The sequence below is a fragment of the Polynucleobacter paneuropaeus genome (assembly GCF_003261235.1).
Lineage (GTDB): Bacteria > Pseudomonadota > Gammaproteobacteria > Burkholderiales > Burkholderiaceae > Polynucleobacter > Polynucleobacter paneuropaeus.
Genome location: NZ_CP030085.1, coordinates 1 through 57,671, shown reverse-complemented (window position 1 = coordinate 57,671; position 57,671 = coordinate 1). Strand labels below are relative to the sequence as shown.

Annotated in this window: 50 protein-coding genes, 7 tRNA genes, 3 rRNA genes and 1 pseudogene (1 of these 61 running past the window's edge); 6 read left to right on the top strand and 55 right to left on the bottom strand. The window is 46.7% G+C overall.

All coding sequences use genetic code 11. From position 1 onward, the window contains the following. The 25 genes and pseudogenes from rplD to Pas1_RS00185 form a co-directional block, all read right to left on the bottom strand. Window positions 1–48 carry the 5' end (the start) of a 50S ribosomal protein L4 gene (rplD, locus tag Pas1_RS00305; RefSeq protein ID WP_112202592.1) on the bottom strand. Its footprint begins 573 nt before the window's first position, so the window shows 48 of its 621 coding nt (coding positions 1–48); the start codon lies at window positions 46–48; its stop codon lies beyond the left edge, outside the window. An 11-nt stretch (window positions 49–59) separates the two neighbouring features. Next, window positions 60–716, bottom strand: coding sequence for a 50S ribosomal protein L3 (gene rplC, locus Pas1_RS00300; RefSeq protein ID WP_071465078.1), 657 nt, complete (start codon window positions 714–716; stop codon window positions 60–62). Between the two features lie 196 nt (window positions 717–912). Further along, a complete protein-coding gene (rpsJ, locus tag Pas1_RS00295) occupies window positions 913–1,224 on the bottom strand; it encodes a 30S ribosomal protein S10 (protein WP_011901899.1) in 312 nt (103 codons plus the stop codon). 116 nt (window positions 1,225–1,340) lie between these two features. After that, a complete protein-coding gene (tuf, locus tag Pas1_RS00290; RefSeq protein ID WP_112202573.1) occupies window positions 1,341–2,531 on the bottom strand; it encodes an elongation factor Tu in 1,191 nt (396 codons plus the stop codon). 50 nt (window positions 2,532–2,581) lie between these two features. Continuing rightward, window positions 2,582–4,684, bottom strand: coding sequence for an elongation factor G (gene fusA, locus Pas1_RS00285; RefSeq protein WP_112202590.1), 2,103 nt, complete (start codon window positions 4,682–4,684; stop codon window positions 2,582–2,584). A 27-nt stretch (window positions 4,685–4,711) separates the two neighbouring features. Then, complete coding sequence (gene rpsG, locus Pas1_RS00280) at window positions 4,712–5,182, bottom strand: 30S ribosomal protein S7 (RefSeq protein WP_011901897.1); 471 nt, start codon at window positions 5,180–5,182, stop codon at window positions 4,712–4,714. Between the two features lie 161 nt (window positions 5,183–5,343). After that, on the bottom strand, window positions 5,344–5,724 hold the full coding sequence (gene rpsL / locus Pas1_RS00275) for a 30S ribosomal protein S12 (protein WP_068947691.1): 381 nt from the start codon (window positions 5,722–5,724) through the stop codon (window positions 5,344–5,346). Between the two features lie 177 nt (window positions 5,725–5,901). Next, complete coding sequence (gene rpoC / locus Pas1_RS00270; RefSeq protein WP_112202588.1) at window positions 5,902–10,164, bottom strand: DNA-directed RNA polymerase subunit beta'; 4,263 nt, start codon at window positions 10,162–10,164, stop codon at window positions 5,902–5,904. A 1-nt stretch (window position 10,165) separates the two neighbouring features. After that, window positions 10,166–14,266 carry a DNA-directed RNA polymerase subunit beta gene (gene rpoB, locus Pas1_RS00265; protein ID WP_112202586.1) on the bottom strand — a complete coding sequence of 1,367 codons (4,101 nt, stop codon included), beginning with the start codon at window positions 14,264–14,266 and terminating at the stop codon, window positions 10,166–10,168. Window positions 14,267–14,492: 226 nt separating this feature from the next. After that, complete coding sequence (gene rplL / locus Pas1_RS00260; RefSeq protein ID WP_112202584.1) at window positions 14,493–14,870, bottom strand: 50S ribosomal protein L7/L12; 378 nt, start codon at window positions 14,868–14,870, stop codon at window positions 14,493–14,495. 159 nt (window positions 14,871–15,029) lie between these two features. After that, window positions 15,030–15,548 (bottom strand): annotated as a pseudogene (gene rplJ / locus Pas1_RS00255) (50S ribosomal protein L10); the annotation flags it as partial. Window positions 15,549–15,774: 226 nt separating this feature from the next. Then, window positions 15,775–16,476 carry a 50S ribosomal protein L1 gene (gene rplA / locus Pas1_RS00250; RefSeq protein WP_112202581.1) on the bottom strand — a complete coding sequence of 234 codons (702 nt, stop codon included), beginning with the start codon at window positions 16,474–16,476 and terminating at the stop codon, window positions 15,775–15,777. A 2-nt stretch (window positions 16,477–16,478) separates the two neighbouring features. Continuing rightward, complete coding sequence (gene rplK / locus Pas1_RS00245; protein WP_112202579.1) at window positions 16,479–16,910, bottom strand: 50S ribosomal protein L11; 432 nt, start codon at window positions 16,908–16,910, stop codon at window positions 16,479–16,481. A gap of 160 nt (window positions 16,911–17,070) precedes the next feature. Further along, window positions 17,071–17,643, bottom strand: a complete 573-nt coding sequence (nusG, locus tag Pas1_RS00240; RefSeq protein ID WP_112202577.1) for a transcription termination/antitermination protein NusG — start codon at window positions 17,641–17,643, stop codon at window positions 17,071–17,073. Between the two features lie 9 nt (window positions 17,644–17,652). After that, window positions 17,653–18,030, bottom strand: a complete 378-nt coding sequence (gene secE, locus Pas1_RS00235; RefSeq protein WP_112294167.1) for a preprotein translocase subunit SecE — start codon at window positions 18,028–18,030, stop codon at window positions 17,653–17,655. A 20-nt stretch (window positions 18,031–18,050) separates the two neighbouring features. Then, a tRNA-Trp gene (locus Pas1_RS00230) sits at window positions 18,051–18,126 on the bottom strand. A gap of 16 nt (window positions 18,127–18,142) precedes the next feature. Then, the gene (tuf, locus tag Pas1_RS00225; protein WP_112202573.1) at window positions 18,143–19,333 is read right to left on the bottom strand and encodes an elongation factor Tu; all 1,191 of its coding nucleotides are present in this window, start codon (window positions 19,331–19,333) and stop codon (window positions 18,143–18,145) included. 61 nt (window positions 19,334–19,394) lie between these two features. Further along, a tRNA-Thr gene (locus Pas1_RS00220) sits at window positions 19,395–19,469 on the bottom strand. 21 nt (window positions 19,470–19,490) lie between these two features. Continuing rightward, window positions 19,491–19,564 (bottom strand) — tRNA-Gly (locus tag Pas1_RS00215). A 6-nt stretch (window positions 19,565–19,570) separates the two neighbouring features. Next, window positions 19,571–19,655, bottom strand: a tRNA-Tyr gene (locus Pas1_RS00210). Window positions 19,656–19,759: 104 nt separating this feature from the next. Then, a 5S ribosomal RNA gene (rrf, locus tag Pas1_RS00205) occupies window positions 19,760–19,873 on the bottom strand. 105 nt (window positions 19,874–19,978) lie between these two features. Further along, window positions 19,979–22,853 (bottom strand): 23S ribosomal RNA (locus tag Pas1_RS00200). A 268-nt stretch (window positions 22,854–23,121) separates the two neighbouring features. After that, window positions 23,122–23,197 (bottom strand) — tRNA-Ala (locus tag Pas1_RS00195). 33 nt (window positions 23,198–23,230) lie between these two features. Next, window positions 23,231–23,307, bottom strand: a tRNA-Ile gene (locus Pas1_RS00190). A 58-nt stretch (window positions 23,308–23,365) separates the two neighbouring features. Further along, a 16S ribosomal RNA gene (locus tag Pas1_RS00185) occupies window positions 23,366–24,898 on the bottom strand. Together the 16S, 23S and 5S rRNA genes with 5 tRNA genes alongside form the textbook arrangement of a ribosomal RNA operon. Before the next feature lie 499 nt (window positions 24,899–25,397). On the opposite strand from Pas1_RS00185, the gene Pas1_RS00180 reads away from it, so the two are divergent. Continuing rightward, window positions 25,398–26,048, top strand: a complete 651-nt coding sequence (locus tag Pas1_RS00180; RefSeq protein ID WP_112202571.1) for a GNAT family N-acetyltransferase — start codon at window positions 25,398–25,400, stop codon at window positions 26,046–26,048. Between the two features lies 1 nt (window position 26,049). Here the strand turns inward: Pas1_RS00180 and Pas1_RS00175 are convergent, their stop codons facing one another. From Pas1_RS00175 to Pas1_RS00165, 3 genes are read right to left on the bottom strand one after another with little or no spacing between them, the layout of a single operon-like run. Continuing rightward, window positions 26,050–26,406 (bottom strand): c-type cytochrome, encoded by a 357-nt coding sequence (locus tag Pas1_RS00175; RefSeq protein ID WP_225971622.1) that lies wholly within the window; start codon window positions 26,404–26,406, stop codon window positions 26,050–26,052. 16 nt (window positions 26,407–26,422) lie between these two features. Beyond that, window positions 26,423–27,073 carry a BON domain-containing protein gene (locus tag Pas1_RS00170; RefSeq protein WP_112294166.1) on the bottom strand — a complete coding sequence of 217 codons (651 nt, stop codon included), beginning with the start codon at window positions 27,071–27,073 and terminating at the stop codon, window positions 26,423–26,425. Between the two features lie 22 nt (window positions 27,074–27,095). Next, window positions 27,096–27,698, bottom strand: coding sequence for a phosphoheptose isomerase (locus Pas1_RS00165; protein WP_112202567.1), 603 nt, complete (start codon window positions 27,696–27,698; stop codon window positions 27,096–27,098). Between the two features lie 103 nt (window positions 27,699–27,801). Here Pas1_RS00165 and rsmI point away from each other — a divergent pair, with 103 nt between their 5' ends. Continuing rightward, complete coding sequence (gene rsmI / locus Pas1_RS00160; RefSeq protein ID WP_112295131.1) at window positions 27,802–28,704, top strand: 16S rRNA (cytidine(1402)-2'-O)-methyltransferase; 903 nt, start codon at window positions 27,802–27,804, stop codon at window positions 28,702–28,704. Between the two features lie 56 nt (window positions 28,705–28,760). Here rsmI and Pas1_RS00155 read toward each other — a convergent pair whose 3' ends face one another. Further along, window positions 28,761–28,985 (bottom strand): hypothetical protein, encoded by a 225-nt coding sequence (locus Pas1_RS00155; RefSeq protein ID WP_225971621.1) that lies wholly within the window; start codon window positions 28,983–28,985, stop codon window positions 28,761–28,763. Window positions 28,986–29,096: 111 nt separating this feature from the next. On the opposite strand from Pas1_RS00155, the gene Pas1_RS00150 reads away from it, so the two are divergent. The 3 genes from Pas1_RS00150 to Pas1_RS00140 all read left to right on the top strand — a co-directional run bounded on the left by Pas1_RS00150 (window position 29,097) and on the right by Pas1_RS00140 (window position 30,629). Further along, window positions 29,097–29,172 (top strand) — tRNA-Arg (locus Pas1_RS00150). A gap of 130 nt (window positions 29,173–29,302) precedes the next feature. After that, complete coding sequence (locus tag Pas1_RS00145) at window positions 29,303–30,403, top strand: fatty acid desaturase (protein WP_112236961.1); 1,101 nt, start codon at window positions 29,303–29,305, stop codon at window positions 30,401–30,403. 40 nt (window positions 30,404–30,443) lie between these two features. After that, the gene (locus Pas1_RS00140) at window positions 30,444–30,629 is read left to right on the top strand and encodes a hypothetical protein (protein ID WP_112202563.1); all 186 of its coding nucleotides are present in this window, start codon (window positions 30,444–30,446) and stop codon (window positions 30,627–30,629) included. A 9-nt stretch (window positions 30,630–30,638) separates the two neighbouring features. Here Pas1_RS00140 and Pas1_RS00135 read toward each other — a convergent pair whose 3' ends face one another. Beyond that, on the bottom strand, window positions 30,639–31,277 hold the full coding sequence (locus Pas1_RS00135; RefSeq protein WP_112205760.1) for an MBL fold metallo-hydrolase: 639 nt from the start codon (window positions 31,275–31,277) through the stop codon (window positions 30,639–30,641). An 85-nt stretch (window positions 31,278–31,362) separates the two neighbouring features. On the opposite strand from Pas1_RS00135, the gene gcvH reads away from it, so the two are divergent. Further along, a complete protein-coding gene (gcvH, locus tag Pas1_RS00130) occupies window positions 31,363–31,755 on the top strand; it encodes a glycine cleavage system protein GcvH (protein ID WP_112202562.1) in 393 nt (130 codons plus the stop codon). On the opposite strand, the gene priA is transcribed toward gcvH, so the two are convergent. The 25 genes from priA to dnaA all read right to left on the bottom strand — a co-directional run bounded on the left by priA (window position 31,752) and on the right by dnaA (window position 57,584). Further along, the gene (gene priA, locus Pas1_RS00125; protein ID WP_112294165.1) at window positions 31,752–33,860 is read right to left on the bottom strand and encodes a replication restart helicase PriA; all 2,109 of its coding nucleotides are present in this window, start codon (window positions 33,858–33,860) and stop codon (window positions 31,752–31,754) included. The genes gcvH and priA overlap by 4 nt on opposite strands. A gap of 254 nt (window positions 33,861–34,114) precedes the next feature. Then, entirely contained in the window at window positions 34,115–35,227 is a 1,113-nt protein-coding gene (hemE, locus tag Pas1_RS00120; RefSeq protein WP_112294164.1) for a uroporphyrinogen decarboxylase, read from the bottom strand. A gap of 15 nt (window positions 35,228–35,242) precedes the next feature. Continuing rightward, window positions 35,243–35,659 (bottom strand): F0F1 ATP synthase subunit epsilon, encoded by a 417-nt coding sequence (locus tag Pas1_RS00115; protein ID WP_112202557.1) that lies wholly within the window; start codon window positions 35,657–35,659, stop codon window positions 35,243–35,245. Window positions 35,660–35,680: 21 nt separating this feature from the next. Continuing rightward, window positions 35,681–37,081, bottom strand: coding sequence for a F0F1 ATP synthase subunit beta (gene atpD, locus Pas1_RS00110; protein ID WP_112202554.1), 1,401 nt, complete (start codon window positions 37,079–37,081; stop codon window positions 35,681–35,683). 55 nt (window positions 37,082–37,136) lie between these two features. Continuing rightward, window positions 37,137–38,006, bottom strand: a complete 870-nt coding sequence (gene atpG / locus Pas1_RS00105; RefSeq protein ID WP_112202552.1) for a F0F1 ATP synthase subunit gamma — start codon at window positions 38,004–38,006, stop codon at window positions 37,137–37,139. A gap of 15 nt (window positions 38,007–38,021) precedes the next feature. After that, window positions 38,022–39,563 carry a F0F1 ATP synthase subunit alpha gene (gene atpA, locus Pas1_RS00100; RefSeq protein ID WP_112202550.1) on the bottom strand — a complete coding sequence of 514 codons (1,542 nt, stop codon included), beginning with the start codon at window positions 39,561–39,563 and terminating at the stop codon, window positions 38,022–38,024. 45 nt (window positions 39,564–39,608) lie between these two features. Beyond that, on the bottom strand, window positions 39,609–40,145 hold the full coding sequence (locus tag Pas1_RS00095; RefSeq protein WP_112294163.1) for a F0F1 ATP synthase subunit delta: 537 nt from the start codon (window positions 40,143–40,145) through the stop codon (window positions 39,609–39,611). Window position 40,146: 1 nt separating this feature from the next. Continuing rightward, entirely contained in the window at window positions 40,147–40,617 is a 471-nt protein-coding gene (locus Pas1_RS00090) for a F0F1 ATP synthase subunit B (RefSeq protein WP_112202546.1), read from the bottom strand. 63 nt (window positions 40,618–40,680) lie between these two features. Further along, window positions 40,681–40,947, bottom strand: coding sequence for a F0F1 ATP synthase subunit C (atpE, locus tag Pas1_RS00085; RefSeq protein ID WP_028818346.1), 267 nt, complete (start codon window positions 40,945–40,947; stop codon window positions 40,681–40,683). Between the two features lie 42 nt (window positions 40,948–40,989). Then, the gene (atpB, locus tag Pas1_RS00080; RefSeq protein WP_112202544.1) at window positions 40,990–41,880 is read right to left on the bottom strand and encodes a F0F1 ATP synthase subunit A; all 891 of its coding nucleotides are present in this window, start codon (window positions 41,878–41,880) and stop codon (window positions 40,990–40,992) included. A gap of 29 nt (window positions 41,881–41,909) precedes the next feature. Then, a complete protein-coding gene (locus Pas1_RS00075) occupies window positions 41,910–42,404 on the bottom strand; it encodes an ATP synthase subunit I (protein ID WP_112294162.1) in 495 nt (164 codons plus the stop codon). Beyond that, a complete protein-coding gene (locus tag Pas1_RS00070) occupies window positions 42,405–43,301 on the bottom strand; it encodes a ParB/RepB/Spo0J family partition protein (RefSeq protein WP_112294161.1) in 897 nt (298 codons plus the stop codon). Window positions 43,302–43,324: 23 nt separating this feature from the next. Further along, the gene (locus Pas1_RS00065; RefSeq protein ID WP_112202538.1) at window positions 43,325–44,095 is read right to left on the bottom strand and encodes a ParA family protein; all 771 of its coding nucleotides are present in this window, start codon (window positions 44,093–44,095) and stop codon (window positions 43,325–43,327) included. A gap of 18 nt (window positions 44,096–44,113) precedes the next feature. Continuing rightward, on the bottom strand, window positions 44,114–44,776 hold the full coding sequence (gene rsmG / locus Pas1_RS00060; RefSeq protein WP_112294160.1) for a 16S rRNA (guanine(527)-N(7))-methyltransferase RsmG: 663 nt from the start codon (window positions 44,774–44,776) through the stop codon (window positions 44,114–44,116). Continuing rightward, on the bottom strand, window positions 44,773–46,692 hold the full coding sequence (mnmG, locus tag Pas1_RS00055; protein ID WP_112294159.1) for a tRNA uridine-5-carboxymethylaminomethyl(34) synthesis enzyme MnmG: 1,920 nt from the start codon (window positions 46,690–46,692) through the stop codon (window positions 44,773–44,775). Before mnmG ends, rsmG begins: the two co-directional genes overlap by 4 nt. A gap of 166 nt (window positions 46,693–46,858) precedes the next feature. Next, window positions 46,859–47,788 (bottom strand): branched-chain amino acid ABC transporter permease, encoded by a 930-nt coding sequence (locus Pas1_RS00050; protein ID WP_112294158.1) that lies wholly within the window; start codon window positions 47,786–47,788, stop codon window positions 46,859–46,861. Window positions 47,789–47,801: 13 nt separating this feature from the next. Further along, the gene (locus tag Pas1_RS00045) at window positions 47,802–48,722 is read right to left on the bottom strand and encodes a branched-chain amino acid ABC transporter permease (protein WP_112294157.1); all 921 of its coding nucleotides are present in this window, start codon (window positions 48,720–48,722) and stop codon (window positions 47,802–47,804) included. Between the two features lie 8 nt (window positions 48,723–48,730). Then, window positions 48,731–49,954: an ABC transporter substrate-binding protein gene (locus tag Pas1_RS00040; protein WP_112236945.1), complete on the bottom strand. Its 1,224-nt coding sequence runs from the start codon at window positions 49,952–49,954 to the stop codon at window positions 48,731–48,733. A gap of 21 nt (window positions 49,955–49,975) precedes the next feature. Next, window positions 49,976–50,680, bottom strand: a complete 705-nt coding sequence (locus Pas1_RS00035) for an ABC transporter ATP-binding protein (RefSeq protein ID WP_112294156.1) — start codon at window positions 50,678–50,680, stop codon at window positions 49,976–49,978. Continuing rightward, the gene (locus tag Pas1_RS00030; RefSeq protein ID WP_112294155.1) at window positions 50,677–51,438 is read right to left on the bottom strand and encodes an ABC transporter ATP-binding protein; all 762 of its coding nucleotides are present in this window, start codon (window positions 51,436–51,438) and stop codon (window positions 50,677–50,679) included. Before Pas1_RS00030 ends, Pas1_RS00035 begins: the two co-directional genes overlap by 4 nt. A gap of 95 nt (window positions 51,439–51,533) precedes the next feature. Continuing rightward, window positions 51,534–51,758, bottom strand: a complete 225-nt coding sequence (locus Pas1_RS00025) for a DUF3717 domain-containing protein (protein WP_112202517.1) — start codon at window positions 51,756–51,758, stop codon at window positions 51,534–51,536. Between the two features lie 12 nt (window positions 51,759–51,770). Next, the gene (locus Pas1_RS00020) at window positions 51,771–52,265 is read right to left on the bottom strand and encodes an SET domain-containing protein (protein ID WP_112208680.1); all 495 of its coding nucleotides are present in this window, start codon (window positions 52,263–52,265) and stop codon (window positions 51,771–51,773) included. Between the two features lies 1 nt (window position 52,266). Then, a complete protein-coding gene (gene gyrB, locus Pas1_RS00015) occupies window positions 52,267–54,765 on the bottom strand; it encodes a DNA topoisomerase (ATP-hydrolyzing) subunit B (protein ID WP_112202512.1) in 2,499 nt (832 codons plus the stop codon). Between the two features lie 11 nt (window positions 54,766–54,776). Next, window positions 54,777–55,892, bottom strand: a complete 1,116-nt coding sequence (dnaN, locus tag Pas1_RS00010) for a DNA polymerase III subunit beta (RefSeq protein WP_112202510.1) — start codon at window positions 55,890–55,892, stop codon at window positions 54,777–54,779. 267 nt (window positions 55,893–56,159) lie between these two features. Beyond that, window positions 56,160–57,584, bottom strand: a complete 1,425-nt coding sequence (gene dnaA / locus Pas1_RS00005) for a chromosomal replication initiator protein DnaA (protein WP_112294154.1) — start codon at window positions 57,582–57,584, stop codon at window positions 56,160–56,162. Between the last annotated feature and the right edge of the window lie 87 nt (window positions 57,585–57,671).

Sequence of the window (57,671 nt, the reverse complement as noted above, 5' to 3'; positions counted from 1 at the left end):
AACGCCAGCACCTAAAGTTCCGTTATCTTGGAGAAGCTTGAGTTCCATATTCGCTCTCCTTATTTCTTCTTCAACGGTGTTTTCACCGCTGGAGTAACAATCACTTTACCGCCTGGGGCACCTGGAATAGCGCCTTTAACCATGATGAGATTACGTTCTGCATCAATGCGTGCGATAACTAAATTTTGTACGGTACGGGTAACGTCGCCAAGGTGGCCAGTCATGCGCTTACCTGGGAATACGCGACCTGGATCTTGTGCCATACCAATAGAACCTGGTACGTTGTGTGAACGTGAGTTTCCGTGTGAGGCGCGTCCAGAAGCAAAGTGATAACGCTTAATGGTGCCTGCGTAACCTTTACCGATCGATACGCCTTGAACGTCAACTTTTTGACCGGCAGTGAAAGCAGCTTCCGCAGGAATTACTTGTCCTGGGGTCATTTCTGCAATTTTTGCTGCGTCTAATTGGAATTCGTTTAGCCCGTTACCAGCCATGACACCTGCTTTTGCAAAATGTCCTGCCATTGCTTTGGTAACGCGAGTAGCTCTACGTGTGCCATGAGCCAACTGGATAGCATCATAGCCATCAGTTGCCTGGGTCTTGATTTGAGCGATTCTGTTGTCGCTCACGTCAATTACGGTTACAGGGATTGAATCCCCTTCATCCGTAAATAGACGGGTCATGCCGACCTTGCGGCCGATTAAGCCTAAGCTCATATTCATGCTCCACGCCGACTTCGATTGGTCGGCAAAATTTAATTTAGGTGATTTACAAGTAAAAATACTTCTAAATCAATAACTTACAACAATTTTAATGCAGATAAAACTAATAAAATCGCCTAATATTTAAGCGAAGCCTTTGATTCTATCCCGAAAAGCTGACCTTGACAAGCTACAAGGCCAAAAATAGATCTTATTGCAGCTTAATTTCGACATCCACACCAGCTGGAAGGTCTAATTTCATCAAAGCATCCACAGTTTTCTCGGTTGGATCAACAATATCCATTAAACGCAAATGGGTACGGATCTCCAACTGATCACGTGAAGTCTTGTTCACGTGTGGGGAACGCAAGATGTCAAAACGCTCAATACGGGTTGGTAACGGTACTGGACCCTTAACAACCGCACCAGTACGCTTAGCTGTATCAACGATTTCAGCTGCAGACTGATCGATCAAACGATAGTCAAATGCTTTGAGACGAATACGAATTTTTTGGTTTTGCATATTAATTCCAAAGAACAGTGCGGTGCTGCCGCGTTATCAATCTAAAGAGCGGGTGACATCTGCAGCACAGATGTCACCGGTTAGCAAAACGCTAAACCAAATTTAAAACCGACTACTTAAGCCAAAATCTTCGCAACCACTCCGGCGCCAACAGTACGGCCACCTTCACGGATTGCAAAACGTAAACCTTCTTCCATCGCAATTGGCGCGATGAGTTTGACGGTAATGGTGACGTTATCGCCAGGCATGACCATCTCTTTGTCTTTTGGCAACTCGATTGAACCCGTTACGTCCGTAGTACGGAAGTAAAACTGGGGACGATAGTTGTTAAAGAACGGAGTATGACGACCACCTTCATCTTTACCCAAGATATAAACCTCGGCTGTAAAGTGGGTATGTGGGGTGATTGAACCTGGCTTGGCCAAGACTTGGCCACGCTCAACTTCTTCACGCTTAGTACCACGTAACAAAATACCGACGTTATCGCCTGCTTGACCTTGATCGAGCAGTTTGCGGAACATCTCTACACCAGTACAAGTGGTTTTGAGAGTGGGCTTAATACCAATGATTTCAATCTCTTCACCTACCTTAACAATACCGCGCTCAATACGACCAGTCACAACAGTGCCGCGACCAGAGATCGAGAACACATCTTCTACTGGCATCAAGAACGCACCATCAATCGCGCGCTCTGGAGTAGGAATATAAGTATCTAAAGCTTCGGCCAATTTCATGATCGCGCCTTTACCCAATTCGCCTTCGTCACCTTCTAGGGCTAACTTAGCAGAACCGTGGATGATTGGAGTGTCATCACCAGGGAAGTTGTACTTAGATAAAAGCTCACGTACTTCCATCTCAACGAGCTCTAACAACTCAGCATCATCGACCATGTCGCACTTGTTTAAAAACACGACGATGTAAGGAACACCGACTTGGCGTGCCAAGAGGATGTGCTCACGGGTTTGTGGCATTGGGCCGTCAGCTGCAGAGCAAACCAAAATTGCGCCGTCCATTTGGGCAGCGCCAGTAATCATGTTCTTAACGTAGTCAGCATGTCCTGGGCAATCGACGTGAGCATAGTGACGATTAGCAGTCTCATACTCAACGTGCGCAGTATTAATCGTAATACCACGGGCCTTTTCTTCAGGAGCAGCATCGATCTGATCGTATGCTTTTGCTTCGCCACCGAATTGCTTAGAAAGCACGGTTGCGATTGCTGCTGTCAAAGTGGTTTTACCGTGGTCAACGTGACCAATGGTGCCTACGTTTACGTGCGGTTTTGTCCGCTCAAACTTTTCTTTTGCCATTTTTGTCTGCCTTCTTAGCTAGTCAATATTCAAAAATTAATGTGGATAAATTACTTCGCTTTAGCAGCCATAACTGCTTCAGCAACGTTCTTGGGTGCTTCGGAATAGTGCTTAAATTCCATGGTGTAGGTAGCACGACCTTGGGTCAACGAGCGCAAGCCAGTTGAGTAACCAAACATCTCAGCCAATGGCACTTCAGCGCGTACGATCTTGCCGCCGCCTGGAATGTCATCCATACCTTGCAAAATACCGCGACGTGATGAGAGGTCACCCATTACGTTACCCATGAAATCTTCTGGTGTTTCTACTTCTACAGCCATCATTGGCTCGAGCAAGACTGGAGATGCTTTACGCATACCATCTTTGAATGCCATTGAGCCCGCCATCTTAAATGCGTTTTCATTAGAGTCAACATCATGGTATGAACCAAAGAACAAGGTTGCTTTGATATCGACAACTGGATAGCCAGCCAAGATACCGGAGTTCAATGTCTCAATGATGCCTTTTTCTACTGCAGGAATGTATTCACGCGGAACCACACCGCCCTTGATAGCGTCAACGAATTCAAAACCTTTGCCTGGTGCTTGTGGCTCAAGCTTCAATACCACGTGCCCATACTGACCACGACCACCAGACTGCTTAACAAATTTACCTTCGATCTCTTCACAAATCTTACGAATAGTTTCGCGATAGGCAACTTGTGGCTTACCAACAGTTGCTTCAACACCAAATTCACGCTTCATGCGATCAACCAAAATTTCTAAGTGGAGCTCGCCCATTCCAGAAATAATGGTTTGACCAGATTCTTCATCAGTCTTGACGCGGAAAGAAGGATCTTCTTGCGCCAAACGATTTAAAGCTAAGCCCATTTTTTCTTGGTCAGCTTTGGTCTTTGGCTCAACAGCTTGAGAGATCACTGGCTCTGGGAATACCATGCGCTCCAAAATCACGATGCTATCTGGATCACACAATGTTTCGCCTGTAGTTGCGTCTTTCAGACCAACTGCTGCGGCAATATCACCGGCATACACTTCTTTGATTTCTTCGCGTTGGTTTGCATGCATCTGTAACAAACGACCAACACGCTCTTTCTTGCCCTTAATTGGGTTGTAGATGGTGTCGCCAGACTTCATTACGCCTGAGTAAACACGGAAGAAGATGAGCTGGCCAACGAATGGGTCAGTCATGATCTTAAATGCTAGTGCAGAAAACTTTGCGCTATCAGATGCTTCGCGAGTGGCAGGTGTGCCATCTTCTAATTCGCAAGGAACTGGAGGTACGTCCAATGGAGATGGCAGCAATTCAACTACTGCATCTAACATTGCCTGAACACCTTTGTTCTTAAATGCAGTTCCACACAACATTGGAACGATTTCATTAGCAATAGTGCGTTGACGTAATGCGCCCTTAATTTCCTCTTCGGTCAAGCCTTCGCCGCCGAGATATTTTTCCATCAATTCTTCAGAGCTCTCCGCAGCAGCTTCGAGCATCTTCTCGCGCCACTCTTCTGCCGAAGCTTGCAACTCTGCAGGGATGTCTTCGTAGGTGAACTTAGTACCTTGTGAAGCCTCATCCCAATAGACGGCTTTCATTTTGACCAAGTCAACAACGCCTTTAAAGTTTTCTTCAGCACCAATGGGGATTTGAATCAAGATTGGATTTGCTTTGAGACGAGCCTTCATTTGGTCATAGACCTTGAAGAAGTTCGCACCAGTACGGTCCATCTTGTTTACAAAAGCCAAACGGGGAACTTGGTACTTATTTGCTTGACGCCAAACAGTTTCGGATTGTGGCTGAACGCCACCTACTGCGCAATACACCATACATGCACCATCGAGAACGCGCATTGAACGCTCAACCTCAATGGTGAAGTCTACGTGTCCTGGGGTATCAATAATATTGATACGGTGCTCTGGCATGTTGCCTGCCATACCCTTCCAGAAGGTGGTGGTAGCAGCAGAAGTAATCGTGATACCACGCTCTTGCTCTTGCTCCATCCAATCCATAGTAGCTGCGCCATCATGCACTTCACCGATTTTGTGATTAACACCGGTGTAGAACAAAACACGTTCTGTAGTTGTGGTCTTACCTGCGTCAATGTGCGCAGAAATACCAATATTGCGATATCTGTCGATGGGGGTTTTGCGTGCCACTGTTTATACCTTTTCTTTACTAATGGGTTAGAAGCGGAAATGTGAGAAAGCTTTATTAGCTTCAGCCATACGGTGAACTTCTTCACGCTTCTTCATAGCGCCGCCACGACCTTCAGCAGCTTCTAATAATTCGTTGGCCAAACGTTGAGCCATGGATTTTTCACCGCGCTTCTTAGCGGCTTCACGCACCCAGCGCATTGCCAAAGCAGAACGGCGTGATGGACGAACTTCAACAGGAACTTGATAGTTTGCGCCCCCAACACGACGGCTCTTCACCTCAACCATTGGCTTAACGTTGCCCATGGCTGTTGAAAAAATTTCGAGTGGTTCTTTATTTGCTTTTTTCTCGATGTGATCAAAGGCACCATAAACGATACGCTCTGCAACCGATTTCTTGCCGTCCAACATGAGGACGTTCATGAATTTAGCGACTTCTACATTGCCGAATTTTGGATCAGGCAAGATTTCCCGTTTGGGAACTTCACGACGACGTGGCATAACTACTCCTTCAGTTCAGTTGGGGGCAACCAAAATTGATCGCCCGCTCCAGTTGCCCTACTATTTAGAAAACTTCAGCTCTAAACGGAGCAACCACTTACTTGCCTTTTAAGTCCGACAAAATTGACTTACTTCTTACTGCGAATTCTTAAAACTGCTAATTAAGCAGCCTTTTTAGCGCGCTTAGCACCATACTTGGAACGGGCTTGCTTACGGTCTTTAACACCCTGCAAGTCCAAAGATCCACGAACGATGTGATAGCGCACACCTGGCAAATCCTTTACACGACCACCGCGGATTAACACTACTGAGTGTTCCTGGAGGTTATGCCCTTCACCGCCAATGTATGAAATCACTTCAAAACCATTGGTTAAGCGAACTTTGGCGACTTTACGTAGCGCAGAGTTTGGCTTTTTAGGGGTCGTTGTATATACACGTGTGCATACACCACGGCGCTGCGGACTGTTTTGCAGCGCAGGGCTCTTACTTTTAACGGTCAGCCGTGTTCTTGGCTTACGTAATAATTGATTAATTGTTGGCATAAAAATAGCTCGGTTAGTACTTCTTTGTTGCTTTCTTCAAGAAAATCAATGACTTAGATAATTTCTAGGTCAAAAAGACCTTCTTCTGAATCAGTAGAACTCAGCATTCTAGCTTGGCCAGCCTTTCCCGTCAACCAAATAGGAAAGAACTGGCCATTTAATGGCTAAAAAACCAAATTAGCTAGGATCAGCCTCCCCAGCAGGAGCAACGACTTCAGCCTCTATTTCTATTGGCATATCGGCCATTGCTTGCTCTTCGGCGGCAATCATCTGAGCACGATCGCGCTCAAATTGCTCTCTGACTTTGCGGGCACGGCGATAAGACAAGCCAGTTCCAGCAGGAATCAAGCGACCAATAATGACGTTTTCCTTAAGACCACGAAGTGTATCGGTCTTGCCCATAATTGCAGCTTCGGTCAATACACGGGTGGTTTCTTGGAAAGAAGCCGCTGAAATGAAGCTGTCGGTCGACAAGGATGCCTTAGTAATTCCAAGCAACACGTTATCGAACAGCGCTGGACGCTTACCTTCAGCAATCACACGATCATTCTCATCATAGAGTTTTGAACGCTCAACCTGCTCGCCAGGGATGAAGGATGTATCGCCTGGATCAGTTACCTGAACACGACGTAACATCTGACGCACGATAACTTCAATGTGCTTGTCATTAATCTTCACACCTTGGAGACGATAAACGTCTTGAACTTCATCAACGATGTAGATGGCTAACTCTTCAATACCTTTGAGCGTCAAGATATCGTGTGGATCAGCAGGGCCTTCCACAATCATCTCGCCCTTATTCACAACTTGGCCGTCATGAACAAGCACTTGTTTCTCTTTAGGAATCAAGAATTCATTTGCTTCACCATCCATATCGGTAATCACCAAGCGTTGTTTACCTTTGGTTTCTTTGCCGAAGGAAACAGTTCCGGTCACTTTCGCCAAGACTGCTGCATCTTTTGGTGAACGTGCTTCGAACAATTCTGCAACGCGTGGCAAACCACCCGTAATGTCGCGAGTCTTTTGGGATTCGATTGGAATACGAGCCAAGACTTCACCGACCTCAACTTTTTGGCCATCTTTAACGGTAATTAAAGCGCCGACTTGCAAGCCAATGTTTACAGGGTGATCAGTACCAGCAATCATCACTTCATTGCCTTTCTCATCAACCAAGTTAATCATTGGGCGAACCCCTTTACTTGCAGCACTGCGGCGCTTACCATCAATAACGACCAAAGTAGAGAGTCCAGTAACGTCGTCAACCTGCTTAGCAACGGTCACGCCTTCTTCGACATTGTCAAAGCGAGCAACACCAGCGTATTCAGAAATAATCGGACGAGTTAATGGATCCCAGGTTGCCAAGCTTGCGCCAGCCTTGACTGCTGCACCTTCTTTTAAGGAGAGGGTTGCGCCGTAAGGGACTTTATGACGCTCACGCTCACGACCGTTGTCATCCATGATCAAGGCTTCGCCAGAACGTGAAATCACGATCTGCTCACCTTTCGCATTCTTCACAACCCGCATCGTGCTAGAGAACTTCAATGAACCATTGGATTTGGCTTCAATATTGCTTGCAACTAAAGCGCGTGATGCTGCGCCACCAATGTGGAAGGTACGCATGGTCAACTGGGTGCCTGGCTCACCGATGGATTGAGCAGCAATTACACCTACCGCCTCGCCAACGTTGACCAAACCACCGCGACCTAAGTCACGTCCGTAGCACTTCGCGCATAAACCAAAGCGAGTTAAGCAAGATAGAACAGTGCGAACTTTAACTTCGTCGATACCGAGCGCAACGATTTGATCAACATGATCTTCATCGAGCAAGGTGTCGTTAGGCACGATAACTTCTTGAGTATCTGGATGCAAAATATCACCGATACATACACGGCCCAAAATACGGTCACGCAATGCTTCAATAATTTCGCCGCCTTCAACCAATGCCTTCATGGTTACGCCGCTTGTTGCGCCACAATCATCTTCGATCACCACGAGATCTTGAGTAACGTCACACAAACGACGTGTTAAGTAACCTGAGTTCGCTGTCTTCAATGCTGTATCAGCCAAGCCTTTACGAGCACCATGGGTTGAGATGAAGTACTGCAACACATTCAAACCTTCACGGAAGTTCGCAGTAATTGGAGTTTCAATGATGGAGCCATCTGGCTTTGCCATCAAACCACGCATACCAGCCAACTGACGAATCTGCGCCGCAGATCCACGCGCGCCAGAATCAGCCATCATATAAATAGAATTGAACGATTCTTGACGCACAGTTTTGCCGTTGCGGTCGAGTACATCAACGTGTGATAACTCGTCCATCATCGCTTTGCCAACTTGGTCACCAGCAGCACCCCAAATATCAACCACGTTGTTATAACGCTCTTGATTGGTTACGAGACCTGACATGAACTGCTTGTCATACTCTTTTACCTTGGTAGAAGCTTCGGTGATGATGCGCTCTTTGGAAGTTGGAATCAGCATATCGTCGATCGCAACCGAGATACCGGCATTTGTTGCCAAACGGAAACCAGACTGCAAGAGGCGGTCAGCAAAAATCACTGTCTCGCGCAGACCACACTTACGGAATGAAGTGTTGATCAAACGTGAGATTTCTTTTTTCTTCAAAGGCTTATTGATTTCCTCGAAAGACATACCCTTAGGCAAAATCTCCGACAAAATGGCGCGGCCAACAGAAGTTTGATAGATCTTCGTTTTTTCAGCAAAACGGGCATCGCCTTCTGCTTTCTTATCTACGATCTCAAACTCAGTAATACGCACGGCAACGCGGGAAGCTAATTCAACTTCACGAGCCTCATATGCGCGCACTACCTCAGTGATGTTGGCAAAAACCATGCCTTCGCCCTTACCGTTGATCTTGTCTCGAGTCGCGTAATAGAGGCCCAAAACTACGTCCTGTGAAGGAACAATGGATGGTTCGCCGTTCGCTGGGAACAAGACGTTATTTGAAGCCAACATCAAAGTGCGTGCTTCCATTTGCGCTTCGAGCGATAAAGGCACGTGAACCGCCATTTGGTCACCGTCAAAGTCGGCGTTAAATGCTGCGCAGACCAATGGGTGCAATTGGATTGCTTTGCCTTCAATCAGCATTGGCTCGAAAGCCTGAATGCCAAGACGGTGCAATGTAGGCGCACGGTTGAGCATAATTGGATGCTCACGAATCACTTCTTCGAGAATATCCCAAACGATTGGCGTCTGGCTCTCAACTTCTTTCTTTGCAGCCTTAATGGTGGTTGCAATTCCTAAAGTTTCAAGCTTGTTGAAAATGAAGGGCTTGAATAATTCCAAGGCCATCAATTTTGGTAAGCCGCACTGATGTAATTTCAATGTAGGGCCAACCACGATGACTGAACGACCAGAGTAGTCAACGCGTTTACCCAACAAGTTTTGACGGAAACGACCACTCTTACCTTTAATCATCTCAGCCAAGGACTTCAGAGGACGCTTGTTAGCGCCAGTCATAGCCTTGCCACGACGACCGTTGTCGAGCAATGAGTCAACCGCTTCTTGCAGCATGCGTTTTTCGTTACGAACGATGATCTCTGGTGCACGCAACTCCAACAAACGCTTCAAACGGTTGTTACGGTTGATTACACGACGATAGAGGTCGTTCAAGTCGGAAGTAGCAAAGCGACCACCATCCAACGGCACTAATGGGCGCAATTCAGGCGGCAATACTGGCAATACTTCCATGATCATCCAGTCAGGCTTAATGCCTGAAGTCTGGAATGCCTCGAGCACTTTTAAGCGCTTGGCATATTTCTTGATCTTGGCATCGCTACCAGTCGCTTTGAGCTCAGCGCGAATTGTTTCCACTTCGCGATTGATGTCGATCGAACGAAGCAGTTCACGGATACCTTCGGCGCCCATGATGGCTGTGAAAGCACCATCACCATACTCTTCAGTTTTGGCAATGTACTCATCTTCAGACATGATCTGACCGCGCTTCATTGCGCCTTCAGGAGTCATGCCTGCATCCACAACTACATAAGCTTCAAAGTACAGAACGCGCTCAATATCCCGCAAGGTCATATCCAAAACCATACCCAAGCGGGATGGCAAGGACTTCAAGAACCAGATATGCGCTACAGGCGCTGCCAGCTCAATGTGGCCCATTCGCTCACGACGCACCTTAGCAAGAGTAACTTCTACGCCGCACTTCTCGCAGATAACACCGCGGAACTTTAAGCGTTTGTACTTACCGCATAGACACTCGTAGTCTTTGGTTGGTCCAAAAATCTTGGCACAGAAAAGACCATCACGCTCAGGTTTAAAAGTCCGATAGTTAATCGTTTCTGGCTTGCGTACTTCACCAAAAGACCATGAGCGGATTTTTTCAGGAGATGCGAGGCCAATTTTGATGACATCAAATTGCTCTTCACCCTGGGTTTGCTTAAATAAATCGAGCAATGCTTTCATATCAGTTGCGCTCCATGTCAATGTCAATACCCAACGAACGAATTTCTTTTACCAATACGTTGAAGGATTCGGGCATGCCAGCATCAATTGTGTGCTCGCCCTTGACGATGTTTTCGTAAACTTTGGTACGGCCGGTGACATCATCGGACTTCACGGTCAGCATTTCCTGCAGAACGTAAGAAGCGCCGTATGCCTCGAGAGCCCAAACTTCCATCTCACCAAAGCGCTGACCACCAAACTGGGCTTTACCGCCCAATGGCTGTTGTGTCACCAAAGAGTATGGTCCGGTTGAACGGGCATGCATCTTGTCGTCGACCAAATGGTGGAGTTTCAAGACGTGCATAACGCCAACTGTTACAGGGCGTTCAAACTGATCGCCTGTACGACCGTCGCGCAGAATCATCTGTTGACGTGATGGGGTCATCTGCAATGCAGTAGCGACATCTTGTGGATAAGCTAACTCCAACATTCTGGCGATCTCTGCTTCAGTAGCACCATCAAATACTGGCGTAGCAAATGGCAAACCTTGGCGTAAATTTTCAGCCAATGCAGTAATTTGCTCATCAGTGAATCCGTCGATATCTTCATGACGACCAGTTTCGTTATAGAGCTGCTTCATAAACTTACGCAATTCAGCTTGCTTAGCGTGTTCACGAACCATCTCGTCAATACGCTTACCAATACCTTGGGCCGCCCAACCTAAGTGGGTTTCCAAAATCTGACCTACGTTCATACGAGAAGGAACGCCCAATGGATTCAAAACGATATCGACGGGACGTCCGTCAGCCATAAATGGCATATCTTCGGCAGGAGCGATTTTTGAAACCACGCCTTTATTACCGTGACGGCCGGCCATCTTATCGCCAGGCTGTAAACGACGCTTAACAGCCAAATACACCTTGACCATCTTGGTTACGCCAGGCTGGAGATCATCGCCTTGAGTCAACTTGGTGCGCTTCTCTTCAAAAGCCTCATCAAATTGTTTGCGCTTAGCTTCAATAGACGATTTAATTGCCTCAACTTGAGAAGCAACATCCTCATCCGCTGGACGAATATCAAACCAATGGTATTTGTCCAAGTCTGCTAGATAAGCCTTATCGATCTTGCTGCCTTTGGCTAATTTCTGAGGACCGCCATTGGCAACTTTACCAACCAAGAGTTTTTCTAAACGCATGAAGGCGTCACCTTCAACAATACGCAATTGGTCATTTAAGTCCAAGCGGTAGCGTTGTAATTCTTCCTGAATAATCGACTGTGCACGGGCATCGCGCTCAATACCTTCACGGGTGAAGACTTGAACATCGATTACGGTACCAATCATTCCAGAAGGAACACGCAAAGAAGTATCTTTAACATCGGATGCTTTTTCACCGAAGATCGCACGTAGTAATTTCTCTTCTGGGGTAAGAGTTGTTTCGCCTTTTGGAGTTACCTTACCAACCAATACGTCGCCGGCTTCAACTTCAGCGCCAATGTAAACAATACCGCTTTCATCTAAACGAGAGAGTTGTGACTCAGCCAAATTAGAGATATCGCGAGTAATTTCTTCGGACCCTAACTTAGTATCACGAGCAACTACAGATAACTCTTCAATATGAATCGAGGTGTAACGGTCATCTGCAACAACCTTCTCAGAAATCAAGATGGAGTCTTCGAAGTTATAACCATTCCATGGCATAAATGCCACAGTCATATTTTGACCCAAAGCCAACTCACCTAAATCGGTAGAGGCGCCGTCAGCAACCACATCGCCACGCTCAACACGATCGCCTACTTTTACGATTGGGCGCTGATTGATATTGGTGTTTTGATTTGAGCGGGTATATTTGATGAGGTTGTAAATATCCACACCAACTTCACCGGCTGCAGTTTCATCATCGTTTACACGAATCACGACACGATTTGCATCGACGTAATCAACGATACCGCCGCGATTTGCCAGCACAACAGTGCCAGAGTCAACCGCAACAATGCGCTCGAGACCAGTACCAACTAATGGTTTATCAGGACGTAAGCAAGGAACTGCTTGACGCTGCATGTTCGCACCCATCAAAGCACGGTTCGCATCATCGTGCTCTAGGAATGGAACGAGTGAAGCAGCAGCAGAAACGATCTGACTTGGAGCAACGTCGATGAAATCGATGCGCTCTGGGCTAACCATCATGGTTTCGCCAGCTTGACGAGCTGAAACCAACTCATCGGCTAACTTACCATTCTTGTCGATCGTCGCGTTTGCCTGAGCAATCACATACTTCGCCTCTTCAATTGCTGATAAATAAACAACTTCATCGCTTACCTTGCTATTAGCAACTTTGCGATATGGCGTTTCCAAGAAACCGTGCTCATTCAAACGGGCAAAAAGCGCGAGTGAGTTGATCAGACCAATGTTTGGTCCTTCTGGAGTTTCAATTGGACAAACACGGCCATAGTGGGTTGGATGCACGTCGCGCACCTCAAAGCCTGCACGCTCACGTGTCAAACCACCAGGTCCCAATGCAGAAATACGACGCTTGTGCGTGATCTCTGAAAGTGGGTTGGTTTGATCCATAAACTGAGACAGCTGTGAAGAACCAAAGAACTCACGAATCGCTGAAGAGATTGGCTTGCTGTTAATCAAATCATGCGGCATCAAGTTTTCTGTTTCAGCTTGACCAAGACGCTCTTTTACTGCACGCTCTACGCGGGATAAACCTGCACGGAACTGATTCTCAGCCAACTCACCAACGCAACGTACACGACGATTACCTAAGTGGTCAATATCGTCTACCTCGCCTTTGCCGTTACGTAAATCAACGAGGGACTTAATCGTGTCGAGAATATCTTCATTGGATAAAACCATTGGACCTTCCATCTCTGGACGGTTCAAACGGCTATTGACCTTCATACGACCAACACGTGACAAGTCATAGCTGTCTTCGCTGTAGAACAAGCGCTGGAATAAAGCCTCAACTGCATCTTCTGTTGGTGGCTCGCCAGGACGCATCATGCGATAGATCGCAATACGTGCTGCGGTTTGATCAGCTGTTTCATCAGTACGCAATGTCTGAGAAATGTAAGCACCAGAATCCAGATCATTGGTATAGATGGTTTCTAGTTGCTTGATACCTGCATCACGCAAGGTGGCCAACAACTCTTCAGTAATCTCATCATTAGCGTACGCTAAGATTTCACCTGAGTCTGGATCAATAATATTACGTGCCACAACGCGGCCAATTAAATAGTCATCTGGAACAACGATGTTCTTTGTTTTAGCGGCTTCGAGTTCACGAATGTGTTTTGCGTTGATACGCTTATCTTTTTGAATGACAACGACGCCATTCTTATCAAGCACATCAAAGTTGGCTAACTGGCCACGCAAGCGCTCAGGGACAAACTCCATCGATCCACCATTTGCACTCAAGGTGAAATGATCAAAATTAAAGAAGTTTGCAAGAATTTGCTCATTGTTTAAGCCAATTGCTTTAAGCAAAATGGTGACAGGCATCTTACGACGACGATCAACGCGGAAATACAAAATATCTTTTGGATCAAACTCGAAATCGAGCCATGAACCACGGTAAGGAATGATGCGTGCTGAGAACAGCAACTTACCAGAACTATGAGTCTTGCCTTTATCGTGTTCGAAGAACACGCCTGGGGAACGGTGCAACTGAGAAACGATCACGCGCTCAGTACCGTTGATGACAAAAGAGCCATTCTCAGTCATCAGGGGAATCTCACCCATGTAGACTTCGCTCTCTTTGACTTCCTTAACCTTAGTAGGCGCTTCGCGGTCATAAATGATCAAGCGAACTTTGGCGCGCAAGGCAGAATGGTAGGTATAGCCCCGTTGTTGACATTCTTTGACGTCAAATGGTGGCTGCGACAATTGATATGACACGTATTCCATACGTGCATAGCCATTGTTGGAAACAATTGGGAAGGCAGAAGTAAATGCGGCTTGTAGGCCTTCTGTAATACGCGAAGTTGGAGGCTTCTCTGCCTGCAAAAATTTAGCGTAGGACTCCAGCTGGGTTGCAATCAGGTATGGAACCTGGTGATTATTTACTCGCTTAGCAAAGCTTTTACGGACTCGCTTGCGTTCGGTGAAGCTATAGTTCATTTCATCTCCGAATTCAGCGACTGTACAAAGATTTGGCGGTTGGCCACTACCAACCACTGGCGGACAACACTAAATCCTCAGATTCAGTGTCCGACCAAACTTGCATTCTGCAGTCGTATCAGAAGGCAAACCCGATTTCAATCAGAAATGAAATCGGGTTTGACCTCTAAAGGTCAAACCCAACATGGCTAACGACTCCTTTTGGGAGACGCTAGCTAAAGTTGCATTACTTGAGTTCTGCTTTCGCGCCAGCTTCTTCGAGCTTCTTCTTGGCTTCTTCGGCAGTCTTTTTATCAACGCCTTCTTTGATTGGCTTAGGTGCACCATCAACCAAGTCTTTTGCTTCTTTGAGGCCAAGACCAGTAATTTCACGAACTGCCTTAATTACTGAAACCTTGTTTGCGCCAGCTTCGAGCAAGTTAACAGTAAATTCTGTTTGCTCTTCAGCAGCAGCACCGCCACCGCCTGCACCAGCAGGACCAGCAACAGCCATCGCCGCAGCGGATACGCCAAACTTCTCTTCGAACGCTTTAACCAAGTCGTTCAAATCCATTACAGACATGCTACCTACTGCATCAATAATTTCTTCTTTAGTAATCGCCATTTTTAGCTCCTAATACTTAAATAGTTAATCTGTCGCTTATTCAGCGGCAGGGGTTTCATTGCTTTCTGTTCCAGCTTCTGGGCTTGCAGCTGCAGGCTCAGCACTTGCTTCTGGTGCGGCGGCTTCAGCAACTACTTCTGCTGGAGCTGCTGCAACTTCTGCTACAGGTGCTGCTGCTGGAGCAGGTGCCCCGGCTGCCTTTTGTGCTGCTACGGCACCCAATACGCGAGCCATTGCAGATACTGGGGCCAACATGACGCCCAACAACTGCGATAACAACTCGTCGCGACTTGGAATTGTTGCGAGGGCTTTAACGCCAGCCACATCCAACAACTTGCCGTTGTATAAGCCAGCAGTGATGACTAGCTTGTCTTGAGTCTTCGCAAAGCCTTGCAGTACTTTTGCCGAAGCAATTGGATCTGCAGAGATGCCATAGATCAAGGGGCCAACCATCGAATCAGCAAGAGGCTCAAACTGTGTGCCTTGTGCAGCACGACGCGCCAATGTGTTCTTCAAAACACGAAGATATACACCTTGACTACGAGCGCTAGCACGCAGCTTTGTCAATTCCTCAACTGGAATACCACGGTATTCAGCGAGAACAACAGTTTGGGCTCCAGCCAATTGAGCGCCGACATCAGCAACGATTGCTTTTTTGTCTTCTACATTCAAAGGCACGGTTTAACTCCATAAAAACCAACTGTTTCCAGTTGGGGTTACACACCAGCGTCTGATTGTTCAATCACAAGAAACTCTTGCGAAATCTTTTCAGGGTCGCCATCTGCGCTGGCTATTACTTTCGTAACAATTAAGAATTAATTTCTTTCCAAGCAAACTAATCCGCCAACGGTCTTTGATGTTCGACTCTAGTTACAGAGTCGACCCAAAGTTCTTTTGCTACAAATTACTGTGCTGCTTGTAGCGAAGCCTGATCCACACGTACGCCTGCACCCATGGTGCTGCTTACGGCAACCTTCTTCAAATAAATTCCCTTAGATGCAGGTGGCTTTGCTTTATTCAAAGCCTCAAGCAATGCGAGCAAATTGGTCTTCAATGCAGTTGGCTCGAATGAACGACGACCAATGCTTGCGTGCACGATACCGGCTTTGTCCACACGGAATTGCACTTGACCTGCTTTTGCATTCTTAACTGCAGTTGCAACGTCAGGGGTAACGGTTCCTACTTTTGGATTTGGCATCAAGCCGCGTGGGCCCAACACTTGACCTAAAGTACCTACGATCTTCATGGTGTCTGGGGAGGCGATCAAAACGTCAAAATCAATCTTGCCGCCTTTGATCTGATCAGCCAACTCTTCCATACCAACAATCTCTGCACCAGCAGCTTTAGCTTGTTCAGCTTTCTCGCCTTGAGCAAAAACTGCAACACGAACATGCTTACCTGTACCAGCTGGAAGCACCACTGCGCCACGCACAACTTGGTCAGATTTCTTGGCATCAATACCAAGCTGAACAGCAACGTCAATAGACTCATCGAACTTGGCAGTTGCGCACTCTTTAACGAGTGTCAATGCGTCTTCCAATGAATAAAACTTATTGCGATCAACCTTAGATTGAATCGCTTTAACGCGTTTAGATAATTTAGTCATGATTAGAGACCTTCCACAGTGATGCCCATGGAACGGGCGCTACCAGCGATTGTTCTTACAGCAGCGTCCATATCAGCAGCTGTTAAATCGGGCATTTTTGCTTTAGCAATTTCTTCTGCTTGAGCACGAGTAATTTTTCCAACCTTATCGGTATGGGGACGTGGTGAACCCTTCTCCAACTTCGCAGCCTTCTTGATCATGATGGTTGCTGGGGGAGTCTTCATGATGAACGTGAAGCTCTTATCAGCAAATGCTGTGATCACAACTGGAATTGGAAGGCCTGGCTCCATGCTCTGAGTTTGAGCATTGAACGCCTTACAGAATTCCATAATGTTCAAACCGCGTTGACCCAATGCTGGGCCCACGGGAGGTGAGGGGTTTGCTTTACCTGCAGGGATCTGCAGTTTGATAAAGCCAATAATCTTCTTTGCCATGTGTTGCTCCTAAAAGCGCGCCTGACCTCATAAGGAAAGACCGCCGTTGAGTAAACGCTTCGCTAGGTTTTGGCTTTCTAGCTCCGCTCCTCGGTTAATTACTAAAACTAAATAACCACTTAAATTCAACTACTACAAAACCGGACTAAGTCCTTGTTTTTTACATCTTTTCTACCTGGCCGAACTCGAGTTCAACTGGGGTACCGCGGCCAAAAATTGTAACAGAAACGCGCAATCTTGACTTCTCATAATTGACTTCTTCAATATTTCCATTGAAATCAACAAATGGGCCTTCTTTGACCCGCACAATCTCACCCACCTCAAAGAGGGTCTTAGGCTTGGGTTTATCAACCCCGGCCTGCATTTGATCCATGATTTTGGCCACTTCAGCCGTAGAAATCGGACTTGGACGATTGCGGACGCCACCAACAAAACCGGTCACTTTTGGCGTATTTTTCACCAAATGCCAGCTTTCATCGGTCATTTCCATCTCAATCAGGACGTACCCTGGGAAGAAACGGCGCTCAGAAACTGACTTTTGGCCAGATTTAATCTCCACCACTTCCTCAGATGGGACCAAAATACGGCCAAATTTTTCAGACATCCCCGAGCGTGCTATCCGCTCTTCAAGACCTTTTTTCACACTTTTTTCCATGCCCGAATAAGCATGAATAACGTACCAGCGCATATTGCCAGTAGCTTGTGGGTTTACGGCCAATTCAGAATCAATCATTTTTATTACTCACTTCCAGCCTAATAAGACTGAAAAAACTAGCCATTCAATCAATTTGTCTGCAACCCATAAAAATATGGACATGATCAGAACAAAACCAAATACGACCAAAGTCATTTGGGTTGCCTCTTTACGAGTTGGCCAAACAACTTTTTTTGCTTCGTACCAAGAATCTTTCGCATAGGAGAAAAACCTACGCCCTTCTGGTGAAATCGCCACAATCAAAACTGCGATCGCAATACCGCCAAACAAAACAGCTAAACGCAACAACAAGGATTGATCGACAAGCACGTAATACAAGACTAGTGCTGCAACGACAATCAGAGCGGCGAGTCCGGAGACCCAACTGCTTTTTTCTTCAGAATGACTTACCGTTTGTTGCGACATATTGCTTTCAGTTCAAATCGTGGCAGGGGCGGAGGGCATCGAACCCCCAACCTTTGGTTTTGGAGACCAACGCTCTGCCAATTGAGCTACACCCCTTTATTTCAAAAATTACTTAAGCCAAAATCTTCGCAACCACTCCGGCGCCAACAGTACGGCCACCTTCACGGATTGCAAAACGTAAACCTTCTTCCATCGCAATTGGCGCGATGAGTTTGACGGTAATGGTGACGTTATCGCCAGGCATGACCATCTCTTTGTCTTTTGGCAACTCGATTGAACCCGTTACGTCCGTAGTACGGAAGTAAAACTGGGGACGATAGTTGTTAAAGAACGGAGTATGACGACCACCTTCATCTTTACCCAAGATATAAACCTCGGCTGTAAAGTGGGTATGTGGGGTGATTGAACCTGGCTTGGCCAAGACTTGGCCACGCTCAACTTCTTCACGCTTAGTACCACGTAACAAAATACCGACGTTATCGCCTGCTTGACCTTGATCGAGCAGTTTGCGGAACATCTCTACACCAGTACAAGTGGTTTTGAGAGTGGGCTTAATACCAATGATTTCAATCTCTTCACCTACCTTAACAATACCGCGCTCAATACGACCAGTCACAACAGTGCCGCGACCAGAGATCGAGAACACATCTTCTACTGGCATCAAGAACGCACCATCAATCGCGCGCTCTGGAGTAGGAATATAAGTATCTAAAGCTTCGGCCAATTTCATGATCGCGCCTTTACCCAATTCGCCTTCGTCACCTTCTAGGGCTAACTTAGCAGAACCGTGGATGATTGGAGTGTCATCACCAGGGAAGTTGTACTTAGATAAAAGCTCACGTACTTCCATCTCAACGAGCTCTAACAACTCAGCATCATCGACCATGTCGCACTTGTTTAAAAACACGACGATGTAAGGAACACCGACTTGGCGTGCCAAGAGGATGTGCTCACGGGTTTGTGGCATTGGGCCGTCAGCTGCAGAGCAAACCAAAATTGCGCCGTCCATTTGGGCAGCGCCAGTAATCATGTTCTTAACGTAGTCAGCATGTCCTGGGCAATCGACGTGAGCATAGTGACGATTAGCAGTCTCATACTCAACGTGCGCAGTATTAATCGTAATACCACGGGCCTTTTCTTCAGGAGCAGCATCGATCTGATCGTATGCTTTTGCTTCGCCACCGAATTGCTTAGAAAGCACGGTTGCGATTGCTGCTGTCAAAGTGGTTTTACCGTGGTCAACGTGACCAATGGTGCCTACGTTTACGTGCGGTTTTGTCCGCTCAAACTTTTCTTTTGCCATTTTTGTCTGCCTTTAGTTAACTCTTTAAACCAACGAAATCACAATTTATAAATCTGAAACATGGTGCCCATGGGCAGGATCGAACTGCCGACCTCTCCCTTACCAAGGGAGTGCTCTACCACTGAGCCACATGGGCCAATCTTTTGCTACAAAATACTGGAGCGGGATAAGAGAATCGAACTCTTGACCGAAGATTGGAAATCTGCTGTTTTACCATTAAACTAATCCCGCACATCTTGGTGGAGGGGGTAGGATTCGAACCTACGTAGGCATAGCCAACAGATTTACAGTCTGCCTCCTTTAGCCGCTCGGACACCCCTCCGCGAACCCAATATTCTGACTCCTAACGGAGAATCTGTCAATCTCTCTAGCGCTTTGCACAAGTAAAAACGCCCAGACCTAAAAGGGTCTGGGCGTCGCATTGGTGCCCGGCAGTTACCTACTTTCACACGGGTAATCCGCACTATCATCGGCGTAAAGTCGTTTCACTGTCCTGTTCGAGATGGGAAGGAGTGGTTCCAACTTGCTATGGTCACCGGGCGTAGAGGGTTGAACTGTTGATAAATCAACAGTTCGATTTGAGTAAGCATGTAATAAGGATGCAGATTAAATCTGGCAAACATCCAACACAATAGTGCTGGTTATAGGATCAAGCCTAACGGGCAATTAGTATCGGTTAGCTTAACGCATTACTGCGCTTCCACACCCGACCTATCAACGTTGTGGTCTTCAACGACCCTTTATGTAGGTTAAACCTACGGGAGATCTCATCTTCAGGCAAGTTTCCCGCTTAGATGCTTTCAGCGGTTATCTCTTCCATTCATAGCTACCCTGCGATGCTTCTGGCGAAACAACAGGTACACCAGCGGAATGTCCACTCCGGTCCTCTCGTACTAGGAGCAGCCCCCGTCAAATCTCCAACGCCCATGGCAGATAGGGACCAAACTGTCTCACGACGTTTTAAACCCAGCTCACGTACCTCTTTAAATGGCGAACAGCCATACCCTTGGGACCGGCTACAGCCCCAGGATGAGATGAGCCGACATCGAGGTGCCAAACACCGCCGTCGATATGAACTCTTGGGCGGTATCAGCCTGTTATCCCCAGAGTACCTTTTATCCGTTGAGCGATGGCCCTTCCATACAGAACCACCGGATCACTATGACCTGCTTTCGCACCTGCTCGACTTGTCGGTCTCGCAGTTAAGCACGCTTTTGCCATTGCACTTTAGGTACGATGTCCGACCGTACCAAGCGTACCTTCGTACTCCTCCGTTACACTTTGGGAGGAGACCGCCCCAGTCAAACTGCCTACCATGCACTGTTCCCGACCCAGATAATGGGCCAAGGTTAGAACCTCAAATAAATCAGGGTGGTATTTCAAGGTTGGCTCCAGCGAAACTAGCATTCCGCTTTCAACGCCTCCCACCTATCCTACACAGACCGATTCAAAGTCCAATGCAAAGCTACAGTAAAGGTTCATGGGGTCTTTCCGTCTAGCCACGGGTAGATTGCATCATCACAAACATTTCAACTTCGCTGAGTCTCAGGAGGAGACAGTGTGGCCATCGTTACGCCATTCGTGCAGGTCGGAACTTACCCGACAAGGAATTTCGCTACCTTAGGACCGTTATAGTTACGGCCGCCGTTTACTGGGACTTCAATCAAGAGCTTGCACCCCATCATTTAATCTTCCAGCACCGGGCAGGCGTCACACCCTATACGTCCACTTTCGTGTTTGCAGAGTGCTGTGTTTTTATTAAACAGTCGCAGCCACCTTTTTATTGCAACCCTTTCGTCCTCCCGTTGTTCACGGTCAAACTACAAGGGCGCACCTTATCCCGAAGTTACGGTGCAAATTTGCCGAGTTCCTTCTCCTGAGTTCTCTCAAGCGCCTTAGAATACTCATCTCGCCCACCTGTGTCGGTTTGCGGTACGGTCTTGTTAGACTGAAGCTTAGAGGCTTTTCTTGGAACCACTTCCAATTGCTTCGCGAATAAATTCGCTCGTCTCACGCCCTTGAATTACGCTACCGGATTTACCTAATAGCCATCTCCAACGCAAGAACCGGGAATATCCAACACCCGGACAACTTTCCGCGATCCGTCCCCCCATCGCATCTAACAATGGTCAAGGAATATTAACCTTGTTCCCATCAGCTACGCATCTCTGCCTCGCCTTAGGGGCCGACTCACCCTGTTCCGATGAACGTTGAACAGGAAACCTTGGGCTTACGGCGAGGGGGCTTTTCACCCCCTTTATCGCTACTCATGTCAGCATTCGCACTTCTGATACCTCCAGCATCCTTTACAAGACACCTTCACAGGCTTACAGAACGCTCTCCTACCATCACATTGCTGTGATCCGCAGCTTCGGTTATATGCTTAGCCCCGTTACATCTTCCGCGCAGGACGACTCGATCAGTGAGCTATTACGCTTTCTTTAAAGGATGGCTGCTTCTAAGCCAACCTCCTGACTGTTTTAGCCTTCCCACTTCGTTTCCCACTTAGCATATATTAGGGACCTTAGCTGGCGGTCTGGGTTGTTTCCCTCTTGACACCGGACGTTAGCACCCGATGTCTGTCTCCCGTGCTTGCACTTGTAGGTATTCGGAGTTTGCTATGGCGCAGTAATCCGCAATGGACCCCACTACCATGACAGTGCTCTACCCCCTACAGTGATACACGAGGCACTACCTAAATAGTTTTCGGAGAGAACCAGCTATTTCCAGTTTTGTTTAGCCTTTCACCCCTATCCACAGCTCATCCCCTAACTTTTCAACGTTAGTGGGTTCGGTCCTCCAGTACGTGTTACCGCACCTTCAACCTGGCCATGGATAGATCAACTGGTTTCGGGTCTACACCCAGCAACTAACGCCCTATTCGGACTCGCTTTCGCTACGCCTTCCCTATTCGGTTAAGCTTGCTACTGAATGTAAGTCGCTGACCCATTATACAAAAGGTACGCAGTCACCCCTTACGAGGCTCCTACTGTTTGTATGCACACAATTTCAGGATCTATTTCACTCCCCTCCCGGGGTTCTTTTCGCCTTTCCCTCACGGTACTTGTTCACTATCGGTCGATTACGAGTATTTAGCCTTGGAGGATGGTCCCCCCATATTCAGACAGGATTTCACGTGTCCCGCCCTACTTGTCTCTAGCCTAGTACCACTCAATAATTTTCACATACGGGACTATCACCCTTTATTGTTGGACTTTCCATTCCATTCTGTTAATTACTGAGCTATCACTAGAAGGCTCTTCCCATTTCGCTCGCCACTACTTTGGGAATCTCGGTTGATGTCTTTTCCTCTCGCTACTTAGATGTTTCAGTTCACGAGGTTCGCTCCTCACATCCTATGTATTCAGATGTGGGTACCACAAAAGTGGTGGGTTTCCCCATTCAGAAATCCCCGGATCAAAGCTTATTTACCAGCTCCCCGGGGCTTATCGCAGGTTATAACGTCTTTCGTCGCCTGTAATCGCCAAGGCATCCATCATGTGCACTTATTCACTTGATCCTATAACGAGCACCATTGCTAGTACCTGTTACAGGTTTTACTTCTACTTCTGACATGTTTGCCGTAATCCAAACTTTAAGTACTTGTTAAAGAACTTGGTAAAACTCGTTTGTATTACTGATTGATGATTCAATCTTTACCCTTATTACATTGTCAAATATTCTCTCAAAGAAACATTTGACACTTTGCTTACTCAAATTTTTAAAGAACGGCCATAAATGGCAAAACTAAACAATCGCTAAATTGCTTAGTTTTGACATTTAGATGTTGGTGGAGGATGACGGGATCGAACCGACGACCCCCTGCTTGCAAAGCAGGTGCTCTCCCAGCTGAGCTAATCCCCCAACGTCCACTTAGTCCATATCGCTACTGCTGATTGGTGGGTCTGGTAGGACTTGAACCTACGACCCCTGCGTTATCAACACAGTGCTCTAACCAGCTGAGCTACAGACCCGTGGCTTTTATTGTCAACCGATAAGTGTGGGCACTATAGATCCAGCATCTTTCTCTAGAAAGGAGGTGATCCAGCCGCACCTTCCGATACGGCTACCTTGTTACGACTTTACCCCAGTCATGAACCCTGCCGTGGCAGTCGCCCTCCTTGCGGTTAGGCTAACGGCTTCTGGCAAAACCCACTCCCATGGTATGACGGGCGGTGTGTACAAGACCCGGGAACGTATTCACCGCGACATTCTGATCCGCGATTACTAGCGATTCCAGCTTCACGTAGTCGAGTTGCAGACTACGATCCGGACTACGATGCATTTTCTGAGATTAGCTCCCCCTCGCGGGTTGGCAACCCTCTGTATGCACCATTGTATGACGTGTGAAGCCCTACCCATAAGGGCCATGAGGACTTGACGTCATCCCCACCTTCCTCCGGTTTGTCACCGGCAGTCTCTTTAGAGTGCTCTTGCGTAGCAACTAAAGACAAGGGTTGCGCTCGTTGCGGGACTTAACCCAACATCTCACGACACGAGCTGACGACAGCCATGCAGCACCTGTGTTCACTTTCTCTTACGAGCACCTAATGTATCTCTACTTCGTTAGTGACATGTCAAGGGTAGGTAAGGTTTTTCGCGTTGCATCGAATTAATCCACATCATCCACCGCTTGTGCGGGTCCCCGTCAATTCCTTTGAGTTTTAATCTTGCGACCGTACTCCCCAGGCGGCTGACTTCACGCGTTAGCTACGTTACTCAGGATGTAAATCCCGAACAACTAGTCAGCATCGTTTAGGGCGTGGACTACCAGGGTATCTAATCCTGTTTGCTCCCCACGCTTTCGTGCATGAGCGTCAGTGTTATCCCAGGGGGCTGCCTTCGCCATTGGTATTCCTCCACATATCTACGCATTTCACTGCTACACGTGGAATTCTACCCCCCTCTGACACACTCTAGCTATACAGTCACAGGCGCCATTCCCAGGTTAAGCCCGGGGATTTCACGCCTGTCTTGTATAACCGCCTGCGCACGCTTTACGCCCAGTAATTCCGATTAACGCTCGCACCCTACGTATTACCGCGGCTGCTGGCACGTAGTTAGCCGGTGCTTATTCTTCAGGTACCGTCATTCCCGGACTGTGTTAGAGCCGGTGTTTCTTCCCTGACAAAAGAGCTTTACAACCCGAAGGCCTTCTTCACTCACGCGGCATTGCTGGATCAGGGTTGCCCCCATTGTCCAAAATTCCCCACTGCTGCCTCCCGTAGGAGTCTGGGCCGTGTCTCAGTCCCAGTGTGGCTGATCGTCCTCTCAGACCAGCTACTGATCGTCGCCTTGGTGGGCTTTTACCCCACCAACAAGCTAATCAGGCATCGGCCGCTCTAATCGCGCGAGGTCTTTCGATCCCCCGCTTTCCCCCTCAGGGCGTATGCGGTATTAGCACAGCTTTCGCTGCGTTATCCCCCACGATAAGGTACGTTCCGATGTATTACTCACCCGTTCGCCACTCGCCACCAGGTGCAAGCACCCGTGCTGCCGTTCGACTTGCATGTGTAAGGCATGCCGCCAGCGTTCAATCTGAGCCAGGATCAAACTCTTCAGTTCAATTCCTGTGATCCTTGCGGATCGTCGCACTCATTCAAGAAATTGACTTGGTAATAAAACCAAATCTTTTTACTGTCTATGAGTACTATTTATTTACATCTGTCCCGAAGGACTGGATGCTTTCACTTAGTACCCACAATTATCGGTTGACTAATTTTTAAAGAAGGGCTGGATCGTTTTTCAAAAACATCCAGCGAAGAAGCGAGACTATGACATACCCTGAGAGGGTTGTCAACACCTTCCGTAGTCTTTTTCCTATGAAAACGCTATTTTTTGGGGCCTATAACAGAAAAGGCTTCAAAATCAGTCATATAGAAAAACAAAAAAATCAGCTTTTTTGAGAAAGACTTAGGCCCAGTTCAAAAATTTCCAATTTTCGGAATTTTTTCTCCCATAAATCTGAAAAACTAGGCAATAAAACCTGTAAATTTTGTATTATTTTTAGTGGTTTATTAGGGAAAACCCTGAAATATTTCCCAAACACTGCTAAGATCCCGTTATGCACAACAAATCAAGTCAAATGCCAAGCGCTTCAAACGTTAGCAGACTAGCAGTGCCGGTCCGCGAGCTTCATGCTGGCCATCGAGAGGCAATACTTGAGCATTTTCTCCAATTAGAAGATGAAGATCGCCGCCTTCGCTTTGGTACTCAAACACCCAACGAAGTCATTGAACATTATGTTGGAAGCCTTGACTTCAATAAAGATGCAATCTTTGCGGTATTTGATGAAGATCTAAAAATTATTGGTCTTGCACATTTAGCTTACTTACCAAAACAAGAGAAACAGCATCGTGCTGCAGAGTTTGGTGTGTCTGTTCTGGAAAGTGCTCGACATCAAGGTGTTGGTTCCGCTCTTCTTGAGAGAGCTGCGGTGCATTCGCGCAATACACTTGTAGAAACTTTATATGTGCATTGCCTAGCAAACAATGCATCGATGATGCGGCTAGCGCAAAAAGTCGGTATGCGTGTTGAGTTTGCTTATGGCGATGCTGATGCCTATCTCAAACTCGAACCAGCAACTCCTGCAACGCTAGTAAAGGAAGCTGCCAATAAGCAGTGGGGCGACTTCGATTACGCTTTGAAGTCAAACTTGAAAAATAGTAGCGCTGCCTGGTGCTGGTTCTTAGGTCGCAAAACTGCAGCACTCTAATTTAGTTTGATTGAGGAGCGCCTTGCAATATCCAGGCACTCAAAAGCGATAATTCTGTATCACTTAATTTAGTATTTGCAGGCATTGGCACCACACCCCAGGCTCCTGCACCTCCATTACGAATTTTATTTTTCAAATATGCCAGCGCCTTAATATCGCCTTGGTATTTCTTAGCAACATCTTGATAACTTGGTCCTACAATTTTTTTATTGGCGGCATGACAACCCAGACACGCATTTTGTTTCGCTAGCGCAAAAGCTTTTTCATTATCTGAGCTTGTATGTACTTGTGCGATACATAGCGAACAAAAAATACACCAAAAGAAAATTGCTTTAGCGCAGGCTAGCACTAACTTCATTGGCGATAAATGAATGCTACTGAAACTTTGAAGGGCTAGTTGGCTGGGTCTCTTCAGCCTTACCCAATTTTTCTAGGCGGGCTTTCTCGGCATCAGAAATGATGTCAAAGAATGTAAACACTTCCTTAACGCCATTGGTATTGCTGGCTACTTTTTTAGCCAGATCTGCTTCGCTTTGGGTCAGGATGCCCAGCATATAAACGTTATCAGCCTCGACAACAATATCCATTGAGTTAGATGGAAGTTTTTCTGTAAAGATCATTTGAGTCTTTACTTTGGAATCTAAATAGGAATCGTTTGCTCGAGCAGCATAGGAACTGTTTGGCCCAATAATTAATTGATTCAATACTGATCGAACATTTTTCAAACTCTTGACGTACTCAGCCGCTTGATTCTTGATCTCATCATTTTTTACTTCGCCGGTGAGCAATACTTTCTGATTGAAAGAGTTCACGTTGATGTGCGCTGAGCTGCCGAAGCGTTTGGAAAGCGCGCTGTCTGCCTCAATCTCTAATCCTTTATCAATTGCCTGAACACCAGGACTGCGACGATCAGCCATGACCGAGGCCGTTGCGGCAACTCCGCCTACAGCCAAAACGCCACACCCCGATAAAAACGAAAGCAATACTCCAATGGCAATCCATTTGCTGAGAGGCTGAGTTTGCATTTTCACTTTCTAAAGAATGGATTTAATCGAGCATCAAATGGTCAACACCATCGCACAAGCTATGTAATAAAACTAAATGGGTTTCTTGAATACGGGCAGTGCGAGTAGAGGGGGCGCAGAGATGAACATCATTGCTGTCCAGTAGGCTGGCAATTTTTCCACCACCGTTGCCAGTCAATGCGATTATTTTCATGCCTAATTTTTTAGCTGCTTCAATGGCTTTCACGACATTCTTAGAATTACCTGATGTAGAAATTCCTAAAAGGATGTCGCCGGGCTTACCCAATCCCCGTACTTGCTTACTAAACACTTCGTCATAACTGTAATCATTTCCAACGGCCGTCAGAATTGAACTGTCGGTGGTTAATGCAATCGCAGCAAGCTCTTGACGCTCGCGCTCAAAACGGCCAATTAACTCGGCTGCAAAATGCTGGGCATCTGCCGCGGAACCACCATTACCACAGGCCATCACTTTGCCTCCACTTTGCAAACAATGCGTCATGGCGATAACGCCCTGGGCAACTGCAGCTGGCAGAATTTTTTCAGCCTCTTGTTTAACGGCAATGCTGTCTAAAAAATGTTGGGAGACTCTTAGACGTAAGCGCTCGGTTATATTTTTATCCATAACAATATTATGACCCAATTTGCGTTGAAATTGACTTTCATGATGGCCAATTCAAAACCCACGTATGCTCTCATCTATTCAACGCTTATTCGCAAAAATATCTATGGAACTTGATTCTTTTGACTTTCTAAAGCAGCAAGATTTGCCCACTGGAGCCCTATATGTTGTCGCAACACCAATCGGCAACCTCGGCGACATTACTTTGCGCGCCTTGCATATCTTAAAAGCGGTTGAAGGAATCGCCTGTGAAGATACTCGTCACAGCGTTGCACTCCTTCAACAATTTGGCATTCATAAAAAATGTCTCGCCCTGCATGAGCACAATGAAATGGCCGGTGCGCAAACTGTCATTCAGCATCTTGCCAACCATGAAAGATGGGCTTACATATCGGATGCTGGAACGCCTGGTGTATCTGACCCTGGCGCCCGCTTAGTACAAGCGGTCCACGCCGCAGGCTTTCGGGTAATTCCCATTCCTGGAGCCAGCGCAGTTGCGGCTGCAGTCTCTGTAGGTGGCTCAGTATTGACTGCAGCAGAAGGCCGCTTCCAATTTTTAGGCTTCTTGCCAAATAAAACTAAAGAGCGTGACGCCCTGTTAATCCAAATACAAAAGAGTGTGCAGGCCAGTATATTTTTTGAGTCGCCCCACCATATTCAAGATACCTTGAAACTCATTGGCAAAGCCCTTGAACCAGACCGCGAACTCATGATCGGCCGAGAATTAACTAAAAAATTTGAGCAAATTAGTTTTATCAGGGCTGCTGATATCCCAGAATGGCTAACTCAATCATCAAGCCTCAAAGGTGAATTTGTCGTTATGGTTGCAGGTCGCAGTGTCAGCAAAGATTTAGTCTCGGATGACTTATTAAGTCTCTGGGTTAAGGCACTCAAACCTTATTTGGGTAGCAAAGAAATTGCCGCGGTTCTATCCCAAACCCTTCCAGTCTCTAAAAAAGAGGCTTATCAAGCGGCCATTGATTCCAAAGCAGGGGATACAAAAAAATAAAGCTGACCAATTGTCAGCTTTATTAGTTGCTTGACTAGTGTTAGCCGCGTAATTTATTAGCCACCAGTCTTGGCTTCTGCTGAAGGATTGGCATCCTGAATATTCAGCTGGCCAACTGGCTTGATAATTTCATCAGCAGACTTGCCGCTATCAATACGCTTACCGTTATTGACATAAACCATCAACAATAAAATCACAATCAATGGCACAAAAAAGCTTGCAAACACGACGGTGATGAGTTGTTTTGGGGACTTAATCAGATTGCCGTGCTCGTTGCTCATAGGACTTTTGTAGTTTTATGGGTTTAAAGGATGTTGAGCTGCGATTATAACGAGTGCTTTCCGCCTTAGGCACTTACAATATGAGGGTGGCCAATTGCAGGGTTTCACATGGCGCCCGTAGCTCAGTGGATAGAGTATTGGCCTCCGAAGCCAAGGGTCGCAGGTTCGATTCCTGCCGGGCGCGCCAAAGCAGGGGGATTTTTGACCTATGTCATACGTGAAAGCTCAAAAACCACTATCATTTAGTTCTAAATAATTGATTTCTATTGAATATTAACGTGTCTAACCACCTAAATCCCTCTCTTTCCGACCAAAACATGGCTCCTTTGGCTCCTACTGAGCCATTGCCTCACCGCAAAATTATTCGTGGCTGGCTAATTCATATGGCGCAAGGTCAAGTAGGTCGTGCGCTTGGTCTTTTGTTGATTGATGCCTCTTTGTGGCTCGGCTGTATCGCAGGCACTATTTTTATTGAAAATATTGCGGTCAAGATTGCCTTGGGCTTAATTGCTGGGTTTGTAACTGGTCGTATTTTTATTCTTGGGCATGATGCATGCCATCAAAGCTTTACACCTAATCGTGAACTCAATAAGGTCCTTGGTCGTATTGCCTTCTTGCCCTCTCTAACCCCCTATAGTCTGTGGGATGTAGGGCACAACGTCGTGCATCATGGTCAAACCAATTTAAAAGGTTTCGACTTTGTCTGGGCGCCCCTATCTAAAGCAGAATTTGATGCCTTGCCAGCTTGGCGCAAAACGCTTGAGCGCCTTTACCGCAGTGGTTGGGGCCCAGTCTTTTACTATTTGATCGAGATTTGGTGGAGACGCGAGTACTTTCCAAATGCCCAAAATAAACCGGGTGATCGTCCTATCTTTCTTAAAGACAATCTCTTGGTTACGGCTTTTGCCATTATTTGGATTGGATGCTTGATCGCTGGAGCCTTGGCGACGGGTCAGTCGATTTGGGTCGGGCTGATTACCGGTTTTGCTCTGCCATTCTTATTTTGGAACGGCATGATTGGTTTTGTCGTTTACGTGCACCATACCCATCCATCCGTTTCTTGGTATGACAAAAAATCAGAGTGGTTGCGTGCCCAGCCCTTTGTATCGACTACTGTCCACCTGACTTTTGGCTGGATTTGGGGTGCCCTGATGCACCACATCATGGAACATACGGCTCACCACGTCGATATGAGCATACCCCTTTACAACCTCAAAGATGCTCAAAATACCCTGGAAACAATGCTTCCAGAGCGGATTTTCATTCAAAAGTTCTCCTGGGACTGGTATTTTGATACTGCCAGCAAATGCAAGCTTTATGATTTTGAAAACAAAGCTTGGCTCGACTTTGACGGTAATAAAACTGCGGATTCGGTTCGGGTTCTCCTGAGCCCAGCCCCAGCGGGACAAAACGGGTAAAATAGACCCTCTGTTCAGATTTGTCTTACCCGGATTGCCCATGACTACCTCGACTCCAGCTGCTACACAAGAAACCTCCCAGAGCCTCAAGTTTTGCTCTTCTTGCAGTCGCGAAAAGCGCCTTGAAGGCGGAACTTGGATTCCAACCAGCAACCGTAAGCAACGCTGGATTTGCGCAAGCTGTCTTTACAACCGCACACATCGCACGGGCTCTGCAAAAGCCTAACTAAAGTAGTTAGACGCCATCCCCAACATAGGGATTGGTTTTTCTTTCTTGCCCAAAAGTAGACATCGGCCCATGCCCGGGCACAAATTGCACGTCATCGCCTAAGGGCCATAACTTTGTCTTAATAGCATTAATTAAATCGGCGTGATTGCCGCGAGGGAAGTCGGTGCGGCCGATCGATCCCGCAAAGAGTACATCACCGACTAAAGCTAGCTTGTCTTCTTTATCAAAAAATACAACATGTCCTGGAGTATGTCCTGGGCAGTGAAAAACTTCAAAATCTACATCGCCGACTTGTACGTGATCTCCATTATTCAGCCAACGAGTTGGCTCAAAAGCTTTAGCATGACCAAATCCAAATCGCACTGCTTGTTCAGGCAGCTGATCAATCCAAAATCGCTCCTCAATTTGCGGGCCCTCAATGGGGACATGCAATTGCTCAGAAAGCTCTTGGGCGGCAGCACAATGATCTAAATGCCCGTGAGTCAATAGAATTTTTTTTACATTGCCCCCCATTTGCTTTACGCCATCCAGGATCTTATCGATGTCGCCGCCTGGGTCAACAATAGCTGCATCACCTGTGTTTTGACATACCAGAATTGAACAATTTTGCTCAAAGGGCGTAACGGGTACGATACCTAATTTAATGGGCATATTTTGGATAGATTGTTTAGCGAATCGGTAAGATAACAGTTTAGAGCACAAGTTATAAAATAGGGCAGCAAGGCAAGCGATGAATACACAAGATAAATTTAAATTTACTGAGACCCACGAGTGGGCCAATCCTGAAGATGATGGCTTGGTATGGGTAGGTATCAGCGATCATGCTCAAGAGGCGCTTGGTGACGTCATGTTCTTTCAGGCGCCGAAGCTAGGTCAACTTGTTGAGCAAGGTCAAAATATTGCTGTCATTGAGTCCGTTAAAGCTGCGAGCGATATTCATGCGCCAGTCAGTGGTGAGATCGTTGCTCTGAATCCGGATGTTGAGAGTCAGCCCGAAAGCATTAATGCAAAACCATATTCGGTTTGGCTTTTTAAAATCAAACCCAGCTCAGACGCTAGTCTAGCTATTGAACTACAAAATTTAATGGGCCTCGAAAAATATTCCGCTACAGCAGGCGCTTAAATCGCAATCGGATCACGCTCAATCAACCATCGGATGCGTGAGGCTTTGCTGATGCGCCCCTGAGAATCTTGACGCAATAAATGGTCAATCGACTCGAGTAATTCTTGTAAGTGTTTCCGACTATTTGACTCAATAAGAAGCTGAGCTCGCTCAGAGCCTGCTACCCGCATGATCGTTTTGGGCACTGGGTCATAAATCTTGACCCCCTTATGAACTAAGCCTCTCTCGGTCAATTGCGACTTCAGGTCACTTAAAAACTGAATTGCTTTTGCAATGCTCTTGCCCTCAGCATGAATAAGCCCTTGATACGAAAACGGGGGGAGCCCAGACTCTTCTCTCTCCTTGGCGGTGAACGATAAAAAGCCATCTACATCATGTCTTAATAAATACTGAAATACTGCCGCATCAGGATGCTGTGTTTCTATATAAATATCGCCACTGGCTTGATCGTGTTGTTTTGAGCGGCCTGCTCTTCCTGCCACTTGAATCAGCTGAGCAAATAATCTTTCAGCTGCCCTGAAGTCTTGGGAATATAAGCGACTATCAGCATCTAATACTGCAACAGTTCCAATGTTTTGATAATCATGGCCCTTTGCGATCATTTGTGTGCCCACCACAATATCTACATCGCCTTCATGAATTTTTTGGAAGAGCTCTTCGGCGCCCTTACTCCTTCTGCTAGAGTCTGTATCTACCCTCAGGACTGTTGCTTGGGGCCATGCGCCTTCAATCACGTCTTCAATTTTTTGTGTGCCCTGACCCACTGGCTTCAGATCTGCATTTCCACAATCAGGACAAAAATTAGGCATCGGCTTTACTAGGCCACAATGATGACAACTCAATACTGTTTTTTTACTCAATGCTCCTGCTTTATGCATCACCATGCAAGAGGAACACTGGGCACACTTGGACATCCATGAGCATGCAGAACAACTTATGACTGGAGCGTATCCACGTCGGTTAATCAAAATTAAGCTCTGCTTTTTTTCAGATAAACATTTAGTGATGGCGCCTTCCACTATTTTGGTGAATAAAGGTGAGTGGGAAGATCGATTTTGGGGATCCTGTGTATTCACAAGATGAACCTTGGGCAAGCTTGCGCCCTGAGCACGGCTGTCCAATCCAATGTGCTCATAACGCCCGACTTTTGCAGCCATCCACGTTTCTAATGACGGCGTAGCGGAGGCTAGTAAGATTGGCAAGCCTTGATCGTGTGCCCGCCAGATTGCGAGATCTCTTGCAGAGTATCGCGTTCCCTCTTGTTGTTTATACGAGGGATCATGCTCTTCGTCGACCACTATCGCACGTAGATTGGGCATTGGTGTAAGTACCGCTAAACGGGTGCCTAATATGATCTGCGCATCTCCATGCATGGCCTCATGCCAAGAGATGCCGCGCTGTTTCTCTGAAACACCACTATGTAATAGTGCAATTTTTTTATCTGGGAAATACGCTCGGATACGTCGCTCTAGCTGGGGAGTTAAATTAATTTCTGGAACAAGGAGCAATACCTGAGAATTTTTCTCTTGCAAAACACTAGCCAACCAATTTAAAAAAACGGCTGTCTTACCGCTCCCAGTTTGTCCCTGCAAAAGGATTGCCCTGAATCCTTCTGAGCCCTTCTTTTGTAGCAGGATATCTAGAGCGTTTTTTTGCTCCGAATTCAGTTGCGCTACGCCAATCAATTGCTCAGAATTGCTGGCTAAATCACTCTGCTTACTTTTCTTGTCGGTTGACGGTTTTGCTAGCCTAAGCTTTTCCCACCGCTCGGGTTTGCGCCACATCTGGGGAATGGAGGGAATAATCGTTTCGCCCAAAGAATGGATGTAATACTGGCTAGCAAAGTTCATCAAGCTTAAGAGCGCTGAATCCAAAGGGGGTAGGGGCGCCAATCCTAAAACTGCCTTTAATTTACTCTGCTCTATTTCAGAGTGAGTATTTACTTTTACTATAACTCCTATATTTATTGAATTTCCAAATGGCACCGAGACAATTTGGCCTATCACAGGATCAGCGCCGAGCTTTTGGCTGTCCCAGATATAGTCAAAGCCCTGCGCCAACGGCTTATCCAGAACAATCTGAACGAAGAGGGGGCTTGCCTTCATGGGTTACTTCATTTTCCTGTGGATAAGTCTGTGGATATCATTCCAATATACTGATTTACCTGTCAATTAATCAAATAGGTCAGCTGGTCTGAAATAGTATTATTTAAAGATAAGTCTATATAAATCAGATACTTACATTGACTTCTCGATGCTTCTAATGATCTTTGCCTCGAATCTAGCTGAATTACGCGCGCGCCGCCCTGCTGTGCATAACTTTGGCAAAAGGTCGCCACTAAGTTAGCAATTACTTTGCTCTATCTGCTTGCTCTGAGGACTCGGGATTTCTCGATCACGGCTGATGCCAAAACGGACACGCTATCTGGAGGGGTGAACTGGGAAATCCCATGGCCTAAATTAAATATATGGCCATCAAGAGAATGGCGATTTGGGCCTAAGGCGGGGGCACCAGCTAAATCATCGAACAAATTATTAACCTGATCAGTAATTTGTTTGGTGCCTGAAAATAGTACTAATGGGTCTAGGTTTCCCTGTAAGGCAAGGGGTTTGTTGATTTCTAATAACTCTTTGCGCGCCCTAGAAAGCGACATGGTCCAATCTAATGCTAGAACATCAGCGCCAATTTGGGCCATATCTTTTAGCCAAATTCCGCCGCCTTTTGTAAATACAATAATCGGAATTTTTCGTCCTTCGTGTTCGCGCGGTAATTGAGAAATTACTTTTTGCATCGCTGCCAAGGACATGCGCTGATACCAGCCATTAGGCAATAAACCGCCCCAGGTATCAAAGATCATCAGCGCTTGCGCTCCCGCTTTTACTTGCTCAGTTAAGTAAGCTGCAACAGATTGAATATTGATTTCAAGAATGCGCTCGAGCAAGTCTGGCCGAGCAAACATCATAGTCTTGGCATGACGAAAATCATCCGATCCAGAACCATCAATCATGTAACAAGCAAGTGTCCAAGGGCTTCCTGAGAAACCAATCAAGGGCACACGTTGCCTGCCATCTTGAATAAGCCCTTTGCGAATTTCAGAAACTGCATCAAAAACATAATGCAATTGATTCATGTCTGCGGTACGCAATTTATTGACGTCATCTTCGGTGCGTAATGGATGCTGAAAACTTGGGCCTTCTCCTGTTGCAAATTGAAGACCCAAACCCATCGCATCTGGAACTGTCAAAATGTCCGAGAAAAGAATTGCTGCATCCAACGGATATCGATCCAAGGGCTGAAGCGTGACCTCAGTGGCATAAGCAGGATTTTTTGCGAGCCCTAAAAAGCTTCCAGCCTTAGCACGAGTCGCATTGTATTCGGGGAGATATCGACCGGCTTGGCGCATAAGCCAAAGCGGGGTTTGATCCACCACTTCGCCGAAGCAAGCCTTTAAAAACCGATCATTTAACAACACGGGTTTGACCGGTAATTATTTTTTACGACGGAATCGGGCAATAGCAGCCAACTGTGCTGCAGCCATAGCAAATTCAGATTGGGCTAAGGCCAAATCAAAGTCTGTACCACGATTTTGCATTGCCTCTTCAGCCCGCTTCTTAGCTTCTAGTGCTTTTGCCTCATCGAGATCATGGCCACGAATAGCAGTGTCTGCTAAAACAGTAACGCGATCTGGCTGGACTTCTAAGTAGCCGCCAGCAACAAACACAAATTCTTCATCGCCATCGGCTTTTTCAATACGAACAGAGCCAGGACGAATTCGAGTAATTAATGGAGTATGGCCATGCAAAATACCGAGTTCACCAGTTTCACCTGGAAGGGCCACAAACTTAGCCTCTCCACTGAAAATGGAACGCTCGGCACTGACTACGTCGACATGTATGTTTGACATAATTTCCCTAGAAGAGCTCGATTAAAGCTTCTTCGCTTTCTCGATAGCTTCATCAATTGAACCCACCATGTAGAACGCTTGTTCTGGTAAGTGATCCAATTCACCACTCACGATCATCTTGAAGCCGCGAATGGTTTCTTTCAATGGAACGTATTTACCTGGAGAACCAGTGAACACTTCAGCAACGTGGAAAGGCTGGGATAAGAAACGCTGAATCTTACGAGCACGAGCCACTGCCAATTTGTCTTCAGGTGACAACTCGTCCATACCCAGAATTGCAATAATGTCGCGCAATTCTTTGTAGCGCTGTAATGTCATTTGAACTGAACGAGCAACTTCATAGTGCTCTTGACCAACTACTTGCGGGTCAAGCTGACGACTGGTAGAGTCCAATGGATCGACCGCTGGGTAAATACCCAAAGCGGCGATGTCGCGCGATAACACAACGGTGGAGTCTAAGTGTAAGAAGGTTGTCGCTGGTGATGGATCGGTCAAGTCGTCCGCAGGCACGTAAACGGCCTGAATAGAAGTAACGGAACCAGTCTTAGTTGAAGTAATGCGCTCTTGCAACTTACCCATCTCCTCAGCCAATGTAGGCTGATAACCCACAGCAGAAGGCATACGACCGAGCAAAGCGGAAACTTCGGTACCGGCCAAGGTGTAGCGATAAATATTGTCGACGAAGAACAAAATGTCACGGCCTTCGTCACGGAATGCTTCAGCCATGGTCAAACCAGTCAAGGCTACGCGCAAACGGTTACCAGGAGGTTCGTTCATCTGACCGAAAACCATCGCAACTTTATCGATAACGTTCGATTCTTTCATCTCGTGATAGAAGTCATTACCTTCACGAGTCCGCTCACCCACACCAGCAAACACAGATAAACCAGAGTGTTGCTTAGCGATGTTGTTAATCAATTCCATCATGTTCACGGTCTTACCAACACCCGCACCGCCGAACAGGCCAACCTTACCGCCTTTAGCGAATGGGCAAACCAAGTCGATCACCTTAATACCAGTCTCTAGCAAATCGACTGAAGGGGATAGTTCATCAAACTTTGGAGCTGGCTGGTGAATGGCGCGGCGCTCTTCAGTAGCAATTGGGCCGGCATCATCAATTGGGCGACCTAAAACATCCATGATGCGTCCCAATGTCGCTGGGCCAACAGGCACAGAAATTGGCTTACCGGTAGATTTCACTTCCATGCCGCGGCGCAAGCCATCGCTTGCTCCCATTGCAATCGCACGAACCACGCCGTCACCGATCTGTTGCTGAACTTCAAAGGTCAAACCTTTTTCAGCAAAAGATTTTTCGCCACTCTCCACCAATGTCAAGGCATCATAAATATTTGGCATTTTGTCGCGGGGGAACTGAATATCCACCACTGGACCAATACACTGAACAATATTTCCGTTACTCATCGCATCTCTCCGCTTTTAATTCCTAAATTCTTTCAAATTTCTAAATGACGTCCGCTTAAACAGCGGCCGCTCCACCAACAATCTCTGACAACTCTTTAGTAATAGCAGCTTGTCGTGTTTTGTTGTAATCCAATTGCAATTCACCAATTACGTTCTTCGCGTTATCTGACGCGGCCTTCATAGAGACCATGCGGGCAGATTGCTCAGAGGCCATGTTTTCGGCAACAGCCTGATAAATCATTGCCTCAACGTAACGCTTCAACAAACCATTCAAAATCGATTCTGCGTCTGGCTCATAGATATAGTCCCAAGACGGGCCGGACTTATCTGCTGCCACTAAAGCAGCTGGCTCTAGAGGCAACAGCTTTTCTAAAACCGGCTCTTGTTTCATTGCATTAACAAAGCGGGTGTACCCCAAATACACAGCATCAATCTCACCTTTTTCAAACGCCTCTAACTGAGCAGTAATCGCGCCAATCAAAACATCTAAATGGGGTGTATCACCAATTTGAATTGTTTGAGAGATGAGCTTTGCTTTTGAGCGATTCAAAAATTGAAGGCCCTTAGAGCCAATCGCCGTGTAAGCAATCTCAATACTTTTAGCTTGCATATCGCGCACTTGATTTGCAATCAAACGCAATACGTTGGTATTTAAACCGCCGCACAAGCCTTTGTCTGTTGTAACCAAGATCGTGCCAATTTTCTTCACTTCGCGAGTCGCCATATAGGCAGGGCGGTACTCAGGATTCGCTTTAGAAAGATTAGCAACAATTTCACGAATTTTTTCAGCATATGGGCGCGCATTACGCATACGCTCCTGGGCGCGACGCATCTTGGATGCGGCGACCATTTCCATTGCCTTTGTGATCTTGCGCGTATTTTGTACGCTCTTGATCTTTGATCGTATCTCTTTTGTGCCTGCCATGATCTCTTCGCGTCCTTAGAAGGCTGCTGAACGCTTGTAGTCCTCAATCGCAGCCCGCAATGCAGCTTCGTCTTCTTTGCTCAGATCTTTGGTTTCTTCAATGCGGCCAACTAAGTCCGCATACTTAGATTTCAAATGATCTTGTAAGCCTTTTTCGAATGGCAATACGTTCTTGACTTCAATGTCATCGAAAAAGCCATTGTTCACTGCATAGAGCGAAGCGGCCATTTCCCAAACTTGGAGCGGCTTGTATTGCGCTTGCTTACACAATTCTGTAACACGGCGACCGCGCTCGAGCTGCTTGCGGGTTGCTTCGTCAAGATCCGATGCGAACTGAGCAAACGCTGCCAATTCACGATATTGTGCTAAGTCAGTACGAATACCGCCAGACAATTTTTTAATTACTTTAGTTTGTGCAGCACCACCAACGCGGGAAACAGAAATACCGGCGTTAATCGCAGGACGCACACCAGCATTGAACAAATCGGTTTCCAAGAAGATCTGACCATCAGTAATCGAAATCACGTTGGTTGGAACGAAGGCAGAAACGTCGCCCGCCTGAGTCTCAATAATTGGCAATGCGGTCAAAGAACCGGTCTTGCCTTTCACAGCGCCATTCGTAAATTTCTCAACATATTCCGCATTCACACGAGCGGCGCGCTCGAGCAAGCGTGAGTGGAGGTAGAACACGTCGCCAGGGTAAGCTTCACGGCCTGGTGGACGACGGAGCAATAGGGAGATCTGACGATAAGCAACGGCTTGTTTAGTTAAGTCGTCATATACGATTAATGCATCTTCGCCACGATCGCGGAAGTATTCACCCATTGTGCAGCCTGCGTAAGCAGAAAGATACTGCATCGCTGCAGACTCAGAAGCACTCGCTGCAACCACTACGGTGTACTCCATCGCGCCTAATTCTGTGAGCTTACGAACTACGTTAGCAATGGTGGAAGCTTTTTGACCGATCGCCACGTAAACGCAATAAACACCTTTACCTTTTTGGTTAATGATCGCATCAACTGCTACCGCTGTCTTACCAGTTTGACGGTCGCCAATGATCAACTCGCGCTGACCGCGTCCGATTGGAACCATCGCATCAATCGCCTTCAAACCAGTTTGAACTGGCTGACTAACAGATTGACGTGCGATAACGCCGGGAGCAACTTTTTCAATAAAGTCAGTTAATTTAGTATTAATTGGACCCTTGCCATCAATGGGCTGACCCAGTGCGTTTACAACGCGACCGAGTAACTCTGGTCCAACTGGAACTTCCAAAATACGACCCGTACATTTAACTGGGTCGCCTTCTTTAATGTGGGTGTATTCACCCAACACTACGGCACCAACAGAATCGCGCTCTAGGTTCAAAGCGAGGCCGATTGTGTTGTTAGGGAACTCCAACATTTCGCCCTGCATCACACCAGACAATCCATGTACGCGGCAGATACCGTCAGTTACTGAAATAACAGTGCCTTCATTGCGAGATTTGGCATCAACGCCTAGTTCGCTAATTCGGCTTTTGATCAGCTCGCTGATCTCGGATGGGTTGAGTTGCATTACTTACTCCTGGGTCTTATTTCGTATGTTCTTAATCGGGATAATTTATGCGCCAAGACTTGCTTGCATTCGAGCTAACCGTGCCTTAACGGAACTATCCATCACTTCGTCGCCAACTTGAATGCGGACACCGCCAATCAAAGCTGGATCAACTTGAATAGTTGGGCGTAATTCTTTGCCCCCAAAGCGCTTCTTCAAACTTGACAACAAATCATTCAGCGCAGAACCCTCTAAAGGAAATGCGCTGGTAATCATTACTTCTGCCGCACCTTCGCTCTTGTTCTTCATTGCCTCAAATTGATTTGCAATTTCAGGAACAGCAGCTAAGCGATGGTTTTGATTCACGAGACTTAAAAAACTTAAGGTCTTGCCATCAAGCTTTGTCTTTACCATTCCAGATAAGAGCTTGGTTAAGTCATCCGCAGATACCTTTGGATTATTAGACAGACTTGCAATTTCAGGCAGCACAGCAAGCTGGGCCAATTCACCTAACTGCTCCATGAATGAAGCAAGCTCAGCTGGTTTAGCGCTTTGAAAAAGCGCCTCAGCATAAGGGCGAGCAATCGTGGCTAACTCAGCCATATCAAAGCTCTGCCTTCAGTTGATCAAGCAATGCGCCATGGGCTTTGGCATCAACCTCGCGACGCAAAATTTGCTCAGCGCCTTTAACAGCAAGTACAGCAACCTCGGCACGCAATACTTCGCGAGCACGGGTGACTTGCTGATCAGCATCTTCTTTAGCTTGAGAAATAATGCGCGCAGCTTCTGCTTGTGCATTGGCACGAATTTCTTCTGCAGACATTTGTGCACGTTTTTCAGCTTCAGCAACACGCTGCACACCTTCTTGACGAGCCTTAGAAAGCTCTTGTTCGGCAGCATTATTTGCCATTGCTAATTCTTCTTTGCCGCGCTCAGCAGCAGCTAAGCCATCAGCAATTTTGCTTGAACGCTCATCTAATGCCTTAATTAGTGGTGGCCACACAAAGCGTGCGACAACCCACCATAAGACAAAGAAAACGATCATTTGCGCGAATAGGGTCGCGTTCAGATTCACGATATTCCTTTCAGTATTGTTGAGAACGGTTGGATGACCGACCGGTCATCCACGCCAAAACAATTACTTAATAACTGCGAGCAGTGGGTTTGCGAAAGCAAACAACATTGCAACACCAACGCCGATCAAGAACGCAGCGTCGATCAAACCAGCCAAGAGGAACATCTTGGTTTGCAATTCGTTGATGAGTTCGGGCTGACGAGCCGCACCTTCGATGAACTTACCGCCCATCAAACCAATGCCTAAACAGGCACCTAAAGCGCCGAGGCCGATGATGAGGCCGATACCGATAGCGGTCAGCCCTTGAATGTTAGCTAAGAATGCTTGCATGTTTACTCCTAAGTATTGAAGGTGAGGTTAAAAATAAAAAGGTTAATGGTGACTATGAGCTTGGCCAATGTAAACCAAGGTCAACATCATGAAAATAAAAGCTTGCAACAGGATAACTAAGATGTGGAAGATCGCCCATGCCGAGCCAGCTAAGACGTTGCCAACGAAGCCCAACATATAAAGGTCGAGATTAAAGGTCCACATACTTCCCAAGAGCGCAATCAACAAAAAGATGAGTTCGCCTGCATACATATTGCCGAAAAGTCGCATTCCTAAAGAAACGCCTTTAGCAACATACTCGATGATGTTCAAAACCAAATTGAATGGGGCCAAGTACCACTTAGCGCCAAATGGTGCGGAAACTAACTCATGCATGAATCCGCCAAAACCCTTGACCTTGAAGCTGTAATAAAAAACTAAGAGCAATACCGAAAAGGACAGCCCCAATGTTGCATTAAGGTCTGTCGTTGGAACAATTTTGTGGTGGGGCACATGCACACCAAAGCTACCGATAAATTGATTGACCCCAAAAATCCAATCCACTGGGATGAGGTCCAAGGTATTTAAAAGAATGATCCAGCAAAACACGAATAGCGCGAGGGGGGCAACATAAGATCTGTCGCCATGAACAATTCCCTTAGATTGGGTTTCGACCATCTCAACCAACATTTCAACTAAACACTGGAAGCGGCCAGGAACACCTGGGGAAGCTCTGCGAGCGGCGATGACTAATAGGAAAACAGCCAGCAGACCCATTAATGTGGTCCAAAACATGGTGTCTAGGTTAACTACGCTGAAGTCAATGATGGAGGCTTGATGGCCGCCAAGGGTATTCAAGTTTTGTAGATGTTCGGCAATATAAGCTGTAGGAGTAAGAGGTTCACTCGCCACGTTGTGGGCCATTTCTGCCGCTGCGTTTACTTCGCTAGACATCTCTAAACTCGTCCTTTAATAATTGCCTGTTATTTCCAAAACCACGCTAGCAAGTAACACTGCAACGTAGCCAGATAAGTAACAAGCAATGGTATCCATTTCAAATCCGGTTGCTTAAGGGCAAAGCCAATAAACAGAAGGAAAGTTGCCAGGATTTTAATAAATTCACCAGACACAACCGCTGCTAAGTAGCCGCCAGGATTTGATTTGGAATTCTTTTTAGCTGCTGTTAATCGCAACAAAAATAGCGCCGAAGGCAAAAATCCAATCAAACCACCAACTAAAGCCGAATAAGTATAAACGCTTCTGGTATTTGCTTCAGTGAAAATACCCCAAAGGACCCCCAAAAGCGCTGTAATCGTTATTTGCGCAAGAATGACTCGCCAACTGTTAATTGAGGCAAATTTTTTAGGGTTCGCCAGACGCAATGCATCCAGTTCCGCTTTGCTATAGACGCGGTAGTTATCGTGCTCCGAATCTTCCCAAGATGCGATTTTCGGATTTGGGCGCTGATCTAGGCTCAATTACCGATTTGCCTCAATACCCAGTTTTTTTAGCAAGGAATCAAGCTCGTCAAATTGGCTAAATTGAATTCGCAATTCCCCGCCCTTGCCCTTAATTCTAAATTCCGCCCCCAGACCAATTAAATCCGAGATCTCTCTAGAAAGCCTCTTCATATCGGGATCAGTGTCCACAGACTCTGATCCCATCTGCTTTTTAGGTTTTTTATCCCCAATTTGGCCGCCGGCAAGGGCCAATGCAGCCGCCATTCTTTCGGCCTCTCGCACTGATAAGCCTTGGGCGGCTATTTTTTGTGCCAGGGCAACTTGACTTGACCCTGGTAAAGGCAATAAAGCCCGCGCATGACCCATATCGATTTCACCAGCAATCAGCATGGCCTGCACAGGCTTAACCAATTGGATTAAGCGCAGTAAATTAGAAATCGCGCTGCGAGATTTTCCTACCGCTTTCGCGGCCTGCTCATGCGTAAAACCAAACTCTTCAATCAGTCGGGCCAGACCTTGGGCCTCTTCGAGCGCGTTTAAATCCTCACGCTGCATATTCTCAATCAGAGCCATGGCAGCGGCAGATTGATCATCGGCAGCAGAAACTAACACGGGAACTTCTTTTAGGCCCACTATAGTTGCTGCGCGATAACGGCGCTCGCCCGCAATAATTTCATACTTGCCAGCAGCAACCAAGCGCACCAACAACGGTTGCATGATTCCTTGTTCGCGAATACTTTCTGCTAGCTCATTTAAGGCGCCGGTCTCCATTTTTTGACGTGGCTGATATTTACCGGGCTGCAAAGCAGAGAGTGGTAAACGATTAATTTCTGTCGAAACATTTGCAGCCTCAGCTTTTTCTCCGAGCAAAGCCTCTAAGCCGCGCCCCAAACCTTTTTTCTTAATGGCAACCATGATCGATTCTTTATTTCCTTAAATTACATTTGCTTAATTCGTTCAACCATCTCAGCCCCAAAGTCTAAGTAGGACTTAGCGCCCCTGGATGACTTATCAAAGGCTACGCCAGGAAGGCCATAGGACGGAGCCTCAGCCAGCCGGACATTGCGCGGAATAATGGTCTTGAACACTTTGTCACCAAAGTGTTCGATCAACTGATCTGATACTTGTTGCTGCAAAGTCATACGTGCATCAAACATCACACGCAGCAATCCAATAATCTGTAGATCTGGATTGAGATTTGCATGCACTCGCTTAATGGTGTTCACCAAATCGGATAAGCCTTCTAATGCAAAGTATTCACACTGCATCGGCACAATCACACCATTAGCTGCGCACAATCCATTGAGCGTCAGCAAAGAAAGTGCGGGGGGACAGTCAATCAAAATAAAGTCGTAGTCATTTGCCACAGTAGCGAGCGCTTCTTTCAAACGCAATTCGCGCGCTTCCAACTCAACCAGTTCAATTTCTGCACCTGCTAAATCACGATTGGCTGGCAAGACATCAAAGCCCGAACTTTCACAACGTTGTGCACTTTCTTTTACAGAGGCAAGGCCAATCAAAACTTGGTACACACTTGCGCTCAAGTCTGCCTTCTCGATTCCTGAGCCCATGGTTGCATTGCCTTGAGGATCCAAATCAACCAGTAATACGCGCTGATGGTGGCCCGCTAAGCCAGCAGCCAAATTGACTGCGGTAGTTGTTTTACCGACGCCGCCTTTTTGATTTGCAATACAAAATATTTTTGCCATGGCTTCTTTTGGTCCTGCCTAAATGGGTGATTTTCTCACGGGGGTCAAAACTAAGAGCCGTCTTTCAACCTTGAGCTTAGGTATTTGCAAGGGCTCATCCGCAATGAGTCGCCATTGATCTAAAGAAACCTCTTGTAGCTCTTCGTCTGCGCGCTTGGCTTTCATTGCAAAGACTAAGCCGTCAGGCTTGAGTAGGGGGAGGGAGAGCTCTAAAAAATTGGCCAAGCTTGTAAACGCTCTAGAAATCACTGCATCAAATTCCCCGGGGCGTCTTTTTGCAACAGCCTCAACGCGCTCGCTCAGTATTTCTGTATTTTTGAGTTCTAACTTACCCCTTGCGTGCTGCAAAAAGGCCGTCTTTTTTCTGACTGCCTCAATTAAAGTTAGCCTCCACTCGGGACGAAGAATCGCAAGGGGTATAGCCGGCAGTCCGCCACCAGAACCTAAATCGGCAATCGCCACGGCCTTGTTTCCTAAAAATTGATCCATAATTGGTAAAACTGCAATAGAATCAATAAGATGCAATACTACTGAGTCTTTTTGATCCTCTATAGCAGTCAAATTGTGAACTCGATTCCAGCGAGCCATTTCTTGTAAAAACAGCTCAAGCCGATCGATATTAGCCCCGCTTAAACCAAGCCCAAGATCCTCTATGCCAAGGGACAGCAGGCCTTCGGTCACGCAGTCTCCTGAGTTCTTCCTAGACCCTTTTTGAGGTGAACCAGCAGCAAGGAAAGAGCAGCGGGGGTTACTCCAGAAATGCGCCCCGCTTGGCCAAGGGTTTCTGGCTTATGCAAGTTAAGCTTTTGTTGAACCTCTTTTGATAGGCCCACAACTGCGGTGTAGTCCAAATTTTCAGGCAATGGAAAACTTTCGTTATGCTCCTGACGGGCAATTTCTACCGCCTGACGATCTATGTATCCTTGGTACTTCACTGAAATTTCGACTTGGTCGGCAATTTGCTCGGCCAGACCCAAATCTTCATCCAATGGGCCGGGCGACCAAGCGCCCCCAGACAGATCCATCAGCTGCCCATATGTCACGCCTGGCCGCTTCAATATTTCAGCCAAACTGCATTCGTGGGATAAATCCTGCCCCAGTAGGTCAGAAATCGCTGGTGCGTTTTCATGTCGAGGGCCGATCCAAATTTCATGGAGACGAGATGTTTCACGTGAAACAGCCTCTTGCTTTCTACTGAAAACAGCCCAGCGATGGTCGTCAACCAAGCCAAGATCTCGCCCAATGGTAGTCAGACGCAAATCTGCATTGTCTTCCCTCAAGCTAAGGCGATATTCCGCCCGACTAGTAAACATACGATAGGGCTCTTGGACACCACGTGTAATGAGATCGTCTACAAGAACGCCTATGTAGGATTCGCTTCGTTTGGGGATCCAGGGAGCTTTATCTCTAGAGGCCAGACCAGCATTTATACCTGCCAGCATACCTTGGGCTGCGGCCTCCTCATAGCCAGTAGTGCCATTAATTTGCCCCGCGAAGTAGAGGCCAGAGATAGCCCTTGTTTCTAGGCTATGGCGCAACTGTCTAGGGTCAAAGAAGTCATACTCAATGGCGTATCCTGGACGAACAATCTCAGCAGCCTCTAAACCCCGAATGCTTCTTACCAAATCCCATTGAACATCGAAGGGTAGGCTGGTAGAAATGCCATTTGGATAATACTCATGGGTAGTTAGACCCTCAGGCTCTAAGAAAATTTGGTGGCTATTTCTGGAGGCGAAGCGGTGGATTTTGTCCTCAATAGAGGGGCAATAGCGAGGTCCAACGCCCTCGATCACGCCCGTGTACATTGGCGATCGGTCCAACCCGCCTCGAATAATGTCATGGGTTTGCTCATTGGTGTGAGAAATCCAGCAAGGAACCTGTCTAGGGTGCTGCTCGGGCCTGCCCAAATAAGAAAACACGGGAATTGGATCAAGGTCGCCAGGCTGCTCTTGCATTACTGAAAAATCAATCGTGCGCCCATCAATTCGGGGTGGGGTGCCCGTTTTAAGTCGGCCTTGTGGCAGTTTGAGCTCTTTAAGCCTTGCAGATAGCGAGACTGAGGCTGGGTCTCCAGCTCGCCCCCCAGCATAGTTATTAAGGCCAACGTGGATTTTTCCATCCAAGAATGTACCTGCGTTCAAAACTACCTTGGGGGCCATGAACTCGAGTCCGGTTTGCGTCACCACACCCTGGACCCGATCGCCAATCACCAACAAGTCATCTACTGCCGCCTGAAATAGGCTCAAATTGTCTTGGTTCTCCAAACGTCGTCTAATGGCTGCTTTGTATAAGATGCGATCGCCTTGAGCGCGAGTAGCGCGGACTGCTGGGCCTTTACTAGAATTTAGGATTCGAAACTGAATTCCGGCCTCATCCGTGGCGGCCGCCATTGCCCCGCCCATTGCATCAATTTCTTTAACTAAATGGCCCTTGCCAATCCCACCAATAGAGGGATTGCAGCTCATGGCGCCCAAAGTTTCGATACTGTGCGTAATTAATAGGGTTTCACAACCCATCCGGGCGGCAGCAAGGGCGGCCTCGGTCCCGGCATGACCACCACCAACCACAATCACATCGAAATTTTTGGAATAGTGCATGTTTAACCCTAGCAGGGCGATGATCATAGCATTTTGTAGGTTTCACGTGAAACTAAGCCCAATTATTGAGCAAATGATTATCAGCAAAAGGGGTGATATATTCCCTAAGCTATTGATTTAATTCTATAAAATATTTATTGCCTATTTTTTAGGCTATTGCATGAGTCTAGTGCTTGATTTTGAAGAAAGCGCTAATTTCTCCGACGACGCCGCGGCGAAAAGCAAGGACGCAGATAACAAAAATAAATCCCGTGGCAATCGTGCTCCAGGAGCCAATATTGGCTAAGTAATTCTGCAAACTCACCACAATGCCTGCGCCAACTACTGGGCCGAAGATGGTTCCCATGCCGCCTAAGAGCGTCATCAAAACCACCTCGCCCGACATATGCCAATGCACATCGGTCAAAGTTGCCAATTGAAATACCAAGGATTTTGTTGAGCCCGCTAAACCCGAAAGGGTGGCAGAAATGACAAAGCAAATGAGTTTGAAGCGATCCACGTCGTAGCCCAAAGAAATTGCCCGCGGCTCATTCTCTCGAATGGCTTTCAGAATTTGTCCAAAGGGTGAATACACGGTTCGCATAATGATTGCGAAACCAAAAATAAATACAGAGAGCACAAAGTAATACATGTGTACATCGTTGCTAAGATCAATCAACCCAAACAACGCTCCTCTTGGTACACCCTGAATGCCATCCTCACCACCGGTGTAGGGAAGCTGCACAGCCAGAAAATAAATCATCTGCGATAAAGCTAGAGTGACCATCGCAAAGTAAATGCCTTGACGACGTATGGCCAATGCCCCAATCAACAAGCCCAATCCGGCGGAACCCAATACGCCAAGCAAAATTCCGATCTCTGGCGAAGCGCCCATTTCCTTACAAAAATAAGCAGTGATGTAAGCAGCGCTCCCAAAAAAAGCGGCGTGCCCAAAAGACAAGAGTCCAGTAAAGCCAAGTAATAAATTAAATGCGCAAGCAAATAGGGCAAAGCACAGCACCTTCATTGCAAATACCAGATAAATAAAATCTTGTAATGGGAGCAATACTGCGATGAGCAGCAAGATGCCATAAAGTAGTTTTGTACTCTTATTCATAGCTCGCCCATGCTTATTTTTCTCGGCCAAACAAACCTGCTGGACGAAGCAATAAAACAATCGCCATGATGACAAAAATCACAACGCTGGAAGCCTCCGGATAAAACACTTTTGTTAATCCCTCGATCAAACCCAAACCAAGACCAGTCAAGATTGCGCCCATGATAGAGCCCATGCCACCAATCACTACCACGGCAAAAACAATGATGATGAGATTAGAGCCCATCAGTGGATTTACTTGAAAGATTGGAGCTGCAAGGACACCAGCAAAACCAGCAAGGCCTACACCGTAGGCATAGGCCAATGAAATCATCAGCGGAACATTGACACCAAAGGCTTGTAAAAGTTTTGGGTTCTCAGTTCCTGCACGTAAGTAAGCGCCAAGCTTGGTGCGCTCAATCACAAACCAAGTTGAAAAACATACCAACATTGAAATCACAACAACCCAAATTCGATACTTAGGCAAAATAATTCCAATGGCTTCCAATGGAATAGCGCCTTGCAGCAATTCGGGGGCTGGATAACTTTCACCCGATATTCCATACCAATCACGAAACAAGCCCTCAATAATTAGAGCTAAACCAAAGGTGAGCAAAAGACCATAAAGGTGATCAAGGTGATAAAGCCTGCGCAACATCGTGCGCTCGAGAATCAAACCAAAGCCTGCCATAATCAGCGGCACCAAAATTAAAGCGAACCAATAGTTCATCGTTAGCCCTGGGAAGCCAAGCCATTGGCTAATTTGGGTCAAACCAATCCAGGCAACAAAAGCGCCCATGGTGTACTGAGCACCATGAGAAAAATTAATGATGTTGAGGAGGCCAAAAATAATGGCCAGCCCCAAACTCAAAATGGCATAAAACGAACCGTTAATCAGCCCCACCAAGAGCTGTGCAACTAGCCCTTGTGGAGTGATTCCTAAAAGCTCAAACATAGTTTGATTTAGTTTTTAACTAACTTACATTTAGACATTGCCAACGGAATGGACGAGTCAGCGGCTGGAATAACATCACGGATGTAGTAATAGTCCCATGGGCTTTTTGCATCACTAGGCTTCTTCACTTCTAACAAAAACATTTCGTGTGAAAACTTACCGTCTGCACGAATTTTGCCCTTGAAGAGTCCATCATCAATTGGGGTCGCCTTGAGTTTTTGCATTACTACCGCAGTGTCATCGGTACCGGTTGCCTGTACTGTCTTCAAATAATTCATAACAGATGAGTAAACGGCAGCATGAACCATAGTAGGCATGCGCTTGTGTTGTTCGAAGAAACGACGTGACCATGCGCGGGTTTTTTCATCACGATCCCAGTAGAAGCCTTCGGTCATTAACATGCCTTGAGCAGTTGGTAAGCCTAGAGAGTGAACGTCTGAAATAAACATCAATAATGGCACTACCGTTTGTTTTTTATTAATACCAAACTCGGATGCCTGTTTTACTGAATTAATCGTATCTTGCCCAGCATTAGCCAGCGCAACCACATCCGCGCCGCTAGCTTGTGCTTTCAACAAATAGGATGAGAAGTCATTATTTGGAAATGGGGCCTTACTAACACCCAATACCTTGCCCCCGCCCGCTGTTACCACATTGCTCGCAGCACTTTCAAGCGAGGCGCCAAATGCATAGTCGGCAGTGATGAAGTACCAGTTTTTCTTGCCCTGCTTCACTACCGCTTTTGCCGTTCCATTAGCAAGGCCATAAGTGTCATACGCCCAATGAACGTTTACTGGCGTGCACTTCTCATTGGTAATTGCGGTGGAGCCTGCGCCAGAGACAAGTGTGATCTTATTTTTCTGCTCAGCAACTTCCATTACGGCCAATGCAGTATTGGTTGAAACTAAATCCACAATCACATCAACGTTATCTTTGTCATACCATTCGCGCGCTTTATTAGCGGCAATATCTGCCTTGTTTTGATGATCGGCGCTAACCAATTCAATTCTTTTGCCAAGCACGGTGCCATCTTTAGAAAAGTCAGCAATCGCCATTTTTGCTGCAATTACCGAGCCAGGGCCAGCCAAATCCGAGTATGTCCCGGAAAGGTCGGTTAACACGCCAATCTTGACGACATCATTACTCACCTTTGGTGAGCTTTGGGCGAATATTGGATTTGAACCGAGCATGGTGACCGCAACCAACCCCGCCGTAATTTGCTTTAACTTCATTTCTATCTCCTTTAGAAAAGACTAGACACCAAGATACTCATTTAATAAGGTGGCTTTATCCGCCAACTCTGAACGATTAACCACCTCAACAACCCTACCGTGCTCAACTACATAATGACGATCCGCCAAGGGTGCAGCAAATCGAAAATTTTGTTCAACCAATACGATCGTGAACCCTCTATCCCTAAGGCCTGCTACTACCTCTCCTAGCTTTTGGACGATGACGGGCGCAAGACCCTCTGTAATCTCATCAAGTAACAAGAGTTTTGCGCCTGTTCTCAAAATGCGGGCCATGGCCAACATTTGCTTCTCGCCCCCTGATAGTCGAGTGCCAGGGCTGTGACGCCTTTCATAGAGATTGGGAAACATTGCATAAATGTCATCTAAACCCATTCCGCCTGGAGCAATTTCTGGCAATAACAAAAGGTTCTCTTCTGTACTTAAACTTGCAAAGATCCCTCTCTCCTCTGGGCAATAGCCCACACCCAATCGCGCAATTTGGTAGCTTGGCAGGTGAATGGTTTCATTACCAAGCACCTTAACGGATCCCACTCTCTTGCTTGTGAGGCCTAAAATTGTTTTTAAGATTGTGCTTCGCCCAGCACCATTTCTCCCAAGGAGCGTAACCAATTCACCCTCTTTCACGGCAAAATTTACGCCGTGCAAAATATGCGACTCTCCATACCAAGACTCTAGGTTTTGAATTTCTAAAGCTAGGCCGCTCACAAAGACTCTCCGTGACTACCCATGTAAGCCTCAACTACCAAGGGATTACTAGAGACTTCGTGATAGGAGCCCTCCGCCAAAACCGAGCCGCGCTGCAAGACGGTGATCCGGTGGGCAATGGAAGACACCACCTTCATATTGTGCTCAACCATTAAAACCGTTCTGCCTTTAGCAACCCGATCAATTAATTCCGTAACGCGCTCAACATCTTCGTGACCCATTCCCTGAGTGGGCTCATCAAGCAGCATTAACACTGGATCCATTGCCAAAGTGGTAGCAATTTCAAGCGCCCTTTTTTGTCCATAAGCCAGGTTAATAGCCTCATCGCCGGCAAAATGAGAAAGGCCAACCTCATCCAAGAGCTCTCGGGCGCGATCATCTAGCGTTAGTAAAGAATTTTGGGGTTTCCAAAAATAAAACTCCGTGCCCAAGCTTTGTTGCAGTGCAACACGTACATTCTCTAGGACGGTTAAATGGGGGAAAACCGCCGAAATTTGGAATGAGCGGATCACGCCCCGTCGAGCAATCTGGGCCGGCCGCTCCTTGGTAATATCCAATCCATTAAATAGGATTTGCCCAGATGTAGGCTCTAAAAATTTAGTAAGTAAATTAAAGCAGGTTGTTTTACCTGCGCCATTGGGCCCGATCAAGGCATGAATGCTACCGCGAGCAACCTCTAAGTTGACATCGCTAACCGCAGCAAAGCCCTTAAATGACTTTCCCAGCCCAATCGTTTTTAGTATGGTGTCTTGCAAAATAAATCCTCTGCCCTGTCTCTAGGCAAGAGTTTGAGAATAACGCAAGATCATTGCTGTTTATATAGCAATAACCCTAAACTAAATCCCGGAGCATCTTATGGATTTTGTTTGGTCTTGAAATAGCCTTGCAAGGCTAAGCGTGCACTTTCATCCAAAACATCTATTGGCATTCTTTGAGAGCTCTGCACAATCATTAAGGCATAGGGTTTTGCTAGTGCTGTTGCCTCGAGGCAAAGAGCCAGCTCTTCTCCAACTGCGGGTGATTGACTGCGCCAATAATTAATCGCCGCCTCCAACTCTTGAATGGTAATAAACAACATTTAATGAGTGGTTTATTTCTCTTTGATGGCCAACATGGTGCCGCGGCATTTTTTAGCGCCGCAGCGGCACTCATAATCCTTTTTCATTTTTTTAGTAACGCGACCCTCGACACCTAGAGAGTAATCATAAAAAAGCTCTTCGCCGGGCCTTAGGTTGCGTAAGGCATAAACAAACACGCGAGGTTTGCCATCATAGGACTCTTCCTGAGTTTCACAACAAGGCTTGCATGAGTGATTGATCCAGCGGGCAGCGTTCCCACCATATTTGGCATCAATCACACGACCATCCTCTAGTGAGAAATAGAAGGTGTGATTTGGATCTTTGGGGTCATGAGGGTGACGCTTTTCTGCTTTTTTCCAACTAATGCGTTCGCCCTTGTATTCAATAATGACTGCACCTTTTTTTATTGGCTTAACAACAAAGACGCCTTTGCCATGAATGGGTGAAGTCTTTACTGCAATGCGAGACCTGTCCACCTTGGGAGGTGCTAATTTTTTCTTTTTCATATTAAACGTCTAAGTTACGGGCAATCAGTGCATTCTTTTCAATAAATGCTCTACGCGGCTCCACTTCATCGCCCATTAGTGTGGTGAAAACTTGGTCGGCCGCAATAGCATCCTCTATCTTTACTTGTAAGAGTGTGCGTGAGCCTGCATCCATGGTGGTTTCCCACAACTGGGACGGGTTCATCTCGCCCAAGCCTTTATAACGTTGACGGCTAAGAACACGCTCAGCCTCTGAAAGCAACCAAGAGAATGCAGCGCGGAAGTTGTCAACCGTGTGTTCTTTTTGGTTTTTATCTGGGTCACCGCGGCGCACTTTCGTGCCAGGCAATACCTTACCACTGAGAACCGCGGCAGCATTGGCCAAACTCTGGTAATCGTCGCCATGAACAAAGTCCGAGTTGATTGCTGACAACTTAAGGTTCCCGTGCACTCTTCTTGAAAGCAACAAACGGAAGCGTTCTGTGCGATCTTCTTTTTGCACAATAATTTCTGGTGGCAGGGCAAGTGGATTATTTGGGTCCGCTAAAGCAGTACGTAAACGCTCCGCTGATTCTTGGGCGGCCTTTTCTGTATCTAGATTTAATTGCACACCTGCAGCAACCGCACGAATCGCATCTTCATCGATGGTGCGAGAAAGGCGATCAACAATCGATTGAATCACTTGATAATGCTTTGACAACTCGGCTAATGCCGCGCCTTCAACCAACTCTCCAGTAGGCGTTTGTATGGATGCGCCTTCTAATGCAATCTTTAAGAGCAGTTGATTGAGCTCAACATCGTCTTTTATATATTGCTCTTGTTTACCAAACTTCACCTTATATAGTGGTGGTTGTGCAATATAAATATGGCCGCGCTCAATTAGCTCTGGCATCTGCCGATAAAAGAAGGTGAGTAATAGTGTACGAATGTGACTACCGTCTACGTCCGCGTCGGTCATGATGATGATGCGGTGATAGCGCAGCTTATCCGCCTTATATTCCTCAACACCAATGCCCGTGCCTAGAACTGTAATTAAGGTAACCACCTCTTGGCTGGCCAACATTTTGTCAAAGCGCGCTTTTTCTACGTTGAGGATTTTTCCTTTTAATGGAAGAATCGCTTGGAAGCGTCTATCGCGCCCCTGCTTTGCAGAGCCTCCCGCAGAGTCTCCCTCGACAATAAACAGTTCGGATTTGGCTGGGTCTTTTTCTTGGCAGTCAGCAAGCTTGCCTGGCAAACCCAAGCCATCTAGGGCCCCCTTGCGACGAGTCATATCTCGAGCCTTACGTGCAGCCTCTCTAGCACGAGCAGCATCAACAATTTTGCCGCAGACAATTTTTGCATCCGCCGGTCGCTCTTGAAGGAAAGCGCTTAAGGCCTCAGCAACAATTTCTTCTACAGGTCCACGAACCTCGCTTGAAACCAGCTTATCTTTGGTTTGGCTTGAAAATTTGGGTTCGGGCACCTTGACGGATAGAACACAGGCCAAGCCTTCGCGCATGTCGTCGCCAGAGATTTCAACCTTAGCTTTTTTGGCGATCTCGTTTTCATCAATGTACTTATTGATGACGCGCGTCATCGCTGCGCGCAGCCCAGTTAAGTGAGTACCGCCATCGCGCTGTGGAATGTTGTTTGTAAAGCAGAGCACCTGCTCGCTAAAGCTGTCGTTCCACTGCATGGACACCTCAGCGGTAATTTGCCCGCCCAGGTCTGAGGGCCTAACGCCTTCCGCATAAAACACATTGGGGTGGAGAACGCTCTTATTTTGGTTAATGTATTCAACAAAACCTTTGACGCCGCCAGAGAAAGCAAAGTCTTCTTCTTGTCCTGTGCGCTGATCAATTAAACGAATATGTACGCCGTTGTTTAAAAAAGAGAGCTCCCGAATTCTTTTCACCAAAATCTCATAGTGGAACTCGACATGACCAAAAATTTCTTCATCAGCTAAGAAGTGAACCTCAGTTCCTGAGAGCTCCGTATTGCCGGTCACCGAAATGGGGGAGACGGCCACGCCGTTCTCCTCTTCAATGTTGCGGTTCTTGACAACGCCGCGCTCAAACTCCATGTAGTGGGTTTTTCCGTCGCGACGAATGGTGAGTTTTAGCCATTTAGACAATGCGTTAACGCAACTAACCCCCACACCATGAAGCCCACCAGACACTTTGTAGCTATTTTGATCAAACTTACCGCCTGCGTGCAGCTCGGTCATCACAATTTCTGCAGCGCTGCGCTTGGGCTCATGCTTGTCGTCGTATTTAATGCCGGTTGGAACGCCCCTACCGTTATCCACAATCGATATAGAGTTGTCTGTCTGAATAACGACAGTAATTTCTGAGCAATAACCAGCTAAGGCCTCATCAATGGAGTTATCAAGGACCTCAAAAACCAGGTGATGAAGGCCGGTTCCATCAGAGGTATCCCCGATGTACATGCCGGGACGTTTACGAACCGCCTCGAGACCTTCTAAGATTTGAATCGATGATGCGCCGTACTGTTCTACTACTTTTTTTTCTTCAGTCATTTTCTTCTAAATTAAATACGCATTGGCATCACAACATACTTAAAGTTCTCGGAGCCTGGCAATGTAATTACAGCGCTGCTGTTTGCGTCTCCTAAGCTGATTTGAACTTTTTCGTTTTTGAGGTTAGATAAAACATCCAACAAATAACTCACGTTAAAGCCGATCTCCACTGCATCGCCGGCATACTCGGTCTCAATTTCTTCTTGAGCCTCTTCTTGCTCTGCATTAGTAGATTGAATGGTGATGCGGTTGGGTGATAAAGAAAAGCGAACGCCTTTAAATTTGTCGGTGGTCAAAATGGCGGCACGTTGAAGTGCGGCTTGCAACACTTCGCGACCAACTACGAGTGAATTTTTTTGCCCCTTTGGAATGACGCGCTGGAAATCTGGGAATTTGCCTTCAACCAGTTTGGAAATAAGCTCGATGTCACCGAAACTAAATTTGACCTGATTGGATGTCAAGCTCATTTCGAGGGGTTCGTCGGATTCCTCTAAAAGGTGCTGACATTCCAAGATGGTTTTACGAGGAATAATGACCTCTTGTTTTTGGCCAGAGCCTGATGGTGCTTCACTTAGTTCAATTTGTGAGTAAGCCAAACGGTGTCCATCTGTTGCTACGGCAATAACCTGTTTGCCTTCAACAACCAACAACATGCCGTTGAGATAGTAGCGAATGTCTTGTTGAGCCATAGCAAAATGCACCTGGCTAATCAGTTGACGAAAACTTTTTTGAGGCATTTTCCAGCTCGCCGTAACCTCACCAACGCTTTGCATAACTGGAAATTCTGTGGCGGAAAGGGTTTGTAGAGAAAAACGGCTTTTGCCACTCTGCACAACCATCTTGTTGTCTTTTAGATTAAGTGCAACGGGCCCCTCGGGTAGCGCACGAAGAATGTCTAACAGCTTACGTGCCGCAACCGTTGTTGTGACATCCTCGGAACCAACCCCGAAGTTAGCATTAGTTGTAATTTGAATTTCTATATCGGTTGAAACAAAGGAAACCTTCTCACCACTTTTTCTAAAAAGTAGATTGGCTAAAATTGGTAAGGTGTGTCTACGTTCAACAATTCCACTAACCACCTGTAGGGGTTTTAATAAACTATCGCGAGAAGTGTTAACGAGTTGCATTGCTTTTAAATCCTTGTTTGTATATATCTAAGTAGTAATAGTAATAAGGGCTTACTTTTTGGTGGATAAGTCAAAAAACACTTTACTAACAACACATTACTATCAAAAAAACCTGTGGAAAACTTTTGTATAAACGCTGGATAAAAGTTGGATAACTTTTACTTAATACCCTATTTTTGCACGAAGCGCGACCTTTCCACAATTTATCCACCCACTATCCCCAAACCTATCCATTGAGCTATCCACAGCCTTATCCACAAGCCCAACTTACGCCTTGAGGGTCTGCTCGATTACGTGGATTTCGTGATTTAACTGGCTGTCGTGGGACCGCTCCTCAGCAACCTTCCGAACCGCATGTAGCACTGTAGTGTGGTCTCGGCCGCCAAATAACTCCCCAATTTCTGGGAGGCTTTTTTGAGTTAATTCTTTGGCCATAAACATTGCAATTTGCCTTGGACGAGCAATGTTGGCAGGGCGCTTTTTAGAGTACATGTCGGCCACCTTAATGCTGTAAAAATCAGCCACCGCCTTTTGAATGTTCTCCACAGAAATTTGTCTGTTCTGAATAGACAGGAGGTCCTTTAGCGCTGTGCGCGCCACCTCTATTGTGACTTCTCGACCATGGAAGCGAACAAAGGCCAAAATTTTGCGCAGGGCCCCCTCAAGCTCTCGCACATTAGAGCGAAGGTGTTTTGCGACAAAGAAGGCAACATCCTCACTCATCGGGATACCCTCCTCCGCGGCCTTTTTCATCAAAATTGCCACCCGCATTTCTAGTTCGGGCGGCTCAATAGCCACAGTTAAACCAGAATCAAAGCGAGATATCAGTCGGTCGTCGATGCCGGCCATTTCCTTGGGGTAGGTATCACTGGTAATAATTACCTGAGACTTATTGCTCAATAGGGCTTCAAAGGCGTAAAAAAACTCCTCTTGCGTCCGAGACTTGCCGCTAAAGAATTGGATATCATCAATTAAGAGCAGGTCTAGTGAGTGGTAGTAGCGCTTAAAGCGGTCAAACGCTTTTTGTTGGTATGCCCTAACCACATCAGAAACATATTGCTCTGCATGGATGTACCGAATCCTGGCGTTTGGCTTCTCTTTTAAAAGGTGGTTGCCAATTGCATGAATGAGGTGGGTCTTGCCCAAACCAACCCCACCATACAAAAACATGGGGTTATAAGAGCTACCAGGATTGTGGGCAACCTGGATAGACGCTGCCCGAGCCAGTTGATTGGCTTTTCCGGTTACAAAGGTTTCAAAAGTGAGGCTGGGATTTAGTTTTGAATGGTCTTCAATCTCAAAAACTTGCTCTACCTGAACCGGATTGTCCTCGGACACCATGGCCCCACCACCCAATGTTGGCTCTCTTCCACCCCGCACTGGAGTGGCTTCCGCAACACCGCCCTCTACATCGAGAACAAAATTCAGGGTGGTAGCTTGACCAAAATATTGTGTCGCTAGCTCTTGAAAACGATCAGAAAAAGTCTTTTTAATCCAATCTAGCTTAAACCTATTTGGAGCTCCTATCGTAAGTGAGCTATCACTTATATCATGCGTTAGCAAACGTAGTGGCTGGATCCAAGTCTTAAATTGTTGGGGCGATAATTCGCGCGACAATGTACCAAGGGCGTTATCCCAAAACCCCAAGGGGGTTGGCAAATTTAGTGCGGGTGGGTTTTGTAAATTACTCATATTTTTGGAGGATCCATTGTAGCCATCTCCGAAAGTTATCCACAAGGAAGAAAACCGTGGAAATCCTGTGGATAACTTGTGAATAAA

Excerpts from the sequence above, each read along its gene's own strand:
- rpoC (WP_112202588.1), bottom strand. The coding sequence starts at position 10,164 with ATGAAAGCATTGCTCGATTTATTTAAGCAAACCCAGGGTGAAGAGCAA.
- atpG (WP_112202552.1), bottom strand. The coding sequence starts at position 38,006 with ATGGCAGGCACAAAAGAGATACGATCAAAGATCAAGAGCGTACAAAAT.
- Pas1_RS00025 (WP_112202517.1), bottom strand. The coding sequence starts at position 51,758 with ATGTTGTTTATTACCATTCAAGAGTTGGAGGCGGCGATTAATTATTGG.
- Pas1_RS00095 (WP_112294163.1), bottom strand. The coding sequence starts at position 40,145 with ATGGCTGAGTTAGCCACGATTGCTCGCCCTTATGCTGAGGCGCTTTTT.
- Pas1_RS00175 (WP_225971622.1), bottom strand. The coding sequence starts at position 26,406 with ATGAAGTTAGTGCTAGCCTGCGCTAAAGCAATTTTCTTTTGGTGTATT.
- gyrB (WP_112202512.1), bottom strand. The coding sequence starts at position 54,765 with ATGACTGAAGAAAAAAAAGTAGTAGAACAGTACGGCGCATCATCGATT.
- nusG (WP_112202577.1), bottom strand. The coding sequence starts at position 17,643 with ATGATTGATTCTGAATTGGCCGTAAACCCACAAGCTACTGGCAATATG.
- Pas1_RS00065 (WP_112202538.1), bottom strand. The coding sequence starts at position 44,095 with ATGGCAAAAATATTTTGTATTGCAAATCAAAAAGGCGGCGTCGGTAAA.
- Pas1_RS00145 (WP_112236961.1), top strand. The coding sequence starts at position 29,303 with ATGGCTCCTTTGGCTCCTACTGAGCCATTGCCTCACCGCAAAATTATT.
- Pas1_RS00020 (WP_112208680.1), bottom strand. The coding sequence starts at position 52,265 with ATGAAAAAGAAAAAATTAGCACCTCCCAAGGTGGACAGGTCTCGCATT.
- priA (WP_112294165.1), bottom strand. The coding sequence starts at position 33,860 with ATGAAGGCAAGCCCCCTCTTCGTTCAGATTGTTCTGGATAAGCCGTTG.
- rpoB (WP_112202586.1), bottom strand. The coding sequence starts at position 14,266 with ATGAACTATAGCTTCACCGAACGCAAGCGAGTCCGTAAAAGCTTTGCT.
- Pas1_RS00165 (WP_112202567.1), bottom strand. The coding sequence starts at position 27,698 with ATGGATAAAAATATAACCGAGCGCTTACGTCTAAGAGTCTCCCAACAT.
- rpsJ (WP_011901899.1), bottom strand. The coding sequence starts at position 1,224 with ATGCAAAACCAAAAAATTCGTATTCGTCTCAAAGCATTTGACTATCGT.
- atpB (WP_112202544.1), bottom strand. The coding sequence starts at position 41,880 with ATGTCTAGCGAAGTAAACGCAGCGGCAGAAATGGCCCACAACGTGGCG.
- Pas1_RS00050 (WP_112294158.1), bottom strand. The coding sequence starts at position 47,788 with ATGAATAAGAGTACAAAACTACTTTATGGCATCTTGCTGCTCATCGCA.
- rplK (WP_112202579.1), bottom strand. The coding sequence starts at position 16,910 with ATGGCAAAGAAGATTATTGGCTTTATCAAACTGCAGATCCCTGCAGGT.
- gcvH (WP_112202562.1), top strand. The coding sequence starts at position 31,363 with ATGAATACACAAGATAAATTTAAATTTACTGAGACCCACGAGTGGGCC.
- rplC (WP_071465078.1), bottom strand. The coding sequence starts at position 716 with ATGAGCTTAGGCTTAATCGGCCGCAAGGTCGGCATGACCCGTCTATTT.
- Pas1_RS00045 (WP_112294157.1), bottom strand. The coding sequence starts at position 48,722 with ATGTTTGAGCTTTTAGGAATCACTCCACAAGGGCTAGTTGCACAGCTC.
- rpsL (WP_068947691.1), bottom strand. The coding sequence starts at position 5,724 with ATGCCAACAATTAATCAATTATTACGTAAGCCAAGAACACGGCTGACC.
- Pas1_RS00140 (WP_112202563.1), top strand. The coding sequence starts at position 30,444 with ATGACTACCTCGACTCCAGCTGCTACACAAGAAACCTCCCAGAGCCTC.
- dnaA (WP_112294154.1), bottom strand. The coding sequence starts at position 57,584 with ATGAGTAATTTACAAAACCCACCCGCACTAAATTTGCCAACCCCCTTG.
- dnaN (WP_112202510.1), bottom strand. The coding sequence starts at position 55,892 with ATGCAACTCGTTAACACTTCTCGCGATAGTTTATTAAAACCCCTACAG.
- rplA (WP_112202581.1), bottom strand. The coding sequence starts at position 16,476 with ATGACTAAATTATCTAAACGCGTTAAAGCGATTCAATCTAAGGTTGAT.
- rpsG (WP_011901897.1), bottom strand. The coding sequence starts at position 5,182 with ATGCCACGTCGTCGTGAAGTTCCCAAACGGGAAATCTTGCCTGATCCA.
- Pas1_RS00170 (WP_112294166.1), bottom strand. The coding sequence starts at position 27,073 with ATGCAAACTCAGCCTCTCAGCAAATGGATTGCCATTGGAGTATTGCTT.
- mnmG (WP_112294159.1), bottom strand. The coding sequence starts at position 46,692 with ATGCACTATTCCAAAAATTTCGATGTGATTGTGGTTGGTGGTGGTCAT.
- Pas1_RS00155 (WP_225971621.1), bottom strand. The coding sequence starts at position 28,985 with ATGAGCAACGAGCACGGCAATCTGATTAAGTCCCCAAAACAACTCATC.
- atpA (WP_112202550.1), bottom strand. The coding sequence starts at position 39,563 with ATGCAACTCAACCCATCCGAGATCAGCGAGCTGATCAAAAGCCGAATT.
- atpD (WP_112202554.1), bottom strand. The coding sequence starts at position 37,081 with ATGAGTAACGGAAATATTGTTCAGTGTATTGGTCCAGTGGTGGATATT.
- atpE (WP_028818346.1), bottom strand. The coding sequence starts at position 40,947 with ATGCAAGCATTCTTAGCTAACATTCAAGGGCTGACCGCTATCGGTATC.
- tuf (WP_112202573.1), bottom strand. The coding sequence starts at position 19,333 with ATGGCAAAAGAAAAGTTTGAGCGGACAAAACCGCACGTAAACGTAGGC.
- Pas1_RS00070 (WP_112294161.1), bottom strand. The coding sequence starts at position 43,301 with ATGGTTGCCATTAAGAAAAAAGGTTTGGGGCGCGGCTTAGAGGCTTTG.
- secE (WP_112294167.1), bottom strand. The coding sequence starts at position 18,030 with ATGTCGCAACAAACGGTAAGTCATTCTGAAGAAAAAAGCAGTTGGGTC.
- rsmI (WP_112295131.1), top strand. The coding sequence starts at position 27,802 with ATGGAACTTGATTCTTTTGACTTTCTAAAGCAGCAAGATTTGCCCACT.
- Pas1_RS00040 (WP_112236945.1), bottom strand. The coding sequence starts at position 49,954 with ATGAAGTTAAAGCAAATTACGGCGGGGTTGGTTGCGGTCACCATGCTC.
- rplL (WP_112202584.1), bottom strand. The coding sequence starts at position 14,870 with ATGGCGATTACTAAAGAAGAAATTATTGATGCAGTAGGTAGCATGTCT.
- Pas1_RS00115 (WP_112202557.1), bottom strand. The coding sequence starts at position 35,659 with ATGTCAAACATACATGTCGACGTAGTCAGTGCCGAGCGTTCCATTTTC.
- Pas1_RS00180 (WP_112202571.1), top strand. The coding sequence starts at position 25,398 with ATGCACAACAAATCAAGTCAAATGCCAAGCGCTTCAAACGTTAGCAGA.
- tuf (WP_112202573.1), bottom strand. The coding sequence starts at position 2,531 with ATGGCAAAAGAAAAGTTTGAGCGGACAAAACCGCACGTAAACGTAGGC.